The 57,671-nt window shown below is 71.8% G+C and carries 41 protein-coding genes and 1 tRNA gene (1 of these 42 running past the window's edge); 23 read left to right on the forward strand and 19 right to left on the reverse strand.

The window, feature by feature from the left end:
* Nucleotides 1-297 precede the first annotated feature (297 nt).
* The 6 genes from AC0699_RS07135 to AC0699_RS07160 all read right to left on the reverse strand — a co-directional run bounded on the left by AC0699_RS07135 (nt 298) and on the right by AC0699_RS07160 (nt 7,211).
* Nucleotides 298-984: a response regulator gene (locus AC0699_RS07135; protein ID WP_478656675.1), complete on the reverse strand. Its 687-nt coding sequence runs from the start codon at nt 982-984 to the stop codon at nt 298-300.
* On the reverse strand, nt 981-2,219 hold the full coding sequence (locus tag AC0699_RS07140) for a sensor histidine kinase (RefSeq protein ID WP_478656677.1): 1,239 nt from the start codon (nt 2,217-2,219) through the stop codon (nt 981-983). Before AC0699_RS07140 ends, AC0699_RS07135 begins: the two co-directional genes overlap by 4 nt.
* 23 nt (nt 2,220-2,242) lie before the next feature.
* Nucleotides 2,243-2,977, reverse strand: coding sequence for a hypothetical protein (locus tag AC0699_RS07145; RefSeq protein ID WP_478656679.1), 735 nt, complete (start codon nt 2,975-2,977; stop codon nt 2,243-2,245).
* A gap of 221 nt (nt 2,978-3,198) precedes the next feature.
* Complete coding sequence (locus tag AC0699_RS07150) at nt 3,199-6,216, reverse strand: hybrid sensor histidine kinase/response regulator (RefSeq protein WP_478656682.1); 3,018 nt, start codon at nt 6,214-6,216, stop codon at nt 3,199-3,201.
* Between the two features lie 84 nt (nt 6,217-6,300).
* Nucleotides 6,301-6,813: an ATP-binding protein gene (locus tag AC0699_RS07155; RefSeq protein WP_478656685.1), complete on the reverse strand. Its 513-nt coding sequence runs from the start codon at nt 6,811-6,813 to the stop codon at nt 6,301-6,303.
* Between the two features lie 2 nt (nt 6,814-6,815).
* Nucleotides 6,816-7,211: an STAS domain-containing protein gene (locus tag AC0699_RS07160; RefSeq protein WP_478656687.1), complete on the reverse strand. Its 396-nt coding sequence runs from the start codon at nt 7,209-7,211 to the stop codon at nt 6,816-6,818.
* A gap of 202 nt (nt 7,212-7,413) precedes the next feature.
* On the opposite strand from AC0699_RS07160, the gene AC0699_RS07165 reads away from it, so the two are divergent.
* Complete coding sequence (locus AC0699_RS07165; RefSeq protein WP_478656690.1) at nt 7,414-7,845, forward strand: rho GDP-dissociation inhibitor; 432 nt, start codon at nt 7,414-7,416, stop codon at nt 7,843-7,845.
* Here AC0699_RS07165 and AC0699_RS07170 read toward each other — a convergent pair.
* Nucleotides 7,823-8,884: a DMT family transporter gene (locus AC0699_RS07170; protein WP_478656693.1), complete on the reverse strand. Its 1,062-nt coding sequence runs from the start codon at nt 8,882-8,884 to the stop codon at nt 7,823-7,825. The genes AC0699_RS07165 and AC0699_RS07170 overlap by 23 nt on opposite strands.
* A gap of 164 nt (nt 8,885-9,048) precedes the next feature.
* On the opposite strand from AC0699_RS07170, the gene AC0699_RS07175 reads away from it, so the two are divergent.
* Nucleotides 9,049-9,939, forward strand: coding sequence for a LysR family transcriptional regulator (locus tag AC0699_RS07175; protein ID WP_478656696.1), 891 nt, complete (start codon nt 9,049-9,051; stop codon nt 9,937-9,939).
* A gap of 312 nt (nt 9,940-10,251) precedes the next feature.
* Here AC0699_RS07175 and aceA read toward each other — a convergent pair whose 3' ends face one another.
* Nucleotides 10,252-11,574 (reverse strand): isocitrate lyase, encoded by a 1,323-nt coding sequence (gene aceA / locus AC0699_RS07180; protein WP_478656698.1) that lies wholly within the window; start codon nt 11,572-11,574, stop codon nt 10,252-10,254.
* Between the two features lie 326 nt (nt 11,575-11,900).
* Here aceA and AC0699_RS07185 point away from each other — a divergent pair, with 326 nt between their 5' ends.
* The 6 genes from AC0699_RS07185 (at nt 11,901) to AC0699_RS07210 (ending at nt 17,801) form a co-directional block, all read left to right on the forward strand.
* A complete protein-coding gene (locus AC0699_RS07185; RefSeq protein WP_478656701.1) occupies nt 11,901-13,307 on the forward strand; it encodes a short-chain fatty acyl-CoA regulator family protein in 1,407 nt (468 codons plus the stop codon).
* A gap of 259 nt (nt 13,308-13,566) precedes the next feature.
* On the forward strand, nt 13,567-14,526 hold the full coding sequence (locus AC0699_RS07190; protein WP_478656703.1) for a DUF8017 domain-containing protein: 960 nt from the start codon (nt 13,567-13,569) through the stop codon (nt 14,524-14,526).
* A 113-nt stretch (nt 14,527-14,639) separates the two neighbouring features.
* Nucleotides 14,640-15,101 carry a Crp/Fnr family transcriptional regulator gene (locus AC0699_RS07195; protein ID WP_478656706.1) on the forward strand — a complete coding sequence of 154 codons (462 nt, stop codon included), beginning with the start codon at nt 14,640-14,642 and terminating at the stop codon, nt 15,099-15,101.
* Between the two features lie 147 nt (nt 15,102-15,248).
* Nucleotides 15,249-15,908 carry a 4'-phosphopantetheinyl transferase family protein gene (locus tag AC0699_RS07200; RefSeq protein ID WP_478656709.1) on the forward strand — a complete coding sequence of 220 codons (660 nt, stop codon included), beginning with the start codon at nt 15,249-15,251 and terminating at the stop codon, nt 15,906-15,908.
* A gap of 529 nt (nt 15,909-16,437) precedes the next feature.
* Nucleotides 16,438-16,845, forward strand: coding sequence for a DUF3592 domain-containing protein (locus tag AC0699_RS07205; RefSeq protein WP_478656712.1), 408 nt, complete (start codon nt 16,438-16,440; stop codon nt 16,843-16,845).
* Between the two features lie 38 nt (nt 16,846-16,883).
* On the forward strand, nt 16,884-17,801 hold the full coding sequence (locus AC0699_RS07210; protein ID WP_478657198.1) for an endo alpha-1,4 polygalactosaminidase: 918 nt from the start codon (nt 16,884-16,886) through the stop codon (nt 17,799-17,801).
* Between the two features lie 466 nt (nt 17,802-18,267).
* Here the strand turns inward: AC0699_RS07210 and AC0699_RS07215 are convergent.
* Nucleotides 18,268-18,341, reverse strand: a tRNA-Pro gene (locus AC0699_RS07215).
* A gap of 277 nt (nt 18,342-18,618) precedes the next feature.
* Here AC0699_RS07215 and AC0699_RS07220 point away from each other — a divergent pair.
* Entirely contained in the window at nt 18,619-19,110 is a 492-nt protein-coding gene (locus tag AC0699_RS07220) for a DUF309 domain-containing protein (protein WP_478656713.1), read from the forward strand.
* Nucleotides 19,111-19,112: 2 nt separating this feature from the next.
* Here the strand turns inward: AC0699_RS07220 and AC0699_RS07225 are convergent, their stop codons facing one another.
* From AC0699_RS07225 to AC0699_RS07240, 4 genes are read right to left on the reverse strand one after another with little or no spacing between them, the layout of a single operon-like run.
* A complete protein-coding gene (locus AC0699_RS07225; protein WP_478656716.1) occupies nt 19,113-19,862 on the reverse strand; it encodes a LutC/YkgG family protein in 750 nt (249 codons plus the stop codon).
* Nucleotides 19,859-21,334 carry a LutB/LldF family L-lactate oxidation iron-sulfur protein gene (locus AC0699_RS07230; RefSeq protein ID WP_478656719.1) on the reverse strand — a complete coding sequence of 492 codons (1,476 nt, stop codon included), beginning with the start codon at nt 21,332-21,334 and terminating at the stop codon, nt 19,859-19,861. Before AC0699_RS07230 ends, AC0699_RS07225 begins: the two co-directional genes overlap by 4 nt.
* Nucleotides 21,331-22,065 carry a (Fe-S)-binding protein gene (locus AC0699_RS07235; protein ID WP_478656721.1) on the reverse strand — a complete coding sequence of 245 codons (735 nt, stop codon included), beginning with the start codon at nt 22,063-22,065 and terminating at the stop codon, nt 21,331-21,333. Before AC0699_RS07235 ends, AC0699_RS07230 begins: the two co-directional genes overlap by 4 nt.
* Nucleotides 22,066-22,094: 29 nt before the next feature.
* Nucleotides 22,095-23,315, reverse strand: coding sequence for a cytochrome P450 (locus AC0699_RS07240; protein ID WP_478656723.1), 1,221 nt, complete (start codon nt 23,313-23,315; stop codon nt 22,095-22,097).
* 267 nt (nt 23,316-23,582) lie between these two features.
* Between AC0699_RS07240 and AC0699_RS07245 the strand changes: the two genes are divergently transcribed.
* The 3 genes from AC0699_RS07245 (at nt 23,583) to AC0699_RS07255 (ending at nt 25,815) form a co-directional block, all read left to right on the forward strand.
* Nucleotides 23,583-24,014: an SRPBCC domain-containing protein gene (locus tag AC0699_RS07245; RefSeq protein ID WP_478656726.1), complete on the forward strand. Its 432-nt coding sequence runs from the start codon at nt 23,583-23,585 to the stop codon at nt 24,012-24,014.
* Nucleotides 24,015-24,135: 121 nt separating this feature from the next.
* Nucleotides 24,136-24,540, forward strand: coding sequence for a YciI family protein (locus AC0699_RS07250; RefSeq protein ID WP_478656729.1), 405 nt, complete (start codon nt 24,136-24,138; stop codon nt 24,538-24,540).
* Between the two features lie 3 nt (nt 24,541-24,543).
* Nucleotides 24,544-25,815: an RNA polymerase sigma factor gene (locus AC0699_RS07255; RefSeq protein WP_478657200.1), complete on the forward strand. Its 1,272-nt coding sequence runs from the start codon at nt 24,544-24,546 to the stop codon at nt 25,813-25,815.
* A 208-nt stretch (nt 25,816-26,023) separates the two neighbouring features.
* Here AC0699_RS07255 and AC0699_RS07260 read toward each other — a convergent pair whose 3' ends face one another.
* The gene (locus AC0699_RS07260; RefSeq protein ID WP_478656732.1) at nt 26,024-27,229 is read right to left on the reverse strand and encodes an MFS transporter; all 1,206 of its coding nucleotides are present in this window, start codon (nt 27,227-27,229) and stop codon (nt 26,024-26,026) included.
* A 60-nt stretch (nt 27,230-27,289) separates the two neighbouring features.
* On the opposite strand from AC0699_RS07260, the gene AC0699_RS07265 reads away from it, so the two are divergent.
* Complete coding sequence (locus tag AC0699_RS07265) at nt 27,290-28,264, forward strand: ArsR/SmtB family transcription factor (RefSeq protein ID WP_478656735.1); 975 nt, start codon at nt 27,290-27,292, stop codon at nt 28,262-28,264.
* 29 nt (nt 28,265-28,293) lie between these two features.
* Here AC0699_RS07265 and AC0699_RS07270 read toward each other — a convergent pair whose 3' ends face one another.
* Nucleotides 28,294-28,713, reverse strand: coding sequence for a DoxX family membrane protein (locus AC0699_RS07270; protein ID WP_478656737.1), 420 nt, complete (start codon nt 28,711-28,713; stop codon nt 28,294-28,296).
* A 442-nt stretch (nt 28,714-29,155) separates the two neighbouring features.
* Here AC0699_RS07270 and AC0699_RS07275 point away from each other — a divergent pair, with 442 nt between their 5' ends.
* Together AC0699_RS07275 and AC0699_RS07280 are read left to right on the forward strand one after the other, a co-directional pair.
* Complete coding sequence (locus AC0699_RS07275; RefSeq protein WP_478656739.1) at nt 29,156-30,955, forward strand: S8 family peptidase; 1,800 nt, start codon at nt 29,156-29,158, stop codon at nt 30,953-30,955.
* A 230-nt stretch (nt 30,956-31,185) separates the two neighbouring features.
* Nucleotides 31,186-34,062, forward strand: coding sequence for a helix-turn-helix transcriptional regulator (locus AC0699_RS07280; protein WP_478656742.1), 2,877 nt, complete (start codon nt 31,186-31,188; stop codon nt 34,060-34,062).
* Nucleotides 34,063-34,253: 191 nt separating this feature from the next.
* On the opposite strand, the gene AC0699_RS07285 is transcribed toward AC0699_RS07280, so the two are convergent.
* Nucleotides 34,254-35,093, reverse strand: a complete 840-nt coding sequence (locus tag AC0699_RS07285) for an SDR family oxidoreductase (RefSeq protein WP_478656745.1) — start codon at nt 35,091-35,093, stop codon at nt 34,254-34,256.
* A 105-nt stretch (nt 35,094-35,198) separates the two neighbouring features.
* On the opposite strand from AC0699_RS07285, the gene AC0699_RS07290 reads away from it, so the two are divergent.
* The 7 genes from AC0699_RS07290 (at nt 35,199) to AC0699_RS07320 (ending at nt 51,871) form a co-directional block, all read left to right on the forward strand.
* A complete protein-coding gene (locus AC0699_RS07290) occupies nt 35,199-35,660 on the forward strand; it encodes a MarR family winged helix-turn-helix transcriptional regulator (protein ID WP_478656748.1) in 462 nt (153 codons plus the stop codon).
* A gap of 394 nt (nt 35,661-36,054) precedes the next feature.
* Nucleotides 36,055-43,425, forward strand: a complete 7,371-nt coding sequence (locus AC0699_RS07295) for an SDR family NAD(P)-dependent oxidoreductase (RefSeq protein WP_478656751.1) — start codon at nt 36,055-36,057, stop codon at nt 43,423-43,425.
* Between the two features lies 1 nt (nt 43,426).
* Entirely contained in the window at nt 43,427-48,244 is a 4,818-nt protein-coding gene (locus tag AC0699_RS07300; RefSeq protein WP_478656754.1) for a beta-ketoacyl synthase N-terminal-like domain-containing protein, read from the forward strand.
* Nucleotides 48,241-48,594, forward strand: a complete 354-nt coding sequence (locus AC0699_RS07305; protein WP_478656757.1) for an acyl carrier protein — start codon at nt 48,241-48,243, stop codon at nt 48,592-48,594. Before AC0699_RS07300 ends, AC0699_RS07305 begins: the two co-directional genes overlap by 4 nt.
* A 3-nt stretch (nt 48,595-48,597) precedes the next feature.
* Nucleotides 48,598-49,542: an alpha/beta fold hydrolase gene (locus AC0699_RS07310; protein ID WP_478656760.1), complete on the forward strand. Its 945-nt coding sequence runs from the start codon at nt 48,598-48,600 to the stop codon at nt 49,540-49,542.
* Complete coding sequence (locus AC0699_RS07315) at nt 49,539-50,804, forward strand: glycosyltransferase (protein ID WP_478656761.1); 1,266 nt, start codon at nt 49,539-49,541, stop codon at nt 50,802-50,804. Before AC0699_RS07310 ends, AC0699_RS07315 begins: the two co-directional genes overlap by 4 nt.
* Nucleotides 50,801-51,871, forward strand: a complete 1,071-nt coding sequence (locus AC0699_RS07320) for a class I SAM-dependent methyltransferase (protein WP_478656764.1) — start codon at nt 50,801-50,803, stop codon at nt 51,869-51,871. Before AC0699_RS07315 ends, AC0699_RS07320 begins: the two co-directional genes overlap by 4 nt.
* 132 nt (nt 51,872-52,003) lie before the next feature.
* On the opposite strand, the gene AC0699_RS07325 is transcribed toward AC0699_RS07320, so the two are convergent.
* Together AC0699_RS07325 and AC0699_RS07330 are read right to left on the reverse strand one after the other, a co-directional pair.
* On the reverse strand, nt 52,004-53,446 hold the full coding sequence (locus tag AC0699_RS07325; protein WP_478656767.1) for a gluconokinase, GntK/IdnK-type: 1,443 nt from the start codon (nt 53,444-53,446) through the stop codon (nt 52,004-52,006).
* Nucleotides 53,447-53,639: 193 nt separating this feature from the next.
* Nucleotides 53,640-55,166 (reverse strand): MFS transporter, encoded by a 1,527-nt coding sequence (locus AC0699_RS07330; protein ID WP_478656770.1) that lies wholly within the window; start codon nt 55,164-55,166, stop codon nt 53,640-53,642.
* A gap of 77 nt (nt 55,167-55,243) precedes the next feature.
* Between AC0699_RS07330 and AC0699_RS07335 the strand changes: the two genes are divergently transcribed.
* Nucleotides 55,244-55,828, forward strand: a complete 585-nt coding sequence (locus AC0699_RS07335; RefSeq protein ID WP_478656773.1) for a helix-turn-helix domain-containing protein — start codon at nt 55,244-55,246, stop codon at nt 55,826-55,828.
* A 100-nt stretch (nt 55,829-55,928) separates the two neighbouring features.
* Here the strand turns inward: AC0699_RS07335 and AC0699_RS07340 are convergent, their stop codons facing one another.
* Nucleotides 55,929-57,671, reverse strand: the 3' portion of a protein-coding gene (locus AC0699_RS07340) for an ABC transporter ATP-binding protein (RefSeq protein WP_478656776.1). Its footprint extends 72 nt past the window's final position; the window shows 1,743 of its 1,815 coding nt (coding positions 73-1,815); the start codon falls outside the window, past its right edge; its stop codon occupies nt 55,929-55,931.

The raw sequence follows: 57,671 nt of genomic DNA on the forward strand, positions 1-57,671 counted from the left end.
CGTGTTATGGGCATGACCCGGTGTCGATCCGGCCGCGAGCCCTCACTTCTCGATCTTGCTCATCGATCGGTCGATTGATGAGCGACGCTGACGAGCACCGGGTGCCTGTAAGAACTCTGTCACCAGCCGCACACGGCGGCGATCAGTCTTCGGACCTGGGTTGGGCCAGTTCCGGCGTGCTCGTCGCTTCAGCGAGTGCGAGGCGACCGCCCTTCAGCTCGGGCACGTAGTTGTAGATCGTGTTATGGGCATGACCCGGTGTCGATCCGGCCGCGAGCCCTCACTTCTCGATCTTGCTCATCGATCGGTCGATTGATGAGCGACGCTGACGAGCCCTGACTCGTAGGCGCTGATCACCAGCTGCGCGCGGTCCCGCGCACGCAGCTTGCTCAGCAGCCGACCGATGTAGGTCTTGATGGTGCCGTTGCTGAGGTGGAGGTACTCGGAGATGCCGGCATTGGAGAGGCCACGCGCCACGAGCACAAGGACCTCACGCTCGCGCTCCGTGAGGTCCTCGAGCGAGGAGCCCGGCGCATGGTGCGCATGGGGAAGACGAGCGAACTCGGCGATCAGGCGTCGGGTCACCGAAGGGGCGAGAAGGGACTCGCCGGCGGCGACAGTGCGGATCCCTGCCAGCAGCACCTCGGGTGATGTGTCTTTGAGGAGGAATCCCGCTGCCCCGGCACGCAGCGCGCCGTACACGTACTCGTCGAGGTCGAAGGTGGTGAGGACAAGAACGCGTGTCCCGGCTGTCTCGGGAGATCCGGCTATGCGCCGTGTCGCCTCGATGCCGTCCATGCCGGGCATCCTGATGTCCATCAGCACCACGTCCGGGCAGAGCCGCTGTGCGCTCTCGACAGCTTCGGCCCCGGTGCCGGCCTCGCCCACCGCCGTCAGCCCTGGAGCGGTGTCGATGAGCACCCGGAAGCTGCCTCGGAGCAGGGACTGGTCATCGGCGACGAGTACCCGGATGGGTTCGGTCACGCGGTCCTCTCCCTGCGGCTCGCGGCCGTGCTGTGAGCGGGCTCGGGCGGGAGACGAGCCGACACAGCGAACCCGCCACCGGGCCGTGGCCCGGCGGCCAACGTCCCGCCGTACATCATCACGCGTTCGCGCATCCCCACGAGTCCGTGGCCACCCCTGAGTTCGGCCCGGTTGGATGCGGCCGCGTTCCCGGCTCCGTCATCGACCACCTCGATTCGCACTTCTCCTCGCGAGTCGACTGTGATCGTCACCTGGCAATGCGTTCCGTCGCCTGCGTGCTTGACCACGTTCGTCAGTGCCTCCTGCACGATCCGGTAGACGGCCAGCGCCGTCCCCGCGGGGAGGCCGACGTCCGGCCGGGTGCGGAGTTCGGTACGAACTCCGGCCCGCTCGGCACGCTGGATGAGGGTCGGCAGGTCGTCCAGCCCGGGAGGAGGAGCCGTCTCTACCGAGCCTGGCTCTCGCATGGGCCGTCCAGCAGTGTCGCCGCGCAGCATTCCCAGGGCACGGCGCATCTCGGTGAGCGCCTCCCGGCCGGTCTGCTCGATCGCCTGGATGGCATCGCGCGTTTCTTGGGGGCGTGCCTCGGCCACGTGGTTGGCTACCGCTGCCTTGACGACGATCACGCTGAGGCTGTGCGAGACGATGTCGTGCAGTTCTCTGGCGATGCGCAGGCGTTCTTCGGCCAATGCCTCCTCCGCAAGGCGACGGTCCCTTCGGGCCGCTCGGGATCTCCGCTCGCGCACGACACGGCCTGCGGCCCACGCGGCCCCGATGACCAGCCAGACGAGGACGGCGGTTCCGGCGGCTTCCGTCCACGGGCCGGAGGGCGTCAGGACCGCTTCACCCGTGATGACCGCGGCTGCCGAGACAACCAGGGTCAGGGCGAGCGCCGCCGAAGCCTGGCGTGTCGGCTCGACGAGCGCCACCGCGTAGACGGCCAGGGCCGCAGAGGTGTAAGGGTCACGGGTGATGTCGATCAGTGTCGCCGTCGCTGAAGCACCCAGAACTACGGCCAGGGCGGGCAGGGGCCACAGGCGCCGAACGGCCAGCGGCATTCCGACACAGACGGCCACCAGCCAGCCCAGCCACCACGGACCGGAGAACCGAGGCAGACCGTCTGTGGCACCCTGGTCGGCCAGTGCCACGTAACCGGCTGTCACGACGGCCGCCACGCAGGCGTCGATCGCCAGCAGATGCGCGCCGGTCCGCAGGTGCTGCCCCATTCTGTGCATCGCTCGACGATACCGATGGCCGCTCATCCAGCCTGCCCGAAGAGGAACATCGCGGTTCCCACGGCGCCCACTAGGAGAAGCCTTCCGGCGACCGTGGCCGCCCGTGGGGTCGGCCCGTTGCGCAACGCGGCCACGCCCAAGGGAACGAGCGCGATGCACAGTCCCGCAGCGGCCGCGACCGATAGAGGGGTCGTTCCCTTCAGCACCCCCAGCGGCATCGCCGATGCCAAAGCCAGGGCCGCCGCACGCAGCGGTCCTAGCACTCGGGAGCGGTAGGCGCCGATGGCCAGCAGGAGCCAGCCGCCCATGATGGCTGCGTTGAGTGTGCTGAAGATGTGGAACGCGCCGTAGGTCTCGCTCACCGTTCGCGTCGCCGATGCCGCCCCCTGGACGGCCACCAGCTGGAAGGCCAGGTGGTCCACACCGGCGTGAAACGTGCGGGCGAAGAGGCCGAGGACCGTGAGTGCGCCGCCCCACAGAGCGAGTTCCCGGAACCTCTCGCCGATCCTGGCGGCGAGAAGCACGACTCCCGGCCAGAGCAGCACCCACCCGGCGGACACAAAGCCGTATGAGGCCGTCATGAGGTCCGGATGGTGCCCGTACGCGCTCAGTTGCGCAGGGAAGAAGAAGTCGAAGCGCAGGCGCAGCAGCATGCCGGTGAGCAGCAGCAGGGGGCCGAGGACGAGGGAGGCGCCGCCCACCCAGCGTCCCGGAAAGACAGGGTGAGGAACGGCGATTGATGCAGTCGTGACGGTCATGGGGCAACGATGCTGCCGTCGCACGTACCGCGTCGTCGGAGCATGGACCACACTTTCGGATCGGACCGTGGTCGTACCGCTTGCCTCGTGTTCGTTTCCGGTCCGATTCTCAGACACCATGCTGCTCACGTGCGCTCGGCCGACCCGTGCTCGTCGGCATCCGCGGGTGCCCGAGGGCCTGGTAAGGCGCTGCCATCCGACACGGCCCGGGCACCGGCAGGTCAGCGCTTCAGCCAGCTGCGTACGCGCGCGACCAGGTCGTACGCGTCGACCGGTTTGGTGATGTAGTCGTTGGCCCCGGCTTCCAGGCTCTTGGTCCGGTCTCCCGGCATGGCCTTGGCGGTCACGGCGATGATGGGCACGTCGGCGAAGCGCGGCAGCTTGCGGATGGCGGCGGTGGCGCTGTAGCCGTCCATCCCGGACATCATCACGTCCATCACGATCAGGTCCACCTCCTGGTGCGCGGTGAGCAGTTCGATGCCGGAGCGTCCGTCGTCCGCCGTGAGCACCAGCGCCCCTTCCGCCTCCAGGATCTCGGTGAGCGCGTACACGTTCCGCGCGTCGTCGTCGACGATCAGGATCACCCGCCCGGCGAGCGTCCCGTCGTGAACCGGCTGGGACTCCCCGCCCGGCTGGGACTCCCCGCCCGGCTGGGACTCCCCGCCCGGCCGGGCCTCGCGGGTGGCGAGCCCGGGCGTGGGCCGCTCCGGCAGGGAGCTTCCGACCGGTACGTAGAAGGTGAACTCGCTGCCCTCACCGAGCCGGCTCTCGGCGACGATCACCCCGCTGAGGAGCTGGGCGACCTCGCGGCTGATGGAGAGGCCGAGTCCGGTGCCGCCGTAGCGGCGGCCGATGGTGACGGCGCCCTGCTGGAACGCTCCGAAGATGGAATTCAGGTGCTCGGGCGCGATACCGACGCCGGTGTCCCGTACGCGGAAGGCGACCACCGGTACGCCGCGCAGTGGCGCGGGGAGTTCGTCGTCCGTGGCGTTGTCGACCCGTAGCTCGACACTGCCGCGCTCGGTGAACTTCAGGGCGTTGGAGAGCAGATTGCGCAGCACCTGGCGGAGCCGGGGCTCGTCGGTGGTGATCTCGGCGGGCACTCCGGGCGCCGCGACCACCCGGAAGTCCAGGTTCCGCTCGCTCGCCAGGGGCCGGAAGGTCACCTCGACGTGGTCCAGGAAGCGGCGGAGCGAGAACGGCTCCCGGTGGATGTCCATCTTGCCCGCCTCGACCTTCGAGAGATCGAGGATGTCGTTGATCAGCTGGAGCAGGTCGGATCCGGCGGAGTGGATGACCTCGGCGTAGTCGACCTGCTTCTCCGTCAGATTGCCGTCGGGGTTCTGGGCGAGCAACTGGGCGAGGATGAGCAGGCTGTTGAGCGGGGTGCGCAGCTCATGGCTCATGTTGGCGAGGAACTCCGACTTGTACATCGAGGTGCGGGAGAGCTGTTTCGCCCGCTCCTCCAGCTCCTGGCGGGCCTGCTCGATCTCCAGGTTCTTCCGCTCGATGTCCCGGTTGCGGTCGGCGAGCAGGGCGGCCTTCTCCGCGAGCTCGGCGTTGGAGCGCTGGAGTTCTTCCTGCCGGGCCTGCAACTCCTGGGAACGCGCCTGGAGTTCGGAGGTGAGTCGCTGGGACTGCTCCAGCAGCTCGTCGGTGCGGGCGTGGGCGATCAGCGAGCTGACGTTGACGCCGACCGTTTCTATGAACTGGTCGAGGAAGTCCCGGTGGGTGCCGGTGAAGGGACGCAGCGCGGCGAGTTCCAGGGCGCCCAGCACCTGGTCCTCGACGAGGATCGGCAGCACGATCAGGGCCGCGGCATCGCCGGAGCCGAGCCCGGAGGAGATCGTCACGAAGCCGGGAGGCAGATCGTCCACGGCGATCGTGCGGCGGCTGAGCGCGGCCTGGCCGACCAGGGATTCGCCGAGCCGGAAGCGGACGGGGCGGCGCCCGGCCGGATCCGCCGGTGCCCCGTACGAGGCGATCATGACGAGTTCGGGGCCGTTGCCGTCCTCGGTGTACTCGCCGTACTCGGCCAGATAGAACGCGCCGTACTGGGCCGAGACCAGCGGCGGCACCTCGTGCATGATCATCCCCGCCACCCGGGTGAGGTCGCCGCTGCTCTGCATCAGGCCCGAGATCCGGGCCAGATTGGTCTTGAGCCAGTCCTGTTCCTCGTTGGCGCGGGTGGTTTCGCGCAGCGACTCGACCATGGAGTTGATGTTGTCCTTGAGGTCCCCGACCTCTCCCGGGGCCTCGACCGCGATGGACCGGGTCAGGTCGCCCTCGGCGACGGCGCTGGTCACCTCGGCGATCGCGCGGACCTGGCGGGTGAGGTTCCCGGCCAGCTCGTTGACGTTCTCGGTGAGCCGTTTCCAGGTGCCGGAGACGCCTTCGACCTCGGCCTGGCCGCCGAGCCGGCCCTCGCTGCCGACCTCCCGGGCAACGCGGGTGACTTCCGCGGCGAACGACGACAGCTGGTCGACCATCGTGTTGATGGTCGTCTTCAGCTCCAGGATCTCCCCACGCGCGTCCACGTCGATCTTGCGGGTCAGATCGCCCTGGGCGACGGCGGTGGTGACCTGGGCGATGTTGCGGACCTGGTTGGTCAGGTTGGTCGCCATGGAGTTGACGTTGTCGGTGAGGTCCTTCCAGGTGCCCGACACGCCCCGTACGGTCGCCTGCCCGCCCAGATCTCCCTCGGTGCCCACCTCGCGGGCCACCCGGGTGACTTCCTCGGCGAACGAGGAGAGCCGTTCGACCATCGTGTTGATGGTCTCCTTCAGCTCCAGGATCTCGCCTCGCGCGTCGACGCGGATCTTCTGGGTCAGATCACCGCGCGCGACCGCCGAGGCGACCTGGGCGATCGACCGCACCTGGGACGTCAGGTTGTCGGCCATGGTGTTCACGCCGGTGGTGAGTTCCTGCCAGACGCCACCGACGCCCTTGACCCGGGCGTGGCCGCCGAGCCGGCCCTCCCCGCCGACCTCCGTGGCGACCCGGGTGACTTCCGAGGTGACCAGCGAGAGCTGGTCGGCCATGCCGTTGTAGACCCCGGCGATCTCGCCCATGATGCCGACGGCGTCGTCGGGGAGCCGGGCGGAGAAATCTCCGTCGCGTACGGCCGTGAGCCCGGCCAGGAGCTTCCTGAGTCCTTCTTCACTCAGTGCCGCCGGTGGCCGGGCGTTCTCCAGGGCTCGGTCCCGCGGGTGCGGCCGAGAGTGACCGGATGCGTCCATCGCCGACCTCGTGTCGCTTGTTCGGCGTCCTCTTCCACTCTCGACTCTCGCACGCGCCGCACGGGGCGACACCCCCGGATTCCGTCACGGCCGACGAGGTGCCGCGATCTCCGCCCACACCACCTTTCCCGGTCCGCGCGGCACCGAGCCCCAGGCACGGGCGAGCCGCCCCAGCACGATCAGTCCGTGCCCGCCGGGCATGGCGGGATCGGCGTGAGGACGGGGGCGGGGCGCCACCGGGCTGGCGTCGGTGACCTCGACCCGGAGCCGCTCGGCGGTGCAGTGCAGGACCAGTTCCAGCGGTCCGCCGGCGTGCAGGCAGGCGTTGGTGACCAGCTCCGAGACCACCATCAGCACGTCCTCGGCGACGGCACGCCGCTCCGCGTCCCAGTCCACCGGACCGTCCGGCGCCTCTTCCCAGGCGTACGGATCGTCGTACGCGCCCCCGTACGGGGGTTCCGCGGCGTCGCCGGGCGGGAGCCAGGCCCAGTCGGCCAGCGCCGCACGGCTGAAGTCGCGGCAGCGCCCGACCACGCCCCGGGACCCGGAGAGGACGAGCCTGCGGGTCTGCCCCTGTGCCGGAAGGGCCGCGCTCACGGTTACTCCCGCCGTGGCTCCGCGAGAGCCTCACCGAGGCTCGCGTACCGGGGGAAGACCGCCCCGGCACCGGTGATCGCGAACATCCGGGCCACCTGGGGACGCAGGGCCGCCAGCTCCACCGTGGCTTCGGTCTCCTGCGCCGCGAGCCGTGCGCGCAGCAGCACGTTCAGTCCCGTGGAGTCGCAGAACAGCAGCTCGGAGCAGTCGACCAGGATCCGCCGCGCGCCGCCGGCGATCCCCTCGTCCAGGGCCGCGCGCAGCGGCTCGGCCGTGTCGTGGTCGAGTTCGCCGCCGACTTTGATCACCACGATGTCCGGCTCGGGGCCCGGCCGCGTCCCGACCGTGAACCGGTCCGCGCCGCCGTGCTCCGGCCATCCGTCCCGTGCTGACACCATGCCCGGTTCTCCTGGTCCGTCCGGCCCCCGGTGACACACCCCCGACTATGGCATTCCCTCCCGTTCCCCGCTTCCGGTCGGCCGGGGGGCCGGAGGACCCGGGGGACCCGGGACGCCCTTCCCGGCGACCGACACGCGTTCGTGTGGCTAGGCTGAAATACCCGTCGGTCCTTCCCATGAGCGGCGAAAGATGGCGTATCCGATGAATTCACCGAGCGACTTCGAGCTGCTGGGCGTGACGATCCAGGTGGAGGGCCACACCGACATGCCGGTGCCCGTGCCGTCCGCCGAGCATCCGGACGCCGTGCCGCCGCCCACCCCCCTGGTCCTGAGGGAAGGGGCGGAGTTCCGGGTACGGCTGGAGTTCGGCGTGGGAGCCGGGCACGACCTCGAAGGGCTCAGGTTCATCGACGAGCGCACCCGGCAGGGGGTGACGGTGGGACACCAGGAGATTCTGCTGGGCGACTACCGCAGCGGCGGTCCGTACGAGATCGTGCTTCCGCCGGAGCGATTGCCGATCGGCCATATGGCCCGCGACACGTACCAGGTCACCGGCACGTTCGTGGACGCGACGGGCCGGATCCTCGGCCGGGAGACCCACAGCTTCGAGATCACGAAGGACTGGCCTCACTGACGGGACGTGCCTCGCCGGCGGGACATGCCTCGCTGACGCGACGTGTCTCTCTGGCGGGACCGGCATCACCGACGGGACGTGCCTCACTGGCGGCACCCGCATCGCCGGCGGAACCGGCGTCACCGACGGCGCGGGTCCCGCTGACGCGGCGTGCCGGTGCGAAGTCCGCCCCTGTGCCGGGCGGCCGCGCCGTACGGGTCCACCGCGTCATGGCGACGCCGGCGAGCACGACGAGCATGCCCGTGACGACCCGGAAGCCGAGTTGCTCGTCGAGCACGACGGCGCCGAGCGCCACCGAGACGACCGGCAGCAGATACCCGACGGTGGCGGCACTCGTGGCGCCTTCGTCGGCAATGAGCCGGTAGTTGAGATAGAAGGTGAGGCCGGTACCGAAGATCCCGAGGACGGCGACGGCGACCAGGGCCGTCGCGTCGGGGCGCCCCGGTGCGAGTCCGCCGCCGGTGGGCAGGGCGAGGGCGCTCAGCGCGCTCGCGGTGACGAGCTGGGCGGCGGAGAGCGCGATGGGCGCGGTGCCCCTGCCGGTGAGTGTGCGGGCCATGTAGGCGAAGGCGACGGCGTAGCTGACGGCCGCCCCGAGCAGGGCGAGGGCGCCCCAGCCGAACAGTCCGGTCCGCTGCCAGGGCGCGAAGATCAACAGTGTTCCGGCGAAGCCGAGGACCAGTCCGCCGAGCCGGACCGGATGGAGCGCGCGATCCGTGCCGGTCCCGATGCCGATCAGCAACGCCCACAGGGGAGTTGTCGCGTTGAGTACGCCCGCCACGCCGGAGTCGACCGTCTGCTCGCCGATGCTGAAGAGGAAGAACGGCAGGGCGTTGCAGAGGAAGGCCGCCACGACGAGATGTCCCCAGGTCCTGCGGTCACGCGGGAGGCGCTCCCTGGCGTACCCGGCGAGCCCGAGCAGGACCACCGCGCCCAGGACACAACGGACCACCGTGATCTGGACCGGGGTCAGGCCGTGGTTCAGGGCCAGTTTGATCCAGAGAAAGCCCGAGCCCCACAGCAGGGCGAGCAGGCCCATCCGTATCGGTGTTCCTCGGCCGCCGCTCTTCACTCGCGTCTCCCCTGTCCTGTGTCCTGGTGGGTCGTCGTCCTGGTGGGGTCGTCGTCCTCGTACGCAACCGTCCCTCACCCAATCCGACAGGACAAGTGAAAAGTACTGCACACACTATTAACCTGTACTGCATGCTTGATGTGAGGCGTATGCAGGTGCTGCGGGCGGTCGTCGGCACCGGGTCGGTGACGGCCGCGGCCGCGCGGCTGGGGTACACACCGTCCGCCGTGAGTCAGCAGGTGGCCGCCCTGGAGAAGGAGGCGGGTACGGCGCTGCTCGAGAGGGTCGGCAGGGGCGTACGGCCCACGGCCGCGGGGCTGCTGCTCACCGAGCACGCCGACGCGATCAGCCGGCAGGTCGCCGAGGCGGAGACGGCGCTGGCCGATCTGCGGGAGGGGCGCACGGGCCGGCTGTCCGTCCGCTACTTCGCCACGGTCGGCGCCCCCCTGGTGGCTCCCGCGCTCGCCAGGCTGCGCCGCGAGCATCCGGGCGTGCAGGTCGAACTGAAGCTGATCGACCCCGAGGATCCGCTGCCGGAGGTGAAGCAGGGCCGGGCCGACATGGCCCTCGTGGTGCTGCCTCACGACCGGGCCGTCGACGGCATCCGGCTGGAACATCTGCTGGACGACCCGTACCGCGCGGTCCTGCCCAAGGGTCATCGGCTGGCCGTGAAGCGGGTGCTCGACCTGGACGACCTCGCCGACGAGCCCTGGGTCGGCAGCGAATGGCCGGGGCCCTGCCTCGACGCCGTACTCGACGCGTGCGCCGCCGCCGGGTTCAGTCCGGACTTCGTGGTCGACGCCGAGGACTACGCCACGGCACAGGCATTCGTCGCGGCCGGTCTCGGCATCGGCATGATCCCGCTGACCGGGCTGCGGAACCCGCATCCCGGCGTCGTCATACGCAAGGTGCGGCGGCCCGAGCCGGTGCGCGCCGTCCACGCGGCCGTCCGGGAGACGGCACCGGCCCTGCCCGCGCTGCGCGGCCTGCTCGACGCGCTACGGGACGCGGCCACTCGGTAGACGCCGATGCCGATGGGCCCGGTGCGCCACGGACCGGGGCCGGACCGGGGCCGCACCGGGGCCGAGCCGCAGGTACGGGTGCGGGTGGGATCCGGGTGCGGGACAGCAGTGGCGGGTGGTGCCGGGCCCTCCCGTGCCCGGCGCCACCCGCATGCCCACCGGGCCCCTCAGCTCCGGTCGTACGGGGGGAATTCGCGGCCTGTCCTGCGGCCCAGCAGTCCCGTCTCGGCCATCCGCGCGTTCGGGAGGCCGCGGCCCGTTCCCGCGGGCCGGTCGGGATCCGGGGTGGCCGGGGCCCGGGGTGGCCGGGGCCTAGTGGAACTGCTCTTCCTCGGTGGAGCCGGTCAGCGCCGTGGTCGAGGAAGCCGGGTTGACGGCGGTGGAGACCAGGTCGAAGTAGCCGGTGCCGACCTCGCGCTGGTGCTTCACGGCGGTGAAGCCGTGCTGCTGGGCGGCGAACTCGCGCTCCTGCAGGTCGACGTAGGCGGTCATGCCGTGCTCGGCGTAGCCGCGCGCCAGGTCGAACATGCCATGGTTGAGGGAGTGGAAGCCGGCCAGGGTGATGAACTGGAAGCGGTAGCCCATCGCACCGAGCTCGCGCTGGAACTTGGCGATCTGGTCGTCGTCGAGCGCGGCCTTCCAGTTGAACGAGGGCGAGCAGTTGTACGCCAGCATCTGGTCGGGGTGCTGGGCGTGGATGGCCTCGGCGAACTCGCGGGCCTGTGCCAGGTCCGGGGTGCCGGTCTCGACCCAGATCAGATCGGCGTACGGCGCGTAGGCGAGACCGCGGGCGATCACCGGCGCCATGCCGTTCTGCACCCGGTAGAAGCCCTCCGCGGTGCGCTCACCGGTCACGAACTGCGCGTCGCGCTCGTCGACGTCGCTGGTGAGCAGGTTCGCGGCGAGCGCGTCCGTACGGGCGACGACGACGGTCGGGACGTCGGCGATGTCGGCGGCGAGCCGGGCCGCGTTCAGGGTGCGGATGTGCTGCGCGGTGGGCACGAGGACCTTGCCACCGAGGTGGCCGCACTTCTTCTCGGAGGCCAGCTGGTCCTCGTAGTGGATGCCCGCCGCGCCCGCGGCGATCATCGCCTTGGTCAGTTCGAAGGCGTTGAGCGGTCCGCCGAAGCCGGCCTCGGCGTCGGCGACGATCGGTGCCAGCCAGTCGGTGGTGTCCCCGGAACCCTCGGCGGTGGCGATCTGGTCGGCGCGCAGCAGCGCGTTGTTGATACGGCGCACCACCTGCGGCACCGAGTTGACCGGGTAGAGGCTCTGGTCGGGGTAGGTGTGGCCGGCCTGGTTGGCGTCGGCGGCGACCTGCCAGCCCGACAGGTAGATCGCCTGGAGTCCGGCTTTGACCTGCTGCACGGCCTGGCCGCCGGTGAGTGCGCCGAGGGCGTGGATGTAGTCCTGGGTGTGCAGTTGACGCCACAGACGTTCGGCGCCGCGGCGGGCGAGGGTGTGCTCCTCGCGGACGCTGCCGCTGAGGCGGACGACCTCCTCGGCGGTGTACGTGCGCTCGATGCCGTTCCAGCGGGGGTCCGTGGCCCACCGGTGTGCCAGCTCCTCGGCAGCCCTCGTCGCCGTCGTCGCCGTCGTCGCTGTCGCTGTCGCTGTCGTCCCTGCCTGCGCCATGACCGTCTCCCGGGGTCGCGTGACATCACATCGTTCTTGTGAACTGTGCGAAAGGCCCGCCACCGAGTGACAGTCCCGTGACAGCCCTTCCGAGGTGCGGCCCGCCGCCCCTTCCCGGAGTGGAAAGGTGAGCAATGCGCCCGGTTCAGATGGGTCCGGCGGGCCGCACTGAGACTCTGACAGTGGCACTCAGTGCCATCAACCGTGGAAGGACGCCAACTTCTGCGAATCTTCCCGCCCTTGGTTGCGAAGGTTGCGAAGTCCCCAACGGCCACGCGGTCCTCTACTGTGCAGACAGCCGGAGCAGACAGCCGAAGAGGGTGGCGATGGGCAGGACGTACGCGGGGGCGCGACTGCGCCGACTGCGCGAGGAGCGGCGGATGAGCCAGGCCGAACTGGCCCGCGTCCTGGCGATCTCGCCGAGCTATCTGAACCAGATGGAGCACGACTCGCGGCCCCTGACCGTGCCCGTGCTGCTGCGGCTGACCGAGGCGTTCGGCGTGGACGCCGGGTTCTTCTCGGAGCACGACACCTCCAGGCTGGTCGCCGATCTGCGCGAGGCCATGGCCGACGAGGTGGCGGCAGGCCAGGTGTCCGCATCCGATCTGTCGGAACTCGCGTCCCGGCTGCCGGCGGTCGGGGACGTACTGCTGCGGCTCAGCCGGCGCAGCCAGGAGCTGAGCGAGCAGCTCGCCGAGGCGGCCGAGGGCCGCGCCGCATCCGCCGGCACGGCCGGGCGGCGCACCCCGCACGAGGAGATCCGCGAGTTCTTCTACCGCCGCCGGAACTATCTCCACGCCGTGGACACCGCGGCCGAGGAACTCGCCGCCGAGGCCGGGATCCGGCCCGGCGAGGTGCGTCAGGCCCTCGCCGCCCGACTGGCCGCCCGGCACGGCGTACGGATCGCCTCGGGGGGAGACCGGCCGCACCACTACGACCCGCGCAGCCGCACGCTCTATCTCGGTCCCCGGCTCCGCCCGGGACAGCAGGCCTTCCGTATGGCCACCCAGGTGGCGCTGCTGGAGTACGGCGACGGCCTGTCCTCGCATGCCTCCGAGGACTTCGAGGACTCCTCCCCCACCTGGAGTCTGGCGCGGATAGGGGTCGCCAACTACTTCGCCGCCGCGCTGATCCTGCCGTACGCCGTCTTCCACGCCGCCGCCGAGGAGGTGCGGTACGACATCGAGCGCCTCACCGACCGTTTCGGCCTCGGCCACGAGACGGTCTGCCACCGCCTGAGCACCCTTCAGCGGCCCCGCCTGCGCGGGGTGCCGTTCTCCTTCGTCCGCGTCGACCGCGCGGGAAACATGTCCAAACGGCAGTCCGCGACCGGCTTCCACTTCTCCCGGGCGGGCGGCACCTGCCCGCTGTGGAACGTGTACGAGGCGTTCGCCGCACCGGGCCGGATCCATGTCCAGATCGCCGCGATGCCCGACGGGCAGCGCTATCTGTGGACGGCCCGTACGGTGACCCGGCAGCGCGGCGGCTGGGGAGAGCCCGGCAGGACGTACGCGATCGGTCTCGGCTGTGAGATCCGGCATGCCGGGCGCCTCGTCTATTCCGACGGGCTCGATCTCGACGACGCCTCGACGGCCACGCCGATCGGCATGGGCTGCCGGGTCTGCGAGCGGCTCGACTGCCCCCAGCGGGCGGTACCGCCGCTCGGGCGGCCGCTCCTGATCGACGAGAACAGCAGCTCGTTCGTGCCGTACCCCGTCGTGGAGGCCGGCTGAGCCCCTCTAGGTCGTGTCTGACGAATAGCGCCGTCCGCCCGCAGGGCGGGGCGCGCGGCGTCCGGTGCGTGCAATCGCAAGGCGGTGGGGGCACCGCCCAGCGGTAGCTGGGGGAGATCATCCTCGTACCGGACGTACTTGGATGACTCCGACAACGCAGCGTGGGGGCACCTCCCGTGCCCGGAGGGCTACGGGGGAGTGCGTGCCGGGCGTCGCGCGCCAGGCGGGATTGGTCTGACACGGCCTAGGGTGACGTCCCATGTGGCCAGAACAGCAGCCGCCAGGGGGCGGACAGAACCGGCAGGACCCGCAGAACCCGTACCAGCAGCAGCCGAATCCGTACCAGCAGCAGCCAGGCCCGTATCCGCAGAGCAGCCCGCCGGGCCAGGCACCGTGGGACGTGCCGACGCAGCCCGCGGGCCTGCCCCAGGGCCCGCGTGGCGGCCGCACCACGACGACGGTCGTCGCCGTGGTGGCGGCAGCGGTCGTCGCCGCCGCCGGGGTCACGGGTTATCTCGTCCTGGGCGGCCCGGGCGGCGACAAGGACGACACCACGGGACCCACCGCTTCGCCCACCGGGGCCGCCACCGGGACTCCGCGTGGCGCCGAGGGGCCCCGGCCCACCGTTGCGGGCTGGAAGTCCGTGACGAACCCGAAGCGCGGCATCGTGTTCGACGTACCGCCCGAGTGGGCCGTCAAGTCGGCGAGCTGGGCGAGCTACGTCACCGACGAGAAGGACCCGGAGGACAAGCCGCTCATCGGCTTCTCGGCCCCGGCGATGCTCAAGGAGAAGTGGTGCCAGTCCGACGACGACCTGAACGGCGCAAAGGAGGACACAGCCCTCGCCTCCGCCGGCTCCCGCGGGGAGGACGGCGCGAGGAACACCGAGGAGGCCGCCCGCAGCAGCGTGTCCCTGTGGGTCTACGGCGCCTACACGCAGCCGGACAGGGGGAAGATCCAGGCAGGTCCGGTGGAGTCGTACACCACGGCGTCGGGGCTCAAAGGCAGCGTGGCGACGGCCGCGTCCTCGGGCGCCGCCAAGAAGGGCAAGTGCGACACGGACGGCAAGGCCACCACGTTCGCCTTCAAGAACGCCAAGGCCGACATCGTGTCCTGGACGTTCGTCGGGGCGACGGGCGTGGCCGGGGAGGTGCCGGACGAGACGGTCCGGAAGATCCTCGGCACGGTACGGCTCATCGACAGCCCGTCCGGCTCCTGAGCGTCGGGCGGCGGGCCGTCTCATCAGCATTTCGCGCACTTCGTCACCTGTCCGGTCGTGCATCGCGCGGCCGGACGGGTGACGATGTGCTATGAGGCGAACGGAGGCCCCCGATGAGCAACTCTTCGATCCGTATGTCAGCCGCGCTGTCCGCCGAGCACCGTGCCCGGCTGCTGGAGATCGCCAAGGACGTCAAGTTTCCCGAGGGGGCTCGCGTCTTCGAGGAGGGCCGCCTCGCCGACCGCTTCTGGATCATCCGGTCCGGCACGGTCACCCTGGACATCCATGTGCCGGGCCGGCGCCCTGCGGTGATCGAGAACCTCGGCTTCGGTGAACTCGTGGGCTGGTCCTGGCTGTTCCCGCCCTACGTCTGGCAGCTGGGTGCCGAGGCCATGACTCCGGTCCGGGCCCAGGAGTTCGACGCGCTCAGCGTACGCATGATGATGGACGCCGATCCGACGTTCGGCTCGGCCATCGGCCAGTGGGTCGGCCGGGTGCTCGCCCACCGGCTGCACTCCGCCCGCATTCGCCTGCTGGACCTGTACGCCCCGTACGGGAGTGGCCTCACACGGTGACCACCCGGAAGGGTGCCTGGTCGGAGCGCCATGGGTGTGCCGCATCGGGAGGTGTCCCTCGGCTACCCTCACGAGTGGCGCCGGGGGTCGGGTACGCCCCGGGCGCCCGGTGGAGGTCTTTCCGACGGTGCCCAACGGGGCCCGCGCATGATCAGCAAGCTGCTTCCTCCGCCGATCGCCGTCTCTGAGGTGTTCCGCGATCCGCCCGTGTCCACGATGTTCCCCGAGGAGCAGGCGCAGGTGGCCAACGCGGTGCCCGAGCGGCAGCGGGAGTTCGGCACGGTACGGGCCTGCGCCCGTACGGCACTGGCGGAGCTCGGGTTCGAACCCGCGCCCATCCTGCCGGGGCCCGGCAGAGCGCCGCAGTGGCCGTCGGGCGCGGTCGGTGCCATGACGCATTGCAAGGGGTATCGGGCGGCTGCCGCGGCGCGTTCCTCCGACGTCGTGACGATCGGGATCGACGCGGAGCCGCATCTGCCGCTGCCCGACGACGGCGTACGGAATCTGGTGACGCTGCCGGAGGAGCGCGCCGCGCTGCAACGGCTGAGTGCGCTGCGGCCGGAAGTCCACTGGGACCGGCTCGTGTTCAGCGCCAAGGAGAGCGTCTACAAGGCGTGGTATCCGCTGGCCCTCCGCTGGCTGGACTTCGAGGAAGCGGTCATCACGATCGATCCCGACGACGCGACCTTCCACGCCCGGCTGCTGGTGGAGGGGCCGGTGGCGGCGGGCCGTCGGCTGACCGGGTTCGACGGGCGGTGGCTGGTCGAGTCCGGACTCATGGTCACGGCGATCGCCGTCCTGCGCTGACGGCCCTCGGCCCCCAGGAGTGAGGGTGCTTCCCGTCCGCGCCGGAAGACGTCGAAGCCTTGCTTCGGGGTGCCCGATGCGGTGACGTCCGCGGCGAACGTTCCGCTGGGCCCCGACCGGTTCGTCACGGTCACGGCCGACTCGCTTCCGTCGTGGCGCTGATGTTCTGCTCCGTACACCGGCCCGCTGGCAAGGCCGAGCGGGCGGCCGAGCGAACTCCGCCTTGTTCCACCCCAGTTCATCCAAGGGCCTGAAAGGTGGAACTCCCCGTACGAACGCCGACTGGCTTCGCGGACGCCCACGAAGCCAGTCGGATACGGATCGACCGCTCGGCGTGGCCACCGTCGCCGGGGGCACGGTCCGCGTGCCCTTTCGCGGTAAGCACCCGCACGCGTCCGGCGAGACCGTCCGCACATGATCCGGCCCACTTGGAGTCGGGTCATCCGTCGTCGCAACCGGATCTCGGGTTACCGCGTCCCCTCGTCTGCGAGAACTCAGCGTGCCGGGCAAGAAAGGAAGGGGGCAGTCGATGTCGAACGTGCTGACGGGTGGGTTGGTGTGCGCTGCGGCTGCCGCGCCGCTCTTCGGTTTCGGGTGGCGGGAGGCAGCCGTGGTGCGGAGGCTGCGGCGCGACGGCATAGCCACGCAGGGTGTCGTGGTCGCCAACAAGCGGTCCGACGGTTCCGACGGGAACATCTGGGTGCCGGTCATCGCCTTCCGCGACCAGCAGGGACGCCGTGTGGAGTTCTCGCCCCGGATGCGTGGGAGCGGGCTGGGGCTGGCGACCGGACGCGAGGTTCCCGTGGTGTACCTGGGGCAGCACCCCCAGACGGCACGGGTGCAGATGTGGCGGCATATGTTGGGGCCGGCGGTGTTCCTGCTGCTCGGCGGGGCTGCCTTCCTCGGCGTCGGTGTACTCGTCTTCCTGACGAAGTGACCGCTTCGATCGGGAGGCAGGAACATGCCCCCATCTATCTGGAGTTGTCGACCGTGCGTAACCGGATTCTTCCCCGTCGGTCTACTGCGGCGCTCGCGGCGTCGGCCGTCGTCGTCTCTCTTCTCGCCACTGCCTGTTCGAGCAGCGGGGCTACGGAGGAGGCCCCTTCCTCGTCCGCGACCGCGCCGACCGGGCCCCACGCGACGGCGGGGGAACCGGCCGAGGGGTCGTCCAAGGTGACGCTTCCACCTGTCCACGCAGGCTTCGACTATCAGCTCCACGATCCCTACACCCCGCCGGCCGGGGTGTCCGTCGTCGCCCGTGACCATACGGCGCCGCCCGCCCCCGGGGTCTACAACATCTGCTACGTCAACGCCTTCCAGGCCCAGCCGGGCGCGGAGAAGGAGTGGGATGCCGATCTGCTGCTTCACGACAAGGCGGGCGCAGTCGTCATGGACAAGGAATGGGGGGAGGCGATGCTGGACGTTCACAGCGACGCCAAGCGCAAGCGGATCGCGCAGAAGGTGAACGCCTGGATCGACGAGTGCGCGGCCAAGGGCTACAAGGCCATCGAACCGGACAACTACGACAGCTACACACGCGTGCCCGACGGGCTGCTGACCGCGGACGACGCGAAGGCGTTCCTCTCCCTGCTCGCCGCCCACGCGCACGAGAAGGGCCTGGCCATCGGCCAGAAGAACACCCCCGATCTGGCTCCGGACCGTAAGGACGTCGGCGTCGACTTCGCTGTGGTGGAGGAGTGCGGCCAGTACAACGAATGCGCAGACTACGTCGCCGCGTTCGGCAACAACACGATAGTGATCGAGTACACCGAGCAGGGCATGAAGAGGGCGTGCCAGGGCTGGGGCGACAAGCTGAGTATCGTCCGGCGGGACCTGAACCTCGTGCCCGTCGGCAACGCCGACTATCGGCACGAAGTCTGCGGCACGTCCTGATGCCGTGGCGTGACGCCGAGGCTCAGGGTTCCGCATCCCCTCGCTCTGCGTCGCAGACCTGCGCGCCTGGACCTCATCACTCGACGCCGCCATCGGGCGTCCCCCTGCACGCCCTGCGCAAGATCGCCGGACACCGCTCGCTGACCACCACTCAGCGCTGCCTGAACCCTCGGGAATTGCCTCTGATGGGCAAGAAGCCGCAGGTCGCCAGTTCACGATGCACGCCGCCGAGGTCGCCGGGATCGTCCAGCCGTCCTGCCCCCGCTGCGCGGACGCCTCGGCGCCGCGGCCGGTGCCGCACTCTCCGCTCACCTCATGGTGCTCCGTGCACCTCGTCCCTGCCGGTCACGGCAGTCAGCGCCATCTGAGGTTCGGCAATCGCCCTGGTCCCCAACGGGTCCCCAAAAACGATCTCGAGGCCGTATCGGATGCTTCCGATACGACCTCTGACCTGCATAGATGCAAGTCGGGACGACAGGATTTGAACCTGCGACCCCTTGACCCCCAGTCAAGTGCGCTACCAAGCTGCGCCACGTCCCGATGCGCGGATCCGCGGGGCCTGGCCCCGTCCGAGCGCGCAAGAGAACATTACCCCATTCCGGGCCTGGGTCGGACGCGCGGGTCCTGCGGCCGTGGCCGGTCCGCGTGGTGACGCCGCAGGTCGGGGGCGGGGCCGGCCGGCAGCCCGGGCCTGTGCGCCAACAGCGTGGCGGTTCGCCGGTGTTCCCCGGGCATGGCCGGCGTTGCGCCGCGCGGGTTGCGGACTCCGTTCCGACAGTTACGGTCAGCCACGGTTCCGGCGGGTGACAATCGGGGTGTGAACAGGACGCCGAGGGACCGCGACGCCGAAGGCAGGGCGCGCAGCGCGCGCCCCCGCGACGGGCTGGGGCGCCCCCTCCCGTACGGGGAGGAGGGCGTGGCGCGGCAGCCGGAAGGCGTGGTGCGCACACCGGAGGAGACCCTGGTCGAGGCGCAGCGGCTGCTGGACGCGGGTATGCCGTTCCACGCCCACGAGGTGCTGGAGGACGCCTGGAAGTCCGGGCCGCAGGCGGAGCGTGAGCTGTGGCGGGGTCTGGCCCAGCTCGCGGTCGGCCTGACCCACGCCGCCCGGGGCAACGCGACGGGCGGCGCTGCCCTGCTGGCCCGTGGTGCGCAGGCCATCGCGCCGTACGGTGCGCGGACCGCCTCGCCGTACGGCATCGACATCGACGGGCTGACCGGGTGGGCGGGGCAGCTGGCCGCCGAACTGCGGCGCGACGGGGCCGCGGTGCCCGCCGCGGCACGGGCACCGAGGCTGCGTGCGGGCTGACGTCAGCCGACGACGAGCACGACCTCCAGGGTGCGGGGGCCGTGCACGCCCTCGACCCGGTCGAGCTCGATGTCGCTCGTGGCGGAGGGACCGGAGATCCAGGTCAGCGGGCGGGTGGGATCGAGCCGGGGCAGCGCCTGCGGTACGGAGGCGACGACCTGTTCCGGGGCCCGGACCACGCAGATGTGGTGGTCGGGGACGAGAGTGATCCGGCGGCGGCCCTGGTCGGGGCCGCCGTCCAGCACGATCGTGCCGGTCTCGGCGATCGCGAGCGCGCAGCCCGTGACCACGCTGTCGACGGCGTCGAGCTCCTGCGCGGTGGATTCGGCACGGTCCGCGACGCGGGCGGCGTCCACCGCCGCCAGCCAGTGCGGCGGCAGCCCCGGCGGTACGAGCACACTGCGCGCCCCGCGCGAACGGAGCAGCCTCGCCAGCACGTCGGGCAGCCCTTCGGCGTCGCTCCGGTGGACGAGCGCCCGGTAGTCGGCGAGGTTCTCGTGCAGCAGGTCGAGCAGCGCGTCCGGGTCGTCGGGGGTGTGGGAGCCCAGATAGCCGCGGCTCACATCCGGTGCCTCCGGCGCGCCGTCGAGGGCTGCTCGTACCCGGGCGAGGATCAGCCCCCGGGACCCCCGCCCGGAGGTACGGGCGGCCGGTGACGAGGAGTCCGCTCCGGCGGGCTCCGAACCCGTCCCGGCGGACTCGGGGCCCGTGCCGGGCGTGGAGGCGGGGAACGGGTCCGGTGCGGGAGTCATGTGCGGTTCTTCTTCCACCAGTCGCGGAACGGCTCCGCGGGGAGTTCGGGCAGGTCACGGCTGTTGGTCCAGGCGGCGGCGCCGGGCGGCCTCGCGGGGTGGGCACGGCGGGTGCCGGCGGCGAGGCGTTCGGCCGCGCCGAACGCCGCCGGGTGGTCCAGGATCCAGCCCGCCGCCCTGATCGCGGCCTTCTCCAGCCGGTGGCCCTTCCCGCCCTGCTCCGCGACCTTCTCCCGCAGATGCACCAGCACCTCGGGGATGTCGATGGCGACCGGGCACACCTCGTAACAGGCCCCGCACAGCGACGAGGCGTACGGCAGCGACGCGTCGATCTCGCTCGTGATGCCGCGCAGCTGGGGGCTGAGGATCGCACCGATCGGGCCGGGGTAGACGGAGCCGTACGCATGGCCGCCGGCCCGTTCGTACACCGGGCAGACATTGAGGCAGGCCGAGCAGCGGATGCAGCGCAGCGCCTGCCGGCCGACCTCGTCGGCGAGGGCCTGCGTCCGGCCGTTGTCGAGGAGTACCAGGTGGAAGGTCCGCGGACCGTCACTCGTGCTGCCGGAGTCCGTCGCGCCGGTATCCGTCGTACCGGTGCCCGTCGTACCCGAGCCCGTCGTACCGGTCCACATGCTCGTGTACGGGTTCATGCGCTCCGCGGTCGAGGAGCGAGGCAGGGTCTGCAGGAACACCTCCAGGTCACGCCATGTGGGCACGACCTTCTCGATGCCGACGACGGAGATCAGCGTCTCGGGGAGGGTCAGGCACATCCGGCCGTTTCCCTCCGACTCGACCACCACGAGGGTGCCGGTCTCGGCGACCATGAAGTTGGCGCCGGACACCCCGACCTTCGCGCGCAGGAACTTCTCGCGCAGGTGGAGCCTGGCCGCCTCGGCGAGTTCGGCGGGGGTGTCGCCGAGCCCGTCCGGGGCGGGCCTGCCCCAGCTGCCCATCCGGTCGCGGAAGATGTCGCGGATCTCGCCGCGGTTGCGGTGGATGGCGGGGACGAGGATGTGCGAGGGCCGGTCGTCGCCGAGCTGCACGATGAGCTCGGCGAGGTCCGTCTCGTACGCGGAGATGCCCTCGGCCGCCAGGGCTTCGTTGAGGCCGATCTCCTGCGTGGCCATCGACTTGACCTTGACGACTTCCCGCTCACCGGTGGCCTTGACCAGGTCCGCGACGATCCGGTTGGCCTCGTCGGCGTCGGCGGCCCAGTGCACGGTGCCGCCAGCGGCCGTGACCCGCTCCTCCAACTGCTCCAGGTAGCGGTCGAGGTGACGGAGCGTATGGTCCTTGATCTGTCGTCCGGCCTCGCGCAGCTGTGCCCAGTCGGCCAGCTCGGAGACCGCCCTGGCGCGCTTATCGCGGATGGTGTGGGTGGCGTGCCGCAGATTGGCGCGCAGGGTGACGTCGTGTACGGCTTCCCGGGCCGCCGTCGGGAAGGACGGCATGCCGACGAAGGTCCCGCTCATACGTGAGGCTCCTCTTCGGTACCGGCGAGGATCTCGGCGATGTGGAGTGCGCGCAGCGGTACGCCGTTCCCGGGCTCGGCCCGGTGGCCGAGGATGCCGCCGAGGTGCATCAGGCAGGAGTTGTCGGCGCCGCACAGCACCTCGGCCCCGGTGGAGGCGGCGCTGCGCACCTTGTCCTGGCCCATCGCGGCGGACACGTCCGCGTTCTTCACGGCGAAGGTGCCGCCGAAGCCGCAGCACTCCTCGGCGCCGGGCAGTTCGAGGAGCTCGAGGCCCTTGACGGCCTCCAGGAGCCTGCGCGGCCGCTCACCGAGTCCCAGCAGCCGCAGTCCGTGGCAGGAGGGGTGATAGGTGACCTTGTGGGGGAAGTACGCGCCGACGTCGGTGACGCCGAGCACGTCGACGAGGAATTCGGTGAGTTCGTACGTACGGGACGCGAGCGAGGCCGCGGAGGCGTCGCCGAGCCGCGGATAGTGGTGGCGGATCATCGCGGCGCACGATCCGGAGGGGGTGACGACGTACTCGTACCCCTCGAAGACGCGTGCCGTGCGCCGGACCAGGGGCTCGGTCTCGCGCCGGTAGCCCGTGTTGAACTGGGGCTGGCCGCAGCACGTCTGCCCGGCCGGGAAGTCGACCTCCACCCCCAGTCGCTCAAGGAGACGGACGGTGGCCACACCTGTGGACGGATAGACGGCGTCGTTGACGCAGGTGACGAAGAGTGCGACGCGCATGGGCGGAGGATATGCCGGTGCCGGGGCGCTCACCAGACGAGGTGCAGGGTCTCCGGTGAGCGGTGGATCAGGGTCGGGCGCATCGTGACCCGGTGGTCCGCCGCGAGCCGCAGCTGGGGCATCCTGCTGCTGAACAGCTCGACGGTGAGCCGGAGCTGTTCCCGGGCGAGCTGCGATCCGGGGCAGCCGTGGGCTCCGTGCCCGAAGGCGACGTGCCGGCTCGGGGCCGTACGGGTGATGTCGAACTCGCCGGCGCGGTCATGGCGCCGCTCGTCGCGGTTGGCCGAGCCGTACGCGACGAACACGGTGGCCCCGGCCGGAAGTTCGGTTCCGGCGAGGGTGACGGGCCGGGTCGTGGTGCGGCGGAAGCCCTGGACTGCGGTGTCGTAGCGGGCCGCCTCCTCGACGGCGGCCGGTATCAGTTCCGGTGTGCGGCAGAGCAGTTCCCACTGGGAACGGTGGCTGAGCAGATGGAGCAGCGTGGTGCCGATGAGGGCGGTCGTCGTCAGATGCCCGGCGATGAGGAAGTTCTGCAGGTTGGACACGAGTTCATGGCGCTGGTCGAGGGACAGCTCTCCGGTGCCGGGGGCCAGCGCCGCGACCAGCGCGGAACAGAGGTCCTCGCGCGGGCTCTCGCGCCTGGCACGTAGGTAGCGGTCGAGCATCCGCTGCAGCGCGACGACGTCCTCCGCGGCGGCGACCTGCTCGTCCTCCGTCAGCGGCCGGAAGAGCAGCTGCTCCGCCCGGTGGCCGCCGTGCACGGCGGCCGGTACGTCGTCGGGGTCCAGTCCGATCAGCTTCCCGATGACCGCGCCCGGCAGCTTCCGGGCGTAGGCCGACATCAGCTCGGCGTGGTCGTCCGCGGCGAAGCCGTCGACGAGCGCCGTGGCGTGCTCCGCGGCGTACGGCACGAGCGCGGCGATCCGCGCGGCGGACAGGCCCCGGTTGAGCGGCGCGCGGTGACGCCGGTGCGCCGCTCCGTCGGTGGAGACGACGGTGGGCCGCTTGCCGAAGCCCTTGGAGAGCACGGCCAGCGCGGTGGGCGAGGGCATCACGTCGGGTCGCAGGGCCTGCGCGGAGGAGAAGTCGTCCGCCCTCAGCAGCACTTCGCGTACGTCCTCGTCACGCGCGACCAGCCAGGAGGCCAGTTCGGGGACGTACAGGAGCCCTTCGGTCTCCCGGGCCCGCGCGTACAAGGGGTAGGGCTCGCGCTGCAGTGCATCGAGGGTGTCGTGGTCGGTCGACTCCACGCGGCGCCTCCTGGACGGGAAGGATCCGTGACACGGTGCAGGTCCGGCCATGGTGCCCGAGGCCCCGCGGCGGCGGAAGGGCGCCGCCGCAGCAGGCGGGTAGGAGGTACGGGCCCTCCGCTTGTGGCCCGTGCCGGAGGGCCGGGTCCCGGGCGGCGCCCCTGGTCGCGTGATCGCTTCGGCATGTCCCGCGCCGGGACGGCCGCCGCCCTGGCTCGCCATGACACGCTGGGGCGCCGATGAACCCGGGCCGCCGCTGGAGCCTCGATGACGAGTCTTGTCTTTGACCTGTACGTTCGCGCCACCCCGCAGGAGGTCTGGGCAGCGCTCACCGATCCGGCGATGGTGCCGCGCTGGCGTTTCGGCATGACCTTCGAGACCGACTGGCAGGCAGGCTCCACGCTGACCACCCGGTCGCCGGACGGCCAGGGCAGCGTGCAGCAGGCGGTGCACGCTCAGCACCTCGTCTACGACTGGCACCAGACGGACCAGCCGGACCTCAACGGAGGCAGGCCGTCCGTCGTCTCCTACGAGCTCGACCCGATGGGCGAGGTCACGCATCTGAACGTGGTGCACGGCGGACTCGACCCGGAGGGCGAGTTCCTCAAGATCGTCAAGCCGGGCTGGCCGATGCTGCTGTCCAGTCTGAAGAGCCTCATCGAGACCGGGGAGCCGCTGAACTTCCCGGTGCAGGGCTGACCGGATGACGGGTCCGGAAGAATCTTGCTCGGATTTCCGCGGGGATGTCGAAAACGCGGCGTGTGCTTCTACCTACCCGTGAGAGCGTCACGAGGGCGCCCCGCAGGAACAGGAGCGGACCATGAAGTACATGCTGCTGATGCAGTTCAGCGAGACGACCGTCGACTTCCCCCGGATCGACACCTGGACCCCCGAGGAGATCCGGGCCCACATCGCGTTCATGCATGACGCGAACAAGAAGATGGTGGACAGCGGGGAGTTCGTGGACGGGCAGGGCCTGGCGATGCCGGAGGCCGCGAGGATCGTCAGGGCCGGGGCCGCGGGCGGCGCGCCCGTCGTCACCGAGGGGCCGTTCCCGGAGACCAAGGAGTTCCTGGCGGGGTACTGGATCGTCGACTGCGAGACCCTGGAGCGGGCGGTGGAACTGGCCGCGTTCGTCTCGGCCGCTCCCGGGCCGGGCGGCGCCCCGCTGAACATGCCGATCGAGGTGCGCCAGGTGATGTCGGCACCGACCGAGGACGTGTGAGCGCTGACCGGAGCCGACCGGACCGCCGAGGACCTGCTGCGTGAGCTCGCGCCGCAGGTAGTCGGCGTGCTCACGCGGCGGTACGGGGACTTCGGCGCCGCGGAGGACGCGGTGCAGGAGGCGCTGCTGGCGGCGGCGCTGCAGTGGCCGCAGGAGGGGCTGCCGCACCATCCCCGGGGCTGGCTGATCCAGGTCGCGAGCCGGCGTATGACCGAGCAGCTGCGCAGTGATCAGGCGAGGCGCCGCCGGGAGGACCTCGCCGCACGGCGTGAGCCCTCGGACCGGCGCACGGCGCCCGCGGCGGACAGTGAGGCGGCGGTGGATGAGGACGACACCCTCACTCTGCTGTTCATGTGCTGCCACCCCGCGCTGACGCCGTCGGCGGCGATCGCGCTCACGCTGCGGTCGGTCGGCGGACTGACGACGACCGAGATCGCGCGGGCCTTCATGGTGCCGGACGCCACGTTGGCGCAGCGGATCAGCCGGGCGAAGCAGCGCATCAAGGCGTCGGGGGTGCCGTTCCGGATGCCCGACGAGGACGACCGGCAGCGGCGTCTCGACGCCGTTCTGCATGTCCTGTACCTCATCTTCAACGAGGGTTACGCGACGAGCGCCGGCCAGGACCTGCAGCGCGTCGAGCTGTCCCGGGAGGCGATCCGGCTGGCCCGGGCGCTGCACCGGATGCTCCCCGAGGACAGTGAGGTCGCCGGTCTGCTGGCGCTGATGCTGCTCAGCCACGCCCGGAGCGCGGCGCGGACCGGTCCGGGCGGTGAGCTGATCCCGCTGGCCGAGCAGGACCGCGGCCGGTGGGACGCCGAGGCCATCGCCGAGGGCGTCGCGCTGGTCACCGAGGCGCTGCCGCGGGGTCCGCTCGGGCCGTACCAGGTCCAGGCGGCGGTGGCTGCCCTCCACGACGAGGCGAAGACGGTCGAGGAGACCGACTGGCCGCAGATCCTCGCGCTGTACGGGGTGCTGGAGCAGCTCTCCGACAGCCCCGTCGTCTCCCTCAACCGAGCCGTGGCCGCGGCCATGGTGCACGGCCCTCAGGCGGGTCTGCGGATCGTGGACGCCCTGGAGGCCGGTGGACGTCTGGCCGGCCATCACCGGCTGTACGTGGTGCGGGCCCATCTTCTGGAGATGGCAGGCGAGCGCGAAGCGGCGGTGGAGAACTACCGTTCGGCCGCGAAGCGTACGACGAGCCTTCCGGAGCGGCACTATCTGGCGATCCGCGCCGCCCGGCTCAGTGGTGGCCCGAACGGTGCGGGTCAGCGGTGAGAGGCAGCGCGGGCGGCGCGGCTGAAGGCGTGGGCCAGGGAGTGTCTTCCAAGTAGCGTCGTCCGCCCGAAGGGCGGGCCCGGCGGCGTCTGGTGCGTGCGATCGCAAGGCGGAGGAAGGAGCCCATGCGGAGCATCGGCGACTGACGACAACGCAGCGAGCGGGCGTGCCGGGCGTCGCCGGGCAGACGGGACTTTGAAGACACGACCTAGCGCGGCACCCGGCGCGGCGCCGGCGGTGTGCGGTCGGGCTGGTCCGGGCGGGGCGCCAGTCCCGGTGCCAGGGCCAGGGTGACCGCGACCGATACCGCGGCCATCACGGTCATCGCCGTCGCGGGCGAGGTGAACTGCGCGACGGAGCCCGCGAGCACGGCCGCGACGCCCTGCATCGTGAGCATGCCGGAGGTGTGCAGTCCGAGGGCGTGTCCGCTCAGCTCGTGTGGCGTCAGCGCCATCAGTTGTTCCTGGAGCAGAAGGCTCGCCGCGTAGCCGATGCAGGCGAGCACGACGGCGGCCACCGCGACCGGCAGCGCCGGGCGAGCGGCGAAGACGAGGAACGGAGCGGCGAGCAGCAGACGCAGCGGGGCGCCGAGGCGCTCCCGCCACCGCCGTGGGACGAAGCGGCCGACCAGGATGTCCCCGATCAGCATGCCGAGTGAGGCCGAGGCCATCAGCAGACCGGCGTGTGACGGCGCGTAGGAGACGAACAGGGCTTCGCAGCCGACGATCAGCCCGTTGGGCACCCAGAGGGCGAGATACACATAGCGGCGCGGCCCGGACGACCAGAGCAGCGCGTTGTTCCGCCAGGTGTCGGCGATCGACGGCCGCCCGGCGGCACGTGGCGACCGCTTGCCGAGACCGAACCGGGCCACGGCGGCGGCGATGACGTACAGGGCCGCGGCCGTCAGCAGCGTGCCGCGCGGCGAGAGCACGGTGACCAGCACTCCGGCGACCGCGTACCCGGAGATCTGCATCGTGCCGACGGACATGTTGAGGACGGAACGGCCCAGCAGATAGCCGTCCGTCGTGAGGATCTCGTTGAGCAGTCCGCCTCGTACGCCGCCACCGACGGCCGCGATCGTCCCGAGGCCGAAGAGGATCGCGAAGACGGCCCACACCGGCAGCCCGGGCAGGGCCATGACCGCGGTGCCCAGCCCGAAGACCAGCGGCATCGCGGCGAGCGCGGCGCGCGGCGGCAGCCGGTCGGCCGCCGACAGGAGCATGGTCGCACCGACCACCTGGGCGAGCGAGGGCCCGAACATGGCCAGCGCGGAGAGCAGAGGCGAGCCGGTCGCCGAGTGGACCAGTGTGCCCATGGCCAGCCCGCTCACGGTCGAGGCCGCGATCTGCGTGGTGGTGTTGAGGAACAGGGGGGTGAACTCCGGTGTGCGGAACAGCTCTCGGTAGGTGCGCATGCCTGGCAGTCTCGGGCGGCCCGGCGCGACGGCGTTACTGTTTCGCGGGGAGGCGAAACGATGGGTTGGTGGCAGGTCGGTACGGACACGCTCGCGGGCAGCCGCTTCGTTCTCTCACCGCTGGCCGAGGTCACGGCGAGCCTGATGGCTCTGGAGCGACGCTCGGCCGCGCATCCGGGCGAGCTGGCGTGGCTCGACACCCATCTGCCCGCGTATCAGGAGCGGTTGGCCGCCGACCCGGTCACGGCGCTCCTCGTGCGGGCGGCACTGGGTCACCGGTGGACGGCGGACTTCCTCACGCCGCCACCGGCGGGCGAGGGCGAACTCGTCTTCGAGGAGGAGCTGGCGCGGATACGCGACACTCCGGCCGGGACCGCCCGGGCGGACCTGGAGGTGTCGCTGGGCGGCCCGCTTCCGGTACCGCTGCACCGCGGCGATCTGCCGCAGCGCGCGGCGGCTCTGCTGGAGTGGGTGTGGGCTCAGGCCGTGCTGCCGTACTGGGCCCGGCGCCGGCGGATCATCGAGGCCGATGTCGTCGCGCGGACAGGGCAGTTGAGCCAGGGCGGCTGGGCCGCCGTGCTGGGCGCCATGCGCCCGGGGATGGGCTGGCTCGGCGAGGGCCGGCTGCAGATCAATCCGTACGACAACCCGCCGCGGGAGATTTCCGGGGCGCAGCTGCTGTTCGTCCCCGTCACTCCGCGCCACGGCTGGGTCGCATGGGACCAGCCGCACCGGTACGCGGTGGTGTACCCGTGCTCGGGCACTCTGGCCGGGCAGTCGGACCGGGCATCGGTGCCCGAGTCCCTGGGCCGGCTGCTCGGGCCCGGCCGGGCGGCCGTCCTCGTGCTCCTCGGCACGCCGAAGAGCACGACGCAGCTGGTGGCGCTGACCGGCCAGGGGCTGGGGTCGGTGGGCCGCCATCTCAAGGTCCTGCTCGACGCCGGTCTGCTCGAACGGCGGCGGGCGGGCCGGTCCGTGCTGTACCACCGCACAGCCGCCGGCGAGGCCCTGGTGAAGGCCCAGGAGGCCGGGTGAGGCCGGTCGGCCGATGCCGCTGAGACCATTCAGCTGATGTGGAACAGCGGGCCGGTGATGGTCAGACCGAGGTCGTTGCCCACGTACGAGAAGAACGCGAGCAGCGCCAGCGCTGCTCCGCCCAGCGCCATGTCCTTCAGGAACATCACCTGCTCCAGCTGGCGTGTCTGGGGATCGGTCTCCTTCCAGAACGGGTGCATCAGGACCGCGGTCGGGAAGAGGAACACGGCGAGGAGCAGCGTTCCCAGGTCCGCCCAGATGCCGAGGGCGACACTCAGCCCCCCGAGCAGCAGGAGCACCCCGCTGAGTACGGTCGCGGGCACGGGAGCCGGCAAGCCCTTCGACGCGGCGTACGCGCCCATCTCCTTGGACTGGGTGAGGTGCCCCACGGCCGAGGCGAGGAAGACCACGGCGAAAAGGATGCGTCCGATCAACACCAGGACATCCATGCCACCCTCCCGGAATCGGAATGGTTGAATCACTTACATTGTCCCCCGGGTTGTGGAAATGATCCTCCGGGAGCCTTCACCGCAGGTCACGCGGGTGACGGAAGAGGCCCGCGGCCCCTCCCCGGGAGCTCCCTCGGGCCCGACAAGGGTTTTCCCCGTATCGCGTTCATCTCGCCGTTCCCTACTGTCTGCCGCACCGGCGATTCCCAGCCTCTGACTCATGGATGTCAGGTGCATGTAAACGCTGTGTTTCGTCCGGTGGCGGCTCTCGACCAGGGGCCGTCGCGCCGGCGGCGGCGCACGGGCTCACCCGGCCCGGGGAGCCGTGAATCGCGACCCCCCACATCGCAAATCGCGATTCCCAGCGCCGCCCGCCCGCGCTCCGCACCGTCAGTTGAAAGGGAACATCTTGAACGGTTCCGGACGGAGACTCATATCCGTCGTGGCTGCGAGCGCCACCATCATCGGTGTCGCCGCCACCTCTTCCGTGGCGTTCGCCGCCGCCTCGGGGGACCCCTCGCCGAAGCCCGCCCCGGCTTCGCAGTCGATGACCACCCTGCCGGCCGCGCCGGTCGAGAAGGTCATCGTCACCTACAAGTCCAAGACGGCCGAGGCCGGTTCGAACACGGCGGCCGCGGGCGACGCGAAGGCCAAGGGCGCCGAGACCGGCGAGAGCCTGTCGTTCGAACGCCGGCTCGCGGGCGGCGCCGCCCTGGTGAACCTGGGCGGCGAGGCCTCCAAGCAGGACGTCGCCGACGTCATGGCCGCCTTCCGCGCCGACCCGTCGGTCGCCTCGGTGGAGCCCGACATCCGCGCCTACGCGATGGCGGTCACCCCGAACGACACGGAATACACCAAGCAGTGGGACCTCTTCGAGGCCACCGGTGGAATGAACGTGCCGGGCGCCTGGGACAAGGCCACCGGCAGCGGCGTCACGGTCGCGGTCATCGACACCGGCTACGCCGCCCACTCGGACCTGGCCGGCAACGTCGTCTCCGGCTACGACTTCATCTCGACGTCCGCCGACGCCCGTGACGGCAACGGCCGTGACGCCGACGCCAAGGACGAGGGCGACTGGAACGCCACCGACGGCGAGTGCGGCACCGGGTCCAAGGCGAGCAACTCGTCCTGGCACGGAACGCACGTCGCGGGCACCATCGCCGCGACGACCGGCAACAGCAAGGGTGTCGCCGGTATCGCGCACAACGCCAAGATCCAGCCGGTGCGGGTGCTCGGCAAGTGCGGCGGCTCGTCCGCCGACATCGCCGACGCGATCACCTGGGCGTCCGGCGGCAGCGTTCCCGGCATCCCGGCGAACGCGACCCCGGCGAAGGTCATCAACCTGAGCCTCGGCGGCGCGAGCTCCACCTGCCCGAGCGTCTACCAGAACGCCATCAACGGCGCCGTCTCGCGCGGCACCACGGTGGTCGTCGCGGCGGGCAACAGCAACGCGAACGCCTCCGGCTTCACCCCGGCCAACTGCGCCAACATCATCAACGTGGCGTCGACCAGCCGTGAGGGCAACCGGTCCTTCTACTCGAACTACGGCAGCATCGTCGATGTCGCCGCGCCCGGTGGTGAGACGCGTCGCGCCACCGACACGCCCGGCACCGTCACCACGCCGGAGAACGGCATTCTCTCCACGCTGAACTCCGGTGCCACCACCCAGTCCACCGAGAACTACAAGCCCTACCAGGGCACTTCGATGGCCGCCCCGCACATCGCCGGTCTCGCCGCGCTGCTGGAGTCCGCCAAGCCGGCGCTGACCCCGGCCGACATCGAGTCCGCGATCAAGACCAACGCACGTCCGCTGCCCGGCACCTGCTCGGGTGGCTGCGGCTCCGGTATCGCCGACGCGACGAAGACCGTGAACGCCGTCACCGGCACCACCCCGGGGGGGACGACGTTCACCAACGGGACGGATGTCGCGATCAGCGACAACTCGACCGTGTCCTCCTCGATCGCCGTCACCGGACGCACCGGCAACGCCCCCGCCGCCCTCAAGGTCGACGTGGACATCAAGCACACCTGGCGCGGCGACCTGGTCATCGACCTGATCGCCCCGGACGGGACCGTGCGCAACCTCAAGGCCTCCTCCGGCTCGGACAGCGCCGACAACGTCCTCGCGACGTACACGGTCGACGCCTCCAGCGAGGCCGCCAACGGGACCTGGAAGCTGCAGGTCCGCGATGTGGCCTCGGGTGACACCGGCTACATCGACACCTGGAGTCTCACCTTCTGAGACAGCCGCACATCGGCATTCTCGCAGGTCAGGGGCGCGTCCACGGCATATGCCGCGGGCGCGCCCCGTCGCCGCTCCGGTCCAGACCTGTCCGCATGCCGGACAAGGGGCCTGGACTGGGGCGGAGTGCTTCGTATCCTCTGCTCGAACGGGCAGGGGGCCCGCGCACGCCGGAAGGTGGTGGTGGGTACGTGACGTCCGCGTCGTACGTCCCGCTACGCCCTGCCGGCGTGGGGGGACCCTCAGCGCCGGTCGGCCGGGCCGAGCTCCTCGACCGCCTCGAACGGGTCCTGCACAACCGCGGCCGTGCCCTGCTGACCGGTCCCGCCGGGGTCGGGAAGTCCGAGGTCGCCCTGGCCGCCGCCGCCCGCGCCGAGTCCCGCGGTGAGACGGTGCTCCGGCTCGCCACACTCCCCACCGACCGCGGCATACCCGGCGCCGCCGCCGCCGCGCTCGTCGCGTCGGTCACGGCGAGCGTGCCCTGGCCCGCGGCCGGGGATCCGGGCGGGTCCGACGGGTCCCGCGCGCACGACATCCTGGAAGCGCTGCCCGGTCCGCAGCGCAGCGCCGTCGCCATGCTGTGCCGTGAGGCGCCGGTCCCCGAGAGCGGCTGGGACCCCATCGCCCTGCGGCTCGCCCTGGCGCAGATCCTCCGGGCCTTCGCGGCGCGCGGCCCGGTCCTGCTCGTCGTCGACGGCATGCAGCGGATGGACGCCGCGAGCGCCGATCTGCTGCGGTTCGCCCTGCATCTGGCGCCGCCCGCGCTGCGGGTGATCGCCGTGGAGACCCCGGAGGCGTACGGGCCGGGCTCCGACGCGGTCGGCCCGGAGCCGCTGTGGGTGCCGTCCGAGGCCGACGTCCTGAACGTGGCCCCGCTGCACGCCGACGAGATCGCCGAACTCCTCATCCACCACCGGCTGCCGTCCCGGATGGCCGGCCGCATCCACCGGGCCAGCGGCGGAAACCCACGGCTCGCGCTGGCCGTCGGCCGGTCCCTGGCCGACGCGCGGACGCCGGTGCACCATGCCGAGGCGCTGTCCCTGTCCGGGCGCGCCCGCGATCTCGCCCGGCAGCTCCTCGGTGTCACCTCCCCCGCCGTGCGCGGCACCCTCCTGCTGGCGGCACTGGCGCTGCGCCCGACGGCGTCGCTGATCCGCCGCGCGGGGCGCCCCACCGCCGAGGCCGACCTGGCCGCCGCCGAACGGACCGGTCTGGTCTCGCTCACGGAGGACGGGACGGTGGCCTTCACGGCCGGCGTGCTGCCGTCGACCCTGGTGCACGACGCCTGCTGGACCCAGCGCAGCGAGGGTCACGCGGCCCTGGCGCGGGTCGTGGACGACCCCGTCGAGGAGGTCCGGCACCGGGCGCTGGCCACGGACATCCCCGACGAGCAGCTGGCCGCCGAGGTCGCGGCCGCCGCCGAAGCGGCGCGGCGCCGTGGGAACAGCGCGCTGGCCGCCGAACTCGCCCTGCTCGCCGCCGAGTCCACGCCGGTCCGCCACGGTGCCCAGCGGATCGCCCGGCTCGTGGACGCCGCCGAGGAGGCCGCACGGGCGGCCCGCGCCGATCTGGCGATGCGCGCCGCGACGGATCTCCTCGCCCGTGACGCGTCACCGGCCGACCGGGTCCGGGCGCGGCTCGCGGTACTGGACACGGCCGGTCAGGGACTGACGGGCCTGGACGAGATCTACGTGCACGCCATGGAGGACTCGGAGGGCGACACTGCGCTCCGGGCGGCCGTCCAGCTCCGGCTGGCCGTGAAGTACGTGCTGGCCGACGGCGATCCGGTACGTTCCCGGGCCGCCGCCGTCGAGTCGGTGGCGCTTGCCTCATCGGTCGGTGACCGGATGACGACGGCCAGGGCGCTGACCGTCCAGGCCCGCATGGAACGGGTTCTGGGCTCGCCGGACGCCGATCGGGTGCTCGCCGAGGCGCGGGTCCTCGAAAAGGACGAGCGTCCGCTCGGGATCCGTAACGCGGCCCAGATCCTGACGATCCGTCACTCACTCTTCGACGACCGGCTCACCGATGCCCGCGACCAGCTCAACGCCCTGCTGCCGCTCGTCGAGCGCCGTGGCACGGTCGAGGACGCCATCGAACTGTTCCGTACGCTCGCGGAGGTCGAGGCCCGGCAGGGCCAGTGCGCGGCGGCGCTCTCGCACGCCGGGCGGTCGCTCGCCCTGACCCTGGAGGCCGGCCTCTCCCCCGGGCCCGCCTGGTTCGCGCTGGCCCTCGCCGAGACCGCGGGCGGCAGCTTCGCCCGCGCCGCCAGCTACGCACGTCGCAGCGCCCAGGCCTCCGAGGAGGAAGGCGACCACGTCTTTCTCTCCCGCAGCCTGTACGCGCTCGGCCGGGTCCAGCTCGTCACCGGTGATGTCGCGAACGCCCTGGAGACCCTGCGCCGGGTGCAGGCGAGCGAGCGTGCCCAGTCGGCTGTCGACCCGTCCATGCTGCGCTGGCACGAGGAGCTGGCCGAGGCGCTGCTGGCGAACGACGCCCCGGAGGAGGCGGCGGACCTGCTCGCGGATGTCCGTCCGGTCGCGGAACGCCTGGGCCGGACGACCGTGCTGCTCGGCTGCGACCGGGCCTTCGCGCTGTATCTGGCGGCGGGCGGCAAGCACGGTGACGCCGCGGCGCTGCTGACGGACACGGCCGAGGCCTTCGGCGCAGCGGGTCTGCCCCTGGAACGCGGCCGGGCGCTGGTCACGCTCGCCCGCGTGGAGCGCCGCCGCCGCAGGCGGTCGGCCGCCCAAAGCGCGCTGCAGTCCGCGGCCACGGTCTTCGAGCGGGCGGGTGCCGCGCCGTGGCTGGCGCTGGCCACGGAAACCCCGTCCGGGGCCGCCGACCCCGCCCCGTCCCGCAGCGGCGCCCTGTCCTCCCTCACGGAGGCGGAGCTGCATCTGGCGCAGCTCGTCGGTCAGGGGGCGAGCAACCAGGAGGCGGCGGCCCGGCTCTATCTGAGCGTGAAGACGGTCGAGGCCCGGCTGACGCGCATTTACCAGAAGCTGGACGTGCGTTCACGCGCGCAGCTGGCGACCGCGCTGGGCTCGTGGCCGGGCCGGCGTACGGCGCCACTCGCGCCGGACACCGGCCCGGCACCGGGCTGATCCAAAAGAAACCCCCTAGGGCGTGTTGCGAAAGTAGCGCCGTCCGCCCGGAGGGCGGGGCCCGCGGCGTCTGGTGCGTGCGATCGCAAGGCGGAGGCTCGTCCTCGTACTGGACGTACTTGGATGAGTCCGACAACGCAGCGAGGGTGCTGCCAGGCGTCGCGGGCCAGGCGGGACTTTCGCAACACGCCCTAGCCGACCCAGGCGCCGGTGAGGCCGAGCACCGCCGAACCGTCCAGGTCGGCCAGCTTGGTGCCGGTGAAGCCACGGGCCCACTCGGACGTCTGGATGCGGAACGCCGGGCGGTCCGCGGTGAGCGCCTCCAGCACGGCCTCGGCTGCCTCGGCCGGGGTCTGGGCACTGTTGAGGAACTGCGAGACGGTGCGATTGAGGTAGTTGCTCAGCGCCTCGGCGTACGGACCGGCGGCGGCGACCTCGGCCTCCAGGTCTACGCCGATGTTGTTGACGAACTCGGTGGCCACGGCGCCCGGCTCGACGACGGAGACAGACACCCCGAGCTTGGCCAGGACCGGCGCCAGGCTCTCCATGTAGCCCTCGACGGCGAACTTCGCCGCGCAGTAGGCCTCGTTGAAGGGCTGTCCGACGACACCGCCGACGCTGGTGACGGTGATCAGACGGCCGCCGGAAGCACGCAGATGAGGCAGGGCGGCCTTGGAGACATGGAGCACGCCGAAGAAGTTGACCTCCATGACCTGGCGGACGTCGTCCACGGTCTCGTTCTCCAGCGTGCCCACGTGCCCGGCACCGGCGTTGTTGATCACGGCGTCGAGGCGGCCGTGGTCGGCGATCACTCCGTCGATCGCGGCGGCGACCGAAGCCTCGTCGGTGACGTCGAGCTGCCGGATGTCGAGCTCGACGCCGGCGTCCGCGGCGGCCTTGCGCAGTGCGTCGGCGCGGCGGGGGTCCCGCAGGGTCGCCACGGTCCGCCAGCCGGCCTGCGCCGCTGCGACGGCGGCGGCGAGGCCGATGCCGGAGGAGGTACCCGTGATCAGAACAACCTTGGAAGACATGGTGCGGCCTTTCGTTCAGAGAACACCGAGCGGTCCAGCGCTTCAGTGCGTGTACACACACCATAACCATTACGTGCGCACACACGCAACCGGTAAGCTCGGACCATGACGAAGAGGAAGCTCACCCAGGCGGAGATGTCGGTCGCCGACCATGCCTTCTATGGTGTGGTCTGGGCCGGAACCGTACTCACGGAGCGCGTCGACCGCGCCCTCACCAAAGCCCACGACCTGCCGGTCTCCTGGTTCGAGGTCATGCTCTGGCTCGACTCCAGCCCGGAACCGGTCCCCGCTTCCGTCCTCGGCAACAGCACGATGCTCAGCCGCAGCCAGGTCTCCCGCGTCGTCGACGCGCTCCAGAACCGGGGCCTGGTCACCCGCACCCCGTCCGCCCGCGACGCGCGCTCCGTCGAGATCGCGCTCACACCGGAGGGCCGCCGGCTGTTCGCCGAGGCCGATGCCACGCGCCGCGAGTGCCTCGCACCCGTCTTCACCGACCTCCTGGACCAGAAGGATCTCGAAGCACTCAGCGCGGTGTGGCTGAAGCTCAAGGCCGGCAAGGAAGGCTAGGGCCTGTCCGCTGGATCGGCGACAGGCATCTGACTGCCTATCAGAAAATCTTGGCTTCGATCTTGACACCTTTGCGTGAACACGTAAAGATACTGGGCTGCGTCGCCGAATTCCCCCCACCGGTTCCATTACATATTTCCACGGCAGACGCGGGCCGCGAGTTCCCCACTCGCCGCCCGTTTCCGTCGTGTTCACATTCCGCCTCACCGCGGGTTCCCATGGGGCGATGAAATCGTCGCAGCATTGACCGATGAGTAACTTTGGCGCTAGCTTCAGGCTGCTTCATCGATGGCCCGAATTGCTTCTCCGGGCATTGCTCGACCCTGCACTTCCTGCGCCCTCTGATTGACCGAAACTTAACCTCCGGGCAACGCCAACGCATTTTCGGAGAATTATGACGTCGGCAGAGCACGTCATGGACCTGGTCATCGGAATAACCCCCTTCGGTGAGCCGGACGCCAGGCTCGCCGCCGCGGTCACCCGCGCCGGCGGACTCGGAGTGCTCGACCTGGGGACCGGGGACCGAAACACGAGAGACGCACTGGCGTCGCTGCGCCGATGGGCCCCGGGCCCGTACGGCGTGCGGGTCGGCCCACACTGCCGCCTCGATCCCGGCGATCTCGGCACGGGCCCGAAGGCCGGGCCCCACACCGTGGTGCTCGCCCGCCACGCGCCCTGGCGGATCGGCGATGTCTCCGGCCGGGCCCGGGTGCTCGTCGAGGTCACCGGCCTGGACGAGGCCCGCGAGGCCGCCCGCGCCGGGGCGGACGGGCTGATCGCCCGCGGCAGCGAGTGCGGCGGGCCGGTCGGGGAGCTGAGCACCTTCGTACTGCTCCAACAGCTCCTGGCCGCAGGGGAGTTGGCCGGCATTCCGGTGTGGGCCTGCGGAGGCATCGCACCGGGAACCGCGGCCGCCGCCGTGGTCGGCGGGGCGGCCGGGGTGGTGCTGGACAGTCAGCTGGCGCTGCTGGCCGAGTCGGGGGTGGCCGAGCCGGTGGCCGCCTCGCTGCGCACCATGGACGGCTCGGAGACCACCGTGATCGACGGCCACCGGGCCCTGCGCCGGCGCGGCAAGGCCGCCCCACCCGCCGGCAGCGACCCCGAAGCCGCTCTCCCCGTCGGCCAGGACGGCTTCCTCGCGGCCCGCTTCGCCGAGCGCTGGGGCGACACCGGCCGCGCCGTCCGCGCGGTCGTCGCCGCCGTACAGGACACCGTCCAGGAGAACGCCGCCTTACGGGCCCTGCGGTCCGGAGCCCCGATGAGCCGGGCGCTCGGCACCCGGCTCCCCGTGGCCCAGGGGCCCATGACCCGCGTCAGCGACCGCGCGGACTTCGCCGCCGCCGTCGCCGATGACGGAGCCCTGCCGTTCATCGCACTCGCACTCGCCGACGGTAAGCGGGCACGGGCGATGCTGGACGAGGCCCGCGAAGTCCTGGCCGGCAGGCCGTGGGGTGTCGGCGTACTGGGCTTCGCACCGGAGGAGACGAGAAACGCACAGCTGGAGGCCGTACGGGCGTGCCGCCCCACGCATGCGATCATCGCCGGCGGCCGCCCCTCGCAGGCGCGGGTGCTCGAAGACGCCGGGATCAAGACGTTTCTGCACGTGCCCTCCCCCGGCCTCCTGCGGCAGTTCCTCGACGCCGGCGCGCGGCGGTTCGTCTTCGAGGGCGCGGAGTGCGGCGGCCATGTCGGGCCGCGCAACAGCTTCCCGCTGTGGGAGGCGCAGCTCGGCGTGCTCCAGGACTTCCTCGACGGAGCGCGGCACGGCGCGGACGGTTCCGAGGGGCCGGCCGCCGCCGAGCAGATCGAGGTGTTCCTCGCCGGCGGGATCCACGACGAGCGGTCCTCGGCGATGGCCGCGGCACTCGCCGCGCCGCTGACCGCACGCGGCTGCGCCGTAGGCGTCCTCATGGGCACGGCCTATCTGTTCACCGAAGAGGCGGTGGGGCGCGGCGCCGTGCAGCCACTCTTCCAGCGCCGCGTACTGGCCGCGGAGCGCACCACGCTGCTGGAGACGGCGCCGGGCCACGCCACCCGCTGCGTGCCCAGCCCGTTCAGCGACGGCTACGGCACGGTGGAGGCCCGGCTGCGGGCGGAGGGCCTCGGCGACCGGCAGATCTGGGAGCGGCTGGAGCGGCTCAACGTCGGCAGGCTGCGGATCGCGGCCAAGGGTGTCGAGCGGGACGGCGACGGCGGCCTGGTCTCCGTGGACGAGGAACGCCAGCTGGCGGACGGCATGTTCATGGCCGGGGAGGTCGCCGTGCTCCGCTCGGCGGTCACCTCCGTCGCGGCACTGCACACCTCGGTGGTCCCTGCCGCCGCACGGTTCCTCACCAAGCGCACCGCGGAGTTGCGCGAGCGCCTCGGCACCGGCAGCGCAACCGGCCGGCACCCCGAGCTGCCGGAGCCGCCCCCGCCGCTTGATGTGGCCGTGGTCGGAATGGCCTGCATGTTCCCCGAGGCCCCGGACCTCGCCACGTTCTGGGCGAACGTCCTCGACGGCACCGACGCGGTCGGCGAGGTTCCCCCGGAGCGGTGGGACCCGGCCGTGCACTACGCGGCCGAGCCGGGTCGTGCGGAGCAGCCTGGTGCGGGACAGGCTGGTGCGGGACAGGCTGGTGCGGGACAGGCTGGTGCGGGACAGGCTGGTGCGGTCACGTCCAAGTGGGGCGGATTCCTGCCCCCGGTCCCGTTCGACCCGCTGCGCTACGGCATACCACCGGCCTCGCTCGGCAGCATCGAGCCCGTACAGCTGCTGGCTCTGGAAGCCGCCCGGCAGGCACTTGAGGACGCGGGGTACGGCGAGGACGGCCGGGCCTTCGACCGCTCCCGCACGGGTGTGGTGTTCGGCGCGGAACCGGGCAGCGACCTCTCCAACGCGGCCACGCTGCGGGCCGTCCTGCCCTCGTACTACGGCACGGTGCCGGAGGGACTGGAGCGGCAGCTTCCGCAGCTGACCGAGGACTCGTTCCCCGGAATGCTCGCCAATGTCATCTCCGGCCGGATCGCGAACCGGCTCGATCTCGGCGGGCCCAACTTCACCGTCGACGCGGCCTGCGCCTCCTCGCTCGCGGCGCTGGACGTCGCCTGCAAGGACCTCGTCACCGGCACCAGCGACCTCGTCCTGTGCGGGGGCGCGGATCTGCACAACGGCATCAACGACTACCTGCTGTTCACGTCGGTGCACGCCCTCTCCCCCACCGGTCGCTCCCGGGCCTTCGACAGCTCGGCCGACGGAATCGCCCTGGGCGAGGGGGTGGCCTGCGTGGTCCTCAAGCGGCTGGCCGACGCGGAGCGCGACGGCGACCGCATCTACGGAGTGGTCAAGGGCGTCGGCAGCTCGAGCGACGGGCGCTCGCTCGGTCTGACGGCTCCCCGGCCCGAGGGCCAGCGGGCGGCGCTGTCACGGGCGTACCGCAACGCCGGTACGTCACCGGCCGAGGTCGGTCTGGTCGAGGCGCACGGAACCGGCACCGTCGTCGGCGACCGGACCGAGCTGACCGTCCTCACCGAGGTGTTCGAGGAGGCGGGAGCGCGCCCGGGCAGCTGTGTGCTGGGGTCGGTCAAGTCGCAGATCGGGCACACCAAGTGCGCGGCCGGACTGGCCGGACTGATCAAGACCGCGATGGCCCTGCACACCGGGGTCAGACCGCCGACCCTGCATCTGGAACGGCCCAACCCCGCCTGGCAGGAGGAGCGCAGCCCGTTCGCCTTCCACCGTGAGGCCCTGCCCTGGGCGACGCCGCCGGAGCGGCGGATCGCGGGGCTGAGCGCGTTCGGTTTCGGCGGCACCAATTTCCATGTGGTGCTGAGCGGCCACGGCGGCGCGGCGCCGCCGGTCCATGGCCGGGACGCCTGGCCGGCCGAGCTGTTCATCTTCCGCGGGACGGACACCGCGACCGCGCACCGGGCCGTTCGGGAGCTGCTGGACCTCGCCTCGGCCGAGGTGAACGGCGCCCGGCGGTGGCGGCTGCGCGATCTGGCCGCGGCCGCCTCCCGCCGCAGCGACACGGGGACCGGTCCCGTCCGGGCCGCCGTCGTCGCCGCCGATCCCGACGGGCTGTGCGCGCAGTTGCGGCGGGTCCTGGCCGGTGAACACGATCCGGCAGCCGGCATCCACGTCGCGGACACCGTGAACGCCGCGGACAGCACGAACACCGCGGACAGTACGAACACCGCGGATCCGGGGAACGGGGCGCGGGGTACCGGGGCGCGGGGGAAGGTCGCCTTTCTCTTCCCGGGCCAGGGAAGCCAGCGGCCCGGCATGTTCGCGGACGTCTTCACGGCCTTCCCGGAGCTGCATCATCTGCTGGCGCTCGGCGGCGACACCGCCGCGGCGCTGTATCCGCCGGCCTCCTTCGACGACGGCGCGCGCGAGCGCCGGCGTACCGCCATCACGGACACCAGGGTCGCCCAGCCCGCTCTCGGGATCGTGGATCTCGCCGCCCACACCCTGCTCACCCGGGCCGGGGTGGTACCGGACATGGCGGCGGGCCACAGCTACGGAGAGCTGGTGGCCCTGTGCGCCGCCGGTGCGATCGACCCGGAGACCCTGCTGGAGCTGAGTGCGGAGCGGGCCTGCGCGATCCTCGCCGCCGCCGGGGACGATCCGGGAGCCATGGCGGCGGTGGGGGCGTCAGCCGCGGATGTCGAGCGAGCGCTGAGCACCGCGGACCCGGGCCCCGTCCGCGGGCTCGTGGTCGCCAACCACAACGCGCCACGGCAGACGGTGATCTCCGGTCCCTCGGCGGCCGTGGACGCGGCGGTTCACCTGCTGCGCGAGGCGGGCCACGGCGCCAAACGCCTGCCGGTCGCCTGCGCCTTCCACAGCCCGGTCGTGGCCGGAGCGGGCGAGCAGTTCGCACGAGCCCTCGCGGAACGTCCGGTAAGGGCCACGGAGTTCCCGGTGTGGTCGAACCGCACGGCGCTCGCGTACGACGACGGGCCCGAGGCGATCCGTGCGGAACTGGCCGCCCAGATCGGCGCCCCCGTCCGGTTCGCGGACCAGATCGAGGCGATGTACGAGGCCGGGGCCCGGGTCTTCGTCGAAGCCGGTCCCGGCCGGGTGCTGACCCGTCTGGTCGCCGACATCCTCGGGGACCGCCCGCACCGCGTCGTCGCCTGTGAGCCGCGGCCGGACAGCGGCCTGCCCGGGCTGCTCGGGGCGCTCGCCCAACTGGCGGTCGCGGGACTTCCGGTACGTACCGGCTGGATGTTCCGGGGACGCGACGTGGTGGACGCGAGCCGCGCCCCCGCGCAGCGGCAGCCCGGCTGGACGGTCGACGGGCATCTGGTCCGCACCGCGTCCGGCGATCTTCTGCCCGGTGCGCTGGCACCGGCCCGACGTGTCGTGGAGACGACTGTGACGACGAACCACACCGAGGGGGCCGCCGACGGGGCGGCCGTGGCCCGGCAGGACGCGCTGATCGCCGAATTCCTGCGTACCAGCCGGGAGATGGTGGCGGCGCAGCGCGATGTCCTCCTCACCTACTTCGGCGGTCAGGCGCCCGGGCAGCCCGGGCAGCCCGGGGAGGGCGTCGGCCGGCCGGCGCCGGGGCCGCTGGCGGAGCGGTCGTGGGCGCCCGCCTTACCGGCTGCAGACTCGTTATCCGTGGCCGAGCCCGAACCGTGGTCCTCGGTATCCGCGGACATGACGCCGTCCACGCAGGCACCATCCACGCACTCGCCGTCCACGCACTCGCCGTCCACGCAGTCGCTGTCCACGCAGTCGCTGTCCGAACAGGACGTCCTGCGCATGGTGGTGGAGATCATCAGCGAACGAACGGGCTATCCGGCGGACATGGTCGAACCCGGTCTCGATCTGGAAGCGGATCTGAGCATCGACTCCATCAAGCGGGCCGAGATCGTCGGAGAGCTGGCCCGAAGACTGGGAGCGAACACCGGCGCGGGCGTGACGGTACTGGACGACGCCGAGGCGGAGGAGCTGGCGAAGGCAAGGACCGCGGCCGCGCTGGCCGGCCGGCTCGCGGCCCTCGCGACCGCCGAACCGCCGCCCGCGGGGCCGCCGTCCGCGTCACCGCCGTCCGGCATGCTCCCCGAGCCGGCCGCCGCCGAGACCGGTGGCGACGCGTCACCGCCGTCCGGCGTGCTCCCCGAGCCGGCCGCCACCCAGACCGGTGCCGACGAGCCACCGGCGACGGCGAACACCCCTGCGTCCTCCGAAACGCTGCCCCGGCCGGCCACCCCGGGGATCCCCGGAGCCGTCGGTACCGCCGGGCCACCGGCTGTGCCGATCGCGGCGCCCAAACGCTTCCTGCTCCGGCCTGTGCCCCTGCCGGACGCTCCCGTGTCCGATGCGCCCGCCGGAGCCCTCACCGGGCGACGATTCGCACTGCTCGGCGACGGCGACGGCGAACTGGCCGGTGCGGCCGAGGCGCTCGCGGCAAGGCTCGGCACGCACGGCGCCACCGCCGTCTTCTTCGGCCCGGAGCACCTGCTCACGGCGGAGGACGGGCCGCTGGACGGCGTACTGCTCCTCGACTCCCTGGCGACGGCCGGACCACCGGTGCTGCCCGCCGCCTTCCCGGTCGTCCAGGCCGCGCTGCAGTGCCGCCCCGGGCGGCTGCTGGCCGTCCGGTACGCCGAGGGCGGCCGGGCGGACGTGCGGACGGCCGGGCTGCCCGGACTCTTCCGCACGATCGCCCGCGAGCACCCGGAGATCGCGGCCTCTGTGGTCGACCTGGACACGGACGGGGCCGCAGGGCTCCGCACCCCGGCCCTGGTCGCCGACGCACTGCTCGCGGAACTGATCGCGCCCGGCGACGTGCCGGTCGTCCTGCGCAGCGCAGGCGGGCGGTCCGGTCTGGAACTGACCGAGGTACCGCTCGGTCCACTGGGCACCACCGGGGCCGGCCCCGCCGGTGACGGAGCCGCCGAGGCAGCAGCCGTCGGCCTCGACCGGGACTCCGTCGTGCTGCTGGTCGGCGGCGCCCGTGGCATCACCGCGACGTTCGCCGTCGCCCTCGCCACGGCTTCCCGCTGCCGCATCGAACTGCTGGGCAGAACTCCGGCCCCCGGCGGGCCCGAGGACCCGGCAACAGCGGCGGCCGGGGACAAGGCGGCCCTGCGTACGCTGCTCGCGTCCCGCGGACAGTACGGCTCCCCCGCCGAGATCGACCGGGCCGCCGAACTGATCCTCTCCCAGCGCGAGATCGCCGCCACCATGGCCGCGCTCGAAGCCGCCGGCAGCCGCGTGTGCTACCGCAGCGCCGACTGCCGCGAGCCCGCCGCGGTGCTTCAGGCGGTCAAGGAGATCCACGCCGAGCACGGCCGGCTGGACGGTGTGGTCCATGCGGCGGGTGTCATCGAGGACCGGCTGATCGAGCAGAAGTCCGCGGAGTCCTTCCGGCGCGTGTACGGCACCAAGGTCTCCGGTGCCGAATCCGTGCTGACCGCGCTGGAGGAACTGCCCGACGGCCCCTCGTTCGTGGTGCTGTTCGGCAGCGTCTCGGCCGTGCTCGGCAACCGTGGACAGGCCGATTACGCCGCCGCCAACGACGCCCTGGAAACCCTCGGCGAACGCTGGGGGCTGCGCACCGGACGCCGGGCGCTCACCGTCCACTGGGGCCCCTGGGCGCCTGCCGGCGTCCACTCCGGAATGATCGGTCCTGAACTCGCCCGCGAGTACGCGCGCCGCGGGATCACGCTGATCGACCCGGAGGAGGGCCCGCTCGCCCTGCTCCGGGAGCTGGCCTGGGGGGATGCTTCGGCCCGTGCCGTCGTCCACACCGCGTCGGGGTGGTGAGATGACGCGCGGGGGTACGGCCGCCGACAGGGGCCGGGAGCAGCGGTCCACACCGGTCGCCATCGTCGGCATGGCCGTGCTGCTGCCCGGCGCACCGGACCTGGCCGCGTACTGGCACAACCTCGTGCACGGTGTCGACGCGATCAGCGACGTACCCGACACGCGCTGGGACTCCGCGTACTACGATCCCGGACCGGTGACCGGGCCGCCCGCACCTGACCGTGTCTACTGCCGGCGCGGCGGCTTCGTGGACGCGCTGGCGGACGTGGAGGTGACGCGGTTCGGCATCATGCCCAGCTCGGTGCCGGGGACCGAACCGGACCAGTTGATCGCTCTGCATGTGGCGGCGTCCGCACTCGCCGACGCGGGCGGCGAGCACCGGCTGCCCGACCGTGAGCGGATCGGTGTGGTGCTGGGCCGGGGCGGCTATCTGACTCCCGGGCTGGTCCGGCTGGACCAGCGGGTGCGCACGGCGGGCCAGCTCGTGCACACGCTCGGGGAGCTGATGCCCGAGCTGGGTCCGGCGCAACTCGCCCGGGTGCGCCAGGCGTTCACGGAACGGCTCGGGCCCGATCTGCCGGAGTCGGCGATCGGTCTCGTCCCCAATCTCGCCGCCTCCCGGGTGGCCAACCGGCTCGATCTGCGCGGGCCCGCGTACACCGTGGACGCCGCGTGCGCGTCCTCGCTGGTCGCCGTGGACCAGGCCGTCGGTGAACTCGCGGCCGGCCGCTGCGACCTGATGCTGGCCGGGGGCGTGCACCACTGCCACGACATCACGCTCTGGAGCGTGTTCTCCCAGCTTCGTGCCCTCTCCCCCAGTGAGCGCAGCCGTCCGTTCCACCGGGGGGCCGACGGCATCCTGATCGGCGAGGGCACCGGTGTGGTGGTCCTGAAGCGGCTCGCCGACGCCGAACGGGACGACGACCGGGTCTACGCGGTGATCCGGGGCACGGCGGTGAGCAGCGACGGCCGCGCGGCGGGATTGGTCAGCCCCGACCCCGGCGGCCAGATCCGTGCCGTGCGACAGGCGTGGCGGGCCGCCGGGCTGGACCCCGCCGAGCGGGGGTCGGTCGGTCTGCTGGAGGCCCACGGCACGGCCACTCCGGCCGGGGACGCCGCGGAACTCGCCACGCTGAGGGACGTGTTCGGCCCGGGCGAGGGCACCTTCCTGCGCGGCGGAGACCGGCCGGTGATCGGTTCGGTGAAGTCGATGATCGGCCATGCCATGCCCGCCGCCGGAGTGGCGGGACTGGTCAAGGCCGCGCTCGCCGTGCACCACGGGACGCTGTTGCCCACGCTGCACTGCGAGGAGCCGCATCCCGCTCTGGCGGGCACCCGGTTCCGCCCGCTCGCGACGGCGGCGCCGTGGGAGACCGGTCCCGGCCGCCCCGTACGCCGGGCCGCGGTGAACGCCTTCGGTTTCGGCGGGATCAATGCCCATGTGGTCCTCGAACAGGCGCCGGGTGCCACCGCATACGCCCCACCCACGCCCACGCCCAGACCCACGCCCAGACGCACACCCACACCCACACCCGCGCTCACCGGCACGACCCGGGCTCCGGCGGCCCCGGCCGCCTCGGTGACCGAGCCGGAACGGGTGCTGCTGCTCTCCGCCGACACCCCGGAGCGGCTGGCCGGCCTGCTGGACGCCGACGACCCGGCCGTACGCGCCGCAGCCGGTCCCGGCGCGGAATCGCGCCCCGTGGGCCGCAGCCGCCTCGGGCTCGTCGGCCCGACCGCCAAACGGCTCGCGCTCGCCCGTCGGGTCATCGCGAAGGGCCGTGCCTGGCGCGGACGCAACGACGTCTGGTTCGCGCCCGAGCCACTGCTCGGGGGCGCGCGGCCGGGGCGTGTCGCCTTCGTCTTTCCCGGTCTCGAAGGCGACTTCGTACCGCAGGTCGACGACATCGCGGAGCACTTCGGACTGGCCGGGGCGGCCTCCTTCGGTGCCGACGGACCGGTCGCGGTCGGCGACATCGCCAGACACGGACTCGGAGTCGTCGCCGTGGGCAGGCTCCTCGACACCGCGCTGCGCCGGATGGGCGTCGTACCGGACGCGGTGGCGGGACACAGTGTCGGCGAGTGGACGGCCATGGCGGCGGCGGGGCTGTACGCGGAGCGGGCCGTCGACGAGTTCATGGCCTCGCTCGACCCGGACGCGGTGAGCGTCCCGGACCTGGCCTTCGCGGCCGTGGGGGCGTCCGCGGAACGGGTCCTGGCCGCTCTGGCGACCGCCGCCGACCGGTCGGTGACGCTCTCCCACGACAATGCGCCCAACCAGTCGATGGTGTGCGGGCCACCGGACGCGGTCGAGGCGTTCGTGCGTGCTTTCCGGGCCCAGGGTGTGCTCTGCCGGGTGCTGCCGTTCCGGTCGGGCTTCCACACGCCGATGCTGGAGCCCCACCTGGGGCCGTTCAAGGCGGCGGCCGAACGGTTCGCGTTGCATCCGCCCACCGTGCCGGTCTGGTCGGGGACCACGGCGTCGCCCTTCCCCGCCGAGGAGGCCGCGGTACGGGCGCTGTTCGTCCGCCACCTGCTGGAGCCGGTGCGCTTCCGGCAGTTGACCCGGGCGCTGTACGAGGCCGGTTTCCGCGCGTTCGTGCAGGTGGGCACCGGTCAGCTCGGCTCGTTGATCGGGGACACGCTCGCGGGCCGCGACCATCTGGTGGTGGCGGCCAACTCACCGCACCGCGCCGGCCTGGCGCAGTTGCGGAGAGTGGCGGTGGCGTTGTGGACCGAGGGCGCGACGGTGGCGCCCGACCGGCTCGACCGTCCGACGGCGGGTACGGGTACGGGAACAGGAACAGGAACAGGAACAGGAACGCGGTCCCCTGGGAACACCGTTGCGCGGCCGCCGGTGCGACTCGATCTGAGCGGTGCGCTGATCTCGCTCGACCCGGGCGTCCTCGCCGAGTTGCGTCCAGCGGCCACGCTCCGTTCCGGCGCTTCCCTCACGTCTTCCGTACCCGCCTCCGCTCCCGCTCCGGTCCCCGGACCCGCCGCCGGGGGCCGGACGGGTCCTGACGCACCGCCGGACCGTTTCCCGGTCATGGCTGAGCTGACCGCGCTGATGCGGGACACCGCCACGACCGCCGCGGAGCTGATCGCCGCGGCGGACCGGCCGGTCCTGCCCCGCCGCCGGCACACGAGGGCGCTCCCGCCGTCCGCGCCGCCACGGAACACGGCCCCCGCACCGGCCCCACCGGCTCCCGGCCCCGCTGCCGCCCCCTGGCGCTCCACTGTCCGGATCGGCCTGGACACCATGCCGTACCTGCTGGACCACTGCTTCTTCCGGCAGCGGCGGGGCTGGCCCGATGTCGCGGACCGATGGCCGGTCGTCCCGGCCACCACGATCGTCCACCACCTCATGGAGGAGGCCGAGCGGCACGCGCCCGGCATGCGGGCGGTCGCGGTGCACGACGCGCGCTTCGACCGGTGGCTGACCGCCGCCGAGCCGGTGGAGGTCACGGTCACCGCGGTCCCCGACGGGCCTGGTCGCGTCGCCGTCTCGTTCGGCCCCGAGGCCCGCGCGGTCGTCGAACTCGCCGACCGGTACCCGGCACCGCCCCGCGCCCCCGCCCCTGAGGCGTTCCCGGCGGAGCGGATTCCCCGCCATACGGCGGCCCAGTTGTACGACGAGCGCTGGATGTTCCATGGAGCGGCGTACCAGGGCGTCACCTCACTGACGGGCATCGGCGACTCCCATGTCCGCGCGGTCCTCACGACACCGCCCGCGCCCGGCGCACTGCTGGACAACGTCGGCCAGGTCCTCGGCTACTGGATCATGGCGACGTGCACGGAGCGGACGGTGGTGTTCCCGGTTCGGATGCGGCACATGCGGTTCTTCGGTCCGCCGCCGCGGCCCGGCACACCGCTGGAGTGTCTGATCCGTATCTCGTCCCTGAGCGACACCCTGCTCGAAGCCGACGCCTGGCTGACGTCCGGAGGCGGAGTGTGGGCTCAGCTGACGGGCTGGCAGGACCGCCGCTTCGACAACGATCCGCAGACACGGCCGGTCGAGCGGTTTCCCGAACGCAACACCCTGTCCGCCGCCCGGCCCGGCGGCTGGTCGCTGGTCCATGAGCGCTGGCCCGACCTCGCCTCACGCGACCTCATCATGCGCAACATGCTGGGCGGCGCCGAACGCGCCGCGTACGAACGGCTCGCGCCGCGCGGCCGCCGGCAGTGGCTCCTGGGCCGGATCGCGGCGAAGGACGCCGTCCGCCAGTGGCTCTGGAGGCGGGGCGAGGGGCCGGTCTTTCCGGCGGAACTGAGGGTGGGCAACGACGAACACGGCCGCCCGTACGTCACCGGTGTGCACGGCCGGACCCTCCCGCCGCTCGCGGTGTCGCTGGCCCACCGCGCCGAGGCGGCCGTGGCGATCGTACGGACCCGGCCGCCCGGCCCGGAGGGCAGCGGACGACCGGGCCCCGGAATCGACATCGAGGAGATCTCGGAGCCGGCCGTCGCCACCGTGGAGAGCGCCCTCGGCCCCGGCGAACGCGGCCTGCTGGCGTCCTGCCGCGGCGCCACCGGCGAGTCGGGGGCACTGTGGTTCACCCGCTTCTGGGCGGCCAAGGAGGCCGCGGCCAAGGCCGAAGGCACCGGATTCGGCGGCCGTCCGAAGGACTTCGCCGTCGTGGAAGCGGCACAGGACCGGCTGACGGTCGAGGTGCGTACCGCCTCGGGGGCCCTGGTCCGCAGCCACCGGGTGCGCTGCGAGCGGGTGGCCAATCCCCGCGGACTGCCGACGCGCGAGTACGTCGTGGCCTGGACCGCGGGGCCGGGAGACGAATCTGACGAGGAGGACGGAAAGTGACCACCACTCAGCCGGCGGGCCCGTTACGGGCGGACCAGGACGCGATACTCGGCGACATCACCGTCATGATCGAGCTGGTGCTCGAGGACTACGGACTCGACGACACCGAGGTCGGCATGGAAACCAGCTTCAGCCGGGACCTGGAGTTCGAGAGCATCGATCTGGTCACCCTGGCCGGGCGACTCGAGGAACGGTACGGGCGGACGGTCAACTTCGCCGAGTTCGTGGCCTCGATGGAGCTCGACGAGATCATCGAACTCACCGTCGGCCGACTGGTCGAGCATGTGGCCCACTGCCTCGGGAGCGGCCCGCAACCGCGAGCCGGGCAGCCGTCGGCGGGACCGGTCTGAGTCATGGCGATCGTCGACACGGGTGGCATCCGGCTGCACGTCCAGCGGCTCGGTCCGCGCGACGGGCGGCCCGCGGCGGCCACCGCCGTCCTGCTGCACGGGCTGCTGACCGACAGTCTGGCCAGCTACTACTTCACCATCGCGCCCGCCTTCGCCGCGGCAGGGCTCGATGTCGTGATGTACGACCAGCGGGGACACGGCCGGAGCGAACGGCCGGCCTCCGGCTACACCCTCGACGCCTTCGTCGGCGACCTCGACGCGCTGCTCGACCGGCTGGAGATCCCCGGGCCCGTCCATCTGGTCGGCAACTCCTTCGGCGGGACGGTCGCCTTCGGTTACGCCGTCCGCAGACCCGGCCGGGTGGCGAGCATCTCGGTGATCGAGTCCGAACCGGCCACCGCTGCCTGGGCGCACAAGCTGGCCGGGTTGCTGGACCGCGTCCGGCACGAGATGACGGCGAACGAGACGCACGCCCTCGACTGGGTCGCCACCCACCGCGGCCGGCACACGGCGCGGCTGGCGAAGGCGGCGGGCAGGCTCGTGCGGGAGACCGCCATCGCCCGTGACATCCCCGCCTGCGAGGTCCTGACCGATGACGCGATCCGCTCGCTGCAGTGTCCCGTGCTGGCGCTCTACGGCGGCGACTCCGACCTCGCGGAGCAGGCGCCGCGTCTCAGGGCGCTGCTGCCGCGGTGCCGGACCGTGCTGCTGCCGGGGCACGAGCACTCGGTGCTGGTGGAGGCGCCGGGCCGGGTACGCGACATCGTTCTCGACTGGATCCTGCGCAGCCGCCACGAGACCGCCGTGCCGGCCGGACCGGTGAGGGCCGAGACATCCGCGAGACCGGAGACATCCGCGAGATCCGGGAGATCCGGGAGACCGGAGACACCCGGGAGACCGGAGAGACCGGAGAGATCCGGAAGATCCGTGGAGGTGAACACCCCGTGAGCTCCTACTTGTTCGTCGTCCCACCGCTCGTCGGGCACATCAACCCCCTGGTCGGAGTGGCCGCCGAACTGGACTCCCGGGGCCACCGGGTGGCGTGGGCCGGTGTGCCCGAGTTGGTACGCCGACTCGCCGGGAGCGGGGCTCGGGTCTTCCCGTGCCCGGCGTCCTGGGGGGACGCGGCGGACATGGCCACCGGGGCGGACGGGCCGGACATCGCTGCCGGGGTGCACAGGACCTACGGAGCGCGTGGTGCCGACGCCGTCAGGCCGCCGGACATCCGGGGCCCCGAAGCGCTGCGCTTCCTGTGGGAGCGGTTCCTGGTCCCGCTCGCCGAGGCGATGGCCGAGGGCGTACGGGACGCGGTGGCCGCCTTCCGCCCCGATGCGGTGGTCGCCGACCAGCAGGCGCTGGCGGGAGGGCTCGTGGCGGAGCGGCTCGGGGTGCCGTGGGCGACGTCGGCGACCACGTCCGCCGAATTCACCGACGTGCTGGCGTCCATGCCCAAGGTCGCGGCCTGGAACGACGCTCTGCTGCGGGATCTGCGACGCCGGGTCGGTGATCCGGGCGGCACCGCCGATCCACGGTTCTCGCCGCATCTGGTGCTGGCGTTCACCACCGAGGAGCTGGCCGGCCGGCCTGCCCGAGGAGGTGACCGCATCCGCTGGGTCGGCCCCTCGCTCACCGCCCGCCCCTCCCCCGCCGGCTTCCCCTGGGACTGGCTCGACCCCGGGCGGGCGACGGTGCTGGTCACTCTCGGCACGGCGAACACCGACGCCGGCGGGCGTTTCCTCACCGAGTGCGCCGAGGCGCTGCGGGCACGCGCCTCCCGGCTGCAGGCCGTCGTCGTCGACCCCGCGGGGGTCCTCGGCGCCCACGGCGGAGGCACGAGCGACACGGATCTGCTGGCCGTTCCCACCGTTCCGCAGCTCGCCCTGCTGGAGCACGCCGACGCGGTCGTCTGCCATGCCGGTCACAACACGGTCTGCGAGGCACTGTGGCACGGCGTCCCCCTGGTCGTCGCACCCATCCGCGACGACCAGCCGGTCATCGCCGCGCAGGTGGCCGACCGGGGCGCGGGCGTCCGGGTCCGCTTCGGGCGCGCCACCGCACCCCGGATCGGCGCGGCCGTCGACGCCGTTCTGTGCGCACCGGGTTACCGGGCCGCGGCCCGTGCGATCGGGGCCGGATTCCGCGCGGCGGGCGGAGCCGCCGCGGCCGCGACCCATCTGGAACGCCTGGCTCGTGAGGAGGACGACGTATGAAGCCCCGCCCGCAGCAACCGCGTCACGAGACGGTGGCCGCGCTGCGCCCCGGGTACGCGGCCGAACTGGCCGACGGCCCGCAGGCGTTCTTCGAGCCGATGCGGCACACCTGCCCGTGGTGCGGCTCGGCCCGGATCGGCGGTCGTCTCCACACCCCGGACCTGCTCCAGCACAAGCCGGGAGCATTCCGGATCGACCGGTGCCACGACTGCCGGCACCTCTTCCAGAATCCCCGTCTGAGCGGCCGCGGGCTCGCCTTCTACTACCGCGACTTCTACGACGGGCTGGGCGAGCAGCAACTCGGCGGCATGTTCAGCGGGCGCACCAAGTCCTACCGGCGCCGTGCCGAGTCCGTCGTGCCGTATCTGGACGACGCCAAGCGGTGGCTCGACGTCGGCACGGGGCACGGGCATTTCTGCGAGGTGGCGCGGACGGCCTTCCCGGATGTGGTCTTCGACGGGCTCGACCAGTCCGACGGCGCCGAACTGGCGGAGCGCGCCGGGCGGGTGGAGCGCGGCCACCGGGGCAGTTTCACCGAACTGGCGCCACGGATCACCGGGTCGTACGACGTGGTGAGCATGTTCCACTACCTGGAGCACAGCACCGATCCGGTGCGGGAACTGGAAGCGGCCCGCACGACGCTTCGCCCCGGCGGGCACCTGGTCGTCGAGGTACCGGACCCGGACAGCCACTACGCCCGGCTCCTCGGCCGCTGGTGGCTGCCCTGGCTCCAGCCGCAGCATCTGCATCTCGTCCCCGTCCGCAATCTGCGCCGTGCGCTGTCCGGGCTCGGCTTCACGGTCCTCGCCCAACAGCACGCCCAGGCCCACGAACCGGTCGACCTGCTGGCCGCCACCTGGCTGGCCCTCGACAACGCCGCCCCCCGCGACGACCTCCCCTGGCTCCCCAGCCGCCCCGGGACCCCCCGCCGCGCCCTGCGCACGTCCGTCCTCCTCGCGGGCGTCCCGGCCCTCCTCCTGGCGGCGTTCCTGGACCACGCGCTCGCCCCGTTCGCACACCGGCTGGGGCTGTGCAACGCGTACCGGCTGGTGGCGCGACGGGACTGACCGAATCCCCGGGGCGCCCGTGGAGCCGGGCGAGTCCGGGGCCGGCGAAGGGCGGGCGGGGCTCGATCCGTCGCAGCGCTTCGCCCGGGGCCCGGTCCGGTCGGGTCATGGTCCCCCGCCCCGCAGGCGGGCTCATGTCGTGGGCCCCCAGGGCGTCAGCCCCCAACGCAGTACATGCCGGGCGCCCGGGGCAAGCGCGGCGACGGATGTGCCGCTGCGGAAGGCGTCCGGCGGGCAGGACATGGCCTCGACGGCGACGCTGCGGCGCCGTTCGGCCGCGGGAAGCGTGTCGCCGGTGTAGACCTGCACGTATTCGGCGCCTTCGCCGAGCCACACGTCGACGCCGTGGTGTCCGGAGGGATGAGCGAGGCGGACGACGACGCGGTCGGAGGAGTCCCGGTCGAGTCCGGCGAAGGCCGTGTCCAGAGCCTGCGCGCCGATTCGCCGCGGGCTGCGGAAGTCGTACGCCGTGCCCTTGACCGGTTCGCTGCCCATCGGCAGGCCCTGCTCGTCGGTGGGCAGCCAGTGCCGTGCGGGCACGGCGAGCACCGCTTCGTCCACGAGGTCGGTGCCCACGGTGAGATAGGGGTGCTGGCCCGCTCCGTACGGTGCGACGGTCTCTCCGAGGTTCGTCGCGGAGACGGTGACGGCCAGTCCCTCGGGCCCCAGTCGGTACTCGGCGGAGACATCCAGGTGGAAGGGGTAGCCGGGCTGGGGGAAGAGGGTGATACCCGTCCGCACCAGGTCGTCCGCGCGCTCCAGCAGCTGCCACGCGGACCAGCGGAGCAGCCCGTGGATGGCGTTGTTCTTCGTCGGCTCGTTCAGCGGAAGTTGCAGTTCCTGGCCGTTCCAGGTGTAGCGGCCGCCTCCCACCCTGTTGGGCCACGGCACGAGAAGCTGGCCGCGGCCGCCGGTGATCGGAGCGTCGGCGTCGAAGCCGTCCAGCACGAGCCGGCCGCCCACCTCGTAGTGCCGGAGTGCGCTTCCCAGTTCGGCGATGCCTGCGGTGTGCTCTCCGTGGCACAGCTCCCACTGCGCGCCGGTCGCGAACGCGGCGACCTCGCTCAGCCGATCAACGACGGCTGCGACGACGGCCTCCACGGGCCGGTCCACGCCCACCACCCACACGGGTTCGTCGGGGGTGGGCTCCTCGAGGTCGCCGAACTGGCTGTCCAGCAGTTCGGCGGGGAAGAAGTGCCCGTGCCGAGCGGCCATGCGGGAGTGTACGAGCTCCCGGGAACCCTTCAGGTACACCGTGCGCACGCGGGGCCGGCCGACGAGCAGCTCGTCCCGGTAGGCCCGTTTGAGAGCGGAGCACGTCACCACCGCCGGACGGCGCGCGGCGATGTCCCCGTCCAGCCGGGCCGCGACGGCGTGGAGCCACGGCCGCCGGTCCGCGTCGGTCAGGGGTACGCCGGACGCCATCTTGGCCCGGTTCTCCGGGGAATGGAGGTCGTCCGCCTCCTGGAACGCCCAGCCGACGCGGTCTGCGAGCATGCGTCCCACGGTGGACTTTCCGGATCCCGACACGCCGATGAGGAGCACAACGAGCGGTGGCGCATCGGTACCGGTCACCGGAGCGTGCTCCATCTGCGTGTCACGTCCTTCTGATTCTGGCTGCTCCTGGCTGCTCCCGACTGCTCCAGACCGCCCCTGCCCGCTCCGGACGCCGACGTGCCGGTGGGGCCCGAGCGGGCGATCGGTTACTACCAATCTCGGCCACGCAGATGCTGATCGCACATCGAAGGGCGGGGGCACTGCTCCGCGGCTACACTCGTCCCCTCGAAATGCGTCGCGAGAGAGCACGGCTTCCCACCGCGATGGCGAGCGCGACGACGATCAGAATCGCCGCGACCGCGAAGGTGATCCGCATACCGGTGGCAACGGCCTCGGGACGCGCCGTTGTGATGTCGGTCGTCGCCGACGCGAGCGCGAACACCGCACCCATGACGGATGCACCGGTGATGAGCCCGAGATTGCGCGACAGGTTGAGCATGCCGGAAATGACGCCCCGCCGATCCGGGCGGACATCTGTCATGACGGCGGTGTTGTTGGCCGTCTGGAACACCGCATAGCCGGCGGTGATGACCACGATGGGGGCGAGATAGCCCGCGATACCGAGCGTCGCCGGTGTCATGGACAGAATGAAGGAACCGGCGGCTGTCCCGATGAGCCCGATGACGGTCATACGTTGCACGCCGAAACGGTCCGCGATGCGACCGGCCGGCACTCCGGTCAGCGCAGCGACGAGCGGACCGACCGACATGACGAGTCCGGCAAGAGCCTCGTCGAGACCCAGCGCACGAGAGAGATAGAACGGCCCGACCACCAGCGTGGCCATCATCACCGTCGAGACGAGCGCGCTCGTGGCGAGGCTCGCGCTCAGCCCTGGTTCCCGGAGCATGGCCGGTCTGATCAAGGGTGACACCGCTTTCGCCTCGGCGCGCACGAAGAGGCCGAGTCCGAAGGCGGCAGCCAGCAGCAGAGCCACGTTGAGCGAACCGAAAGCGCCGCGCCCGAGTGTCATGGCCAGTGCATAGGCCGCGAGCGTCAGAGCAAGCAGCAGCGTGCCCACATGGTCGAAGCCGGCCCGGTCAGTTCCGGGCTCCCGCCGGTCGACGGGCAGGTAGCGGTGCGCGAGCAGGAAAGTCAGGACTCCCAGCGGTGCGTTGACGAGGAAGATTGCCCGCCAACCGAGTCCGGAGATCAGAGCGCCGCCCAGCGATGGACCGAGAGCGGTGCCGATGGCGGACATCGTCCCGAGCAGCCCCATGGCGCTACCGGTCTTTGCCTTCGGAACCGTCTCACCGACAAACGCCATGGTGAGGGCCATCATGATGGCCGCTCCGAGACCCTGCGCCGCCCGGGCGGCAACCAGCAGCCAGAGCGTGGGCGCGACGCCGCACAGGACCGAAGCCGCCGTGAACAGGAAGATTCCGGCCAGGAGCAGCCGCCGGCGGCCGATGATGTCACCGAGCCGTCCGACGCTGACGATCGCTGTGGTGATGGCGAGGAGATAGGCGAGGACGATCCACTGGACTTGCTGGAAGGAGGCGGTGAACGCCTGCGCCAACGTCGGCAAGCCGACATTGGCGATGCTGGTGCCGAGCGACGACAGCAACATGGACAGCGAAAGGCCGGCGAGTGCCCACCGAACCGAAGGCGTCCGCTGCGCACTTCCGGCTGCTACCTCAGCTTGTCCTGCGCTGATGGCTTCAACATGACCTCCCGGTCGATCCCGGTTCGGGTGGCGTCCGTGTCCGTGTCCGTGTCCGGAATCGTTGTGTGCGCTCATGCCGCGGAGCGTGCACCCACCGGGCGCGTATGGCAATTCTTGTTGCCGATTCCGGGACAGCGGGGTGGAATGCCAGCATGGACAAACCACCGCCCTACCAAGCGGTCCTCGACGAGGTCGGCCCCCGGCTCAGGGGGCTGCGCGCCAAGCGCGGCCTCACCCTGGCCGCGCTCTCCGAGGCGACCGGCATCTCCAAGAGCACCCTTTCCCGGCTGGAGTCCGGACAGCGCCGCCCCAGCCTGGAACTGCTGCTGCCGCTCGCCGGTGCGTACCACGTGCCCCTGGACGACCTGGTCGGCGCCCCGGAAGTAGGAGATCCCCGGGTACGGCTGACACCCGGCGCCCTGCCGAGCGGCGGCACCTTCGTACCCCTGACCCGGAGCCCGGGCCCCCTCCAGGCGTACAAGATGATCATCTCTGACCGGGGTGCCGAGCCGGATCTCCGTACGCACGAGGGCTACGAGTGGCTGTATGTGCTGGACGGCCGGCTGCGGCTCGTCCTCGCCGAGCACGATCTGATCCTCGGCCCCGGCGAGGCCGCCGAGTTCGACACCCGGCTGCCCCACTGGTTCAGCAGCGCGGACGGGCGGCCCGTCGAGATCCTCAGCCTCTTCGGAAGGCAGGGTGAGCGCATGCACGTCCGCGCGAAGCCCCGCGCATGACGGCATGATTCCTCGGCAGAGGCGACGATCAGTACGTCGCCGGGCCGAGCGGAACGGCCACCGGGCGACGAAGAGAACGACGGCCCCGCCAGGCTCGCGTTCAGTTCAGGTCGGATCGCGCGGGGGTGTCGTCGAGGAAGCCGCCCGACTGGTGCTGCCACAGCTTCGCGTAGGCGCCGTCCGAGGCGAGCAACTCCTGGTGCGTGCCCTGCTCGACGATCCGTCCGCGGTCGAGGACGACGAGCTGGTCCATGTTCGCGACCGTGCTCAGTCGGTGCGCCACCACGAGCGCCGTCCGGCCGTCCATGAGCCGCCACAGCGCCTCCTGGACGAGGATCTCGCTCTCGGAGTCCAGGGCGCTGGTCGCCTCGTCGAGCAGCAGGATCGGCGCGTCGCGCAGGATCGCCCTGGCGAGGGCGACCCGCTGGCGCTGTCCGCCGGACAACTTGACACCGCGCTCGCCCACCATCGTGTCGAACCCGTCCGGAAGCCCATCGGCGAACTCCGTGACGTGCGCCGCCTCGGCCGCGCGACGGATCTCGGCGTCGGTGGCGTCCGGCCGGGCGAACGCGATGTTGTCCCGCAGCGTACGGTGGAACATCGCCGGGTCCTGTGGCACGTAGGCGAGCAGGCTGCGCAGGTCGGCCTGACGCAGCCTGCTGATGTCCTGGCCCCCGATCAGAATCCGGCCGGCGTCTACGTCCGTCATCCGCAGCAGCAGCCGGGTGAGCGTGGTTTTGCCACCGCCGGACCGGCCGACGAGACCGATCTTCGCCCCGCTGGGCACGGCCAGGTCGAGGCGCTCGAACAGCGGCTCCGCTCCCGCATGGGCGAAGGTCACCCGCTCGAAACGCACGTCGGCGGCTTGGGACCGCAGCGGCTCCGGCGACGCCGGATCGAGCACGGTCGGCGGTTCCAGCAGCAGTTCGGTGAACTGCGCGGCCTCCGTCATCGAGCGCTCCAGGCGGCGGTAGATCTGGTTGAACTCGAACATGATCCGCGTTGCGTTGGCGTAGTAGGTGAACGCGACGACGACCGCCTCCACGCCGTGCTCTCCCCTGCCGAGCGCAACCGCGAGCAGCAGGCCCAGCACATTGGTCAGCACGGAGATCGGCGCAACCAGCGTGTCGATGCGCAGGTTGCCGTAGTCCCACGAACGCAGCATGAGCCGCCGCGACTCCGCGACGCGGGACTGGTGCTCGGCCGTTTCGCGTTCCTCGGCGGCGAACGCCCGGACCGTGTCCATGTTCATGAGGCTGTCGGCGACGTGGCCCGACACCCGGGCGATCGCCGCCTCGCGCTGGGCTACGAGTGCCTGGCGGCGACGGATCAGTGGCGTCAGGCACAGCGCCGTCAGTGTGATCAGCGCCAAGAGCCCAACCACAAGCAGCGGTTCGTACTGCCACAGCACCACCGACGCGAAGATCAGCGGAACGAAGCTGCCCATGACCGAGAACGTCAGCGTGTCGACGAACTCCTCGAAGCGGGAGGCGAAGCTCAGGACCCGCTTGGTCAGCGAGCCCGCGAAGTTGTCGTGGAAGAACGCCGCGTCCTTGGCGAACAGCTCATCCATGCCGATCACGTAGAGGTGCTCGATGCCGCGGGCGTCAAGGCGGTTCAGGCAGTGCAGTCCGATGCGCCACAGCGTCTCCGCGAGCAGCAGGACGCCGGCGAAGCCGAGGACATAGGGCAGCATCGAGTCGATGCCGGTACGAGCGTCCCCGGCGATCCGGCCGACGAGCTTCGCGACGACCAGAGGCGCGATGTAGTAGATGCCGATGTTGCCCAGTGCCGGAAGCAGCATGGCCGGCGCCGTCAACCACCGGAGCCGGGCCAACTCCCT

Source organism: Streptomyces sp. NPDC043870, assembly GCF_056435785.1.

What these genes read in the sequence shown, in the direction of transcription:
- AC0699_RS07285 (WP_478656745.1), bottom strand. Translation starts at nt 35,093, where the DNA reads ATGTCTTCCAAGGTTGTTCTGATCACGGGTACCTCCTCCGGCATCGGC.
- AC0699_RS07190 (WP_478656703.1), top strand. Translation starts at nt 13,567, where the DNA reads ATGTGGCCAGAACAGCAGCCGCCAGGGGGCGGACAGAACCGGCAGGAC.
- AC0699_RS07245 (WP_478656726.1), top strand. Translation starts at nt 23,583, where the DNA reads ATGACGAGTCTTGTCTTTGACCTGTACGTTCGCGCCACCCCGCAGGAG.
- AC0699_RS07290 (WP_478656748.1), top strand. Translation starts at nt 35,199, where the DNA reads ATGACGAAGAGGAAGCTCACCCAGGCGGAGATGTCGGTCGCCGACCAT.
- AC0699_RS07250 (WP_478656729.1), top strand. Translation starts at nt 24,136, where the DNA reads ATGAAGTACATGCTGCTGATGCAGTTCAGCGAGACGACCGTCGACTTC.
- AC0699_RS07260 (WP_478656732.1), bottom strand. Translation starts at nt 27,229, where the DNA reads ATGCGCACCTACCGAGAGCTGTTCCGCACACCGGAGTTCACCCCCCTG.
- AC0699_RS07205 (WP_478656712.1), top strand. Translation starts at nt 16,438, where the DNA reads ATGTCGAACGTGCTGACGGGTGGGTTGGTGTGCGCTGCGGCTGCCGCG.
- AC0699_RS07310 (WP_478656760.1), top strand. Translation starts at nt 48,598, where the DNA reads ATGGCGATCGTCGACACGGGTGGCATCCGGCTGCACGTCCAGCGGCTC.
- AC0699_RS07160 (WP_478656687.1), bottom strand. Translation starts at nt 7,211, where the DNA reads ATGGTGTCAGCACGGGACGGATGGCCGGAGCACGGCGGCGCGGACCGG.
- AC0699_RS07140 (WP_478656677.1), bottom strand. Translation starts at nt 2,219, where the DNA reads ATGCACAGAATGGGGCAGCACCTGCGGACCGGCGCGCATCTGCTGGCG.
- AC0699_RS07200 (WP_478656709.1), top strand. Translation starts at nt 15,249, where the DNA reads ATGATCAGCAAGCTGCTTCCTCCGCCGATCGCCGTCTCTGAGGTGTTC.
- AC0699_RS07270 (WP_478656737.1), bottom strand. Translation starts at nt 28,713, where the DNA reads ATGGATGTCCTGGTGTTGATCGGACGCATCCTTTTCGCCGTGGTCTTC.
- AC0699_RS07145 (WP_478656679.1), bottom strand. Translation starts at nt 2,977, where the DNA reads ATGACCGTCACGACTGCATCAATCGCCGTTCCTCACCCTGTCTTTCCG.
- AC0699_RS07150 (WP_478656682.1), bottom strand. Translation starts at nt 6,216, where the DNA reads ATGGACGCATCCGGTCACTCTCGGCCGCACCCGCGGGACCGAGCCCTG.
- AC0699_RS07320 (WP_478656764.1), top strand. Translation starts at nt 50,801, where the DNA reads ATGAAGCCCCGCCCGCAGCAACCGCGTCACGAGACGGTGGCCGCGCTG.
- aceA (WP_478656698.1), bottom strand. Translation starts at nt 11,574, where the DNA reads ATGGCGCAGGCAGGGACGACAGCGACAGCGACAGCGACGACGGCGACG.
- AC0699_RS07295 (WP_478656751.1), top strand. Translation starts at nt 36,055, where the DNA reads ATGACGTCGGCAGAGCACGTCATGGACCTGGTCATCGGAATAACCCCC.
- AC0699_RS07265 (WP_478656735.1), top strand. Translation starts at nt 27,290, where the DNA reads ATGGGTTGGTGGCAGGTCGGTACGGACACGCTCGCGGGCAGCCGCTTC.
- AC0699_RS07175 (WP_478656696.1), top strand. Translation starts at nt 9,049, where the DNA reads ATGCTTGATGTGAGGCGTATGCAGGTGCTGCGGGCGGTCGTCGGCACC.
- AC0699_RS07300 (WP_478656754.1), top strand. Translation starts at nt 43,427, where the DNA reads ATGACGCGCGGGGGTACGGCCGCCGACAGGGGCCGGGAGCAGCGGTCC.
- AC0699_RS07335 (WP_478656773.1), top strand. Translation starts at nt 55,244, where the DNA reads ATGGACAAACCACCGCCCTACCAAGCGGTCCTCGACGAGGTCGGCCCC.
- AC0699_RS07330 (WP_478656770.1), bottom strand. Translation starts at nt 55,166, where the DNA reads ATGAGCGCACACAACGATTCCGGACACGGACACGGACACGGACGCCAC.
- AC0699_RS07185 (WP_478656701.1), top strand. Translation starts at nt 11,901, where the DNA reads ATGGGCAGGACGTACGCGGGGGCGCGACTGCGCCGACTGCGCGAGGAG.
- AC0699_RS07235 (WP_478656721.1), bottom strand. Translation starts at nt 22,065, where the DNA reads ATGCGCGTCGCACTCTTCGTCACCTGCGTCAACGACGCCGTCTATCCG.
- AC0699_RS07165 (WP_478656690.1), top strand. Translation starts at nt 7,414, where the DNA reads ATGAATTCACCGAGCGACTTCGAGCTGCTGGGCGTGACGATCCAGGTG.
- AC0699_RS07170 (WP_478656693.1), bottom strand. Translation starts at nt 8,884, where the DNA reads ATGGGCCTGCTCGCCCTGCTGTGGGGCTCGGGCTTTCTCTGGATCAAA.
- AC0699_RS07195 (WP_478656706.1), top strand. Translation starts at nt 14,640, where the DNA reads ATGAGCAACTCTTCGATCCGTATGTCAGCCGCGCTGTCCGCCGAGCAC.
- AC0699_RS07230 (WP_478656719.1), bottom strand. Translation starts at nt 21,334, where the DNA reads ATGAGCGGGACCTTCGTCGGCATGCCGTCCTTCCCGACGGCGGCCCGG.
- AC0699_RS07225 (WP_478656716.1), bottom strand. Translation starts at nt 19,862, where the DNA reads ATGACTCCCGCACCGGACCCGTTCCCCGCCTCCACGCCCGGCACGGGC.